The organism is Streptomyces sp. NPDC003697, from assembly GCF_053587115.1.
In genome coordinates, this window is sequence record NZ_JBSFNN010000009.1 from 56705 (window position 1) to 112152 (window position 55448).

51 protein-coding genes (2 of these 51 running past the window's edge) are annotated in these 55448 nt (G+C 73.4%); 28 read left to right on the forward strand and 23 right to left on the reverse strand.

The annotated features are described in order from the left end of the window. The 4 genes from ACWDNY_RS05920 to ACWDNY_RS05935 form a co-directional block, all read left to right on the forward strand. Positions 1-173, forward strand: partial view of a Uma2 family endonuclease gene (locus ACWDNY_RS05920; RefSeq protein WP_451644477.1) — the 3' end only. Its footprint begins 403 nt before the window's first position; the window shows 173 of its 576 coding nt (coding positions 404-576); its start codon lies off the left edge, out of view; its stop codon occupies positions 171-173. A gap of 79 nt (positions 174-252) precedes the next feature. Next, a complete protein-coding gene (leuE, locus tag ACWDNY_RS05925) occupies positions 253-909 on the forward strand; it encodes a leucine efflux protein LeuE (RefSeq protein WP_451644478.1) in 657 nt (218 codons plus the stop codon). A 200-nt stretch (positions 910-1109) separates the two neighbouring features. Further along, positions 1110-2096, forward strand: a complete 987-nt coding sequence (locus ACWDNY_RS05930) for a glycosyltransferase family 2 protein (RefSeq protein ID WP_451644479.1) — start codon at positions 1110-1112, stop codon at positions 2094-2096. Beyond that, positions 2093-3433, forward strand: coding sequence for a polysialyltransferase family glycosyltransferase (locus ACWDNY_RS05935; protein WP_451644480.1), 1341 nt, complete (start codon positions 2093-2095; stop codon positions 3431-3433). The genes ACWDNY_RS05930 and ACWDNY_RS05935 overlap by 4 nt, the downstream gene beginning before the upstream one ends. Positions 3434-3508: 75 nt before the next feature. Here ACWDNY_RS05935 and ACWDNY_RS05940 read toward each other — a convergent pair whose 3' ends face one another. From ACWDNY_RS05940 to ACWDNY_RS05950, 3 genes are all read right to left on the reverse strand, one after another. Further along, the gene (locus ACWDNY_RS05940) at positions 3509-4684 is read right to left on the reverse strand and encodes an acyltransferase family protein (protein ID WP_451644481.1); all 1176 of its coding nucleotides are present in this window, start codon (positions 4682-4684) and stop codon (positions 3509-3511) included. Between the two features lie 288 nt (positions 4685-4972). After that, positions 4973-6325 carry a polysialyltransferase family glycosyltransferase gene (locus tag ACWDNY_RS05945; protein WP_451644482.1) on the reverse strand — a complete coding sequence of 451 codons (1353 nt, stop codon included), beginning with the start codon at positions 6323-6325 and terminating at the stop codon, positions 4973-4975. Then, positions 6325-7305, reverse strand: coding sequence for a glycosyltransferase family 2 protein (locus ACWDNY_RS05950; RefSeq protein ID WP_451644483.1), 981 nt, complete (start codon positions 7303-7305; stop codon positions 6325-6327). The genes ACWDNY_RS05945 and ACWDNY_RS05950 overlap by 1 nt, the downstream gene beginning before the upstream one ends. A gap of 198 nt (positions 7306-7503) precedes the next feature. On the opposite strand from ACWDNY_RS05950, the gene ACWDNY_RS05955 reads away from it, so the two are divergent. The 13 genes from ACWDNY_RS05955 to ACWDNY_RS06015 all read left to right on the forward strand — a co-directional run bounded on the left by ACWDNY_RS05955 (position 7504) and on the right by ACWDNY_RS06015 (position 23860). After that, positions 7504-8868 (forward strand): DUF6716 putative glycosyltransferase, encoded by a 1365-nt coding sequence (locus ACWDNY_RS05955; RefSeq protein WP_451644484.1) that lies wholly within the window; start codon positions 7504-7506, stop codon positions 8866-8868. Between the two features lie 35 nt (positions 8869-8903). Beyond that, positions 8904-10271, forward strand: coding sequence for a cytidylyltransferase domain-containing protein (locus ACWDNY_RS05960; RefSeq protein WP_451644485.1), 1368 nt, complete (start codon positions 8904-8906; stop codon positions 10269-10271). Between the two features lie 14 nt (positions 10272-10285). Next, a complete protein-coding gene (locus tag ACWDNY_RS05965) occupies positions 10286-11224 on the forward strand; it encodes an N-acetylneuraminate synthase family protein (protein WP_451644486.1) in 939 nt (312 codons plus the stop codon). A gap of 41 nt (positions 11225-11265) precedes the next feature. Then, positions 11266-12450, forward strand: a complete 1185-nt coding sequence (locus ACWDNY_RS05970) for a hypothetical protein (protein ID WP_451644487.1) — start codon at positions 11266-11268, stop codon at positions 12448-12450. Positions 12451-12969: 519 nt separating this feature from the next. Then, positions 12970-14199: an amidohydrolase gene (locus tag ACWDNY_RS05975; protein WP_451644488.1), complete on the forward strand. Its 1230-nt coding sequence runs from the start codon at positions 12970-12972 to the stop codon at positions 14197-14199. 371 nt (positions 14200-14570) lie between these two features. Beyond that, positions 14571-15641, forward strand: a complete 1071-nt coding sequence (locus tag ACWDNY_RS05980) for a BMP family lipoprotein (protein WP_451644489.1) — start codon at positions 14571-14573, stop codon at positions 15639-15641. A 327-nt stretch (positions 15642-15968) separates the two neighbouring features. After that, positions 15969-17027 carry a BMP family lipoprotein gene (locus tag ACWDNY_RS05985; RefSeq protein ID WP_451644490.1) on the forward strand — a complete coding sequence of 353 codons (1059 nt, stop codon included), beginning with the start codon at positions 15969-15971 and terminating at the stop codon, positions 17025-17027. A 247-nt stretch (positions 17028-17274) separates the two neighbouring features. Then, positions 17275-19041 (forward strand): ABC transporter ATP-binding protein, encoded by a 1767-nt coding sequence (locus tag ACWDNY_RS05990; protein WP_451644491.1) that lies wholly within the window; start codon positions 17275-17277, stop codon positions 19039-19041. Beyond that, on the forward strand, positions 19038-20159 hold the full coding sequence (locus ACWDNY_RS05995; RefSeq protein ID WP_451644492.1) for an ABC transporter permease: 1122 nt from the start codon (positions 19038-19040) through the stop codon (positions 20157-20159). Before ACWDNY_RS05990 ends, ACWDNY_RS05995 begins: the two co-directional genes overlap by 4 nt. After that, positions 20156-21418 (forward strand): ABC transporter permease, encoded by a 1263-nt coding sequence (locus ACWDNY_RS06000; RefSeq protein ID WP_451644493.1) that lies wholly within the window; start codon positions 20156-20158, stop codon positions 21416-21418. The genes ACWDNY_RS05995 and ACWDNY_RS06000 overlap by 4 nt, the downstream gene beginning before the upstream one ends. Next, on the forward strand, positions 21415-21819 hold the full coding sequence (locus ACWDNY_RS06005) for a cytidine deaminase (RefSeq protein ID WP_451644494.1): 405 nt from the start codon (positions 21415-21417) through the stop codon (positions 21817-21819). The genes ACWDNY_RS06000 and ACWDNY_RS06005 overlap by 4 nt, the downstream gene beginning before the upstream one ends. Positions 21820-21894: 75 nt before the next feature. Beyond that, entirely contained in the window at positions 21895-23178 is a 1284-nt protein-coding gene (locus tag ACWDNY_RS06010; protein WP_451644543.1) for a thymidine phosphorylase, read from the forward strand. 97 nt (positions 23179-23275) lie between these two features. Then, the gene (locus ACWDNY_RS06015; protein WP_451644495.1) at positions 23276-23860 is read left to right on the forward strand and encodes a Uma2 family endonuclease; all 585 of its coding nucleotides are present in this window, start codon (positions 23276-23278) and stop codon (positions 23858-23860) included. A 7-nt stretch (positions 23861-23867) separates the two neighbouring features. Here the strand turns inward: ACWDNY_RS06015 and ACWDNY_RS06020 are convergent, their stop codons facing one another. The 4 genes from ACWDNY_RS06020 to ACWDNY_RS06035 all read right to left on the reverse strand — a co-directional run bounded on the left by ACWDNY_RS06020 (position 23868) and on the right by ACWDNY_RS06035 (position 27128). Next, positions 23868-24791, reverse strand: a complete 924-nt coding sequence (locus tag ACWDNY_RS06020; protein ID WP_451644496.1) for an AEC family transporter — start codon at positions 24789-24791, stop codon at positions 23868-23870. Positions 24792-25141: 350 nt separating this feature from the next. Then, positions 25142-25861, reverse strand: a complete 720-nt coding sequence (locus tag ACWDNY_RS06025) for a phosphatase PAP2 family protein (RefSeq protein ID WP_451644497.1) — start codon at positions 25859-25861, stop codon at positions 25142-25144. Further along, positions 25858-26463, reverse strand: a complete 606-nt coding sequence (locus ACWDNY_RS06030; RefSeq protein ID WP_451644498.1) for a phosphatase PAP2 family protein — start codon at positions 26461-26463, stop codon at positions 25858-25860. The genes ACWDNY_RS06025 and ACWDNY_RS06030 overlap by 4 nt, the downstream gene beginning before the upstream one ends. Further along, positions 26460-27128 (reverse strand): DedA family protein, encoded by a 669-nt coding sequence (locus tag ACWDNY_RS06035; protein WP_451644499.1) that lies wholly within the window; start codon positions 27126-27128, stop codon positions 26460-26462. Before ACWDNY_RS06035 ends, ACWDNY_RS06030 begins: the two co-directional genes overlap by 4 nt. Positions 27129-27236: 108 nt before the next feature. Between ACWDNY_RS06035 and ACWDNY_RS06040 the strand changes: the two genes are divergently transcribed. From ACWDNY_RS06040 to ACWDNY_RS06050, 3 genes are all read left to right on the forward strand, one after another. Then, positions 27237-27605, forward strand: coding sequence for a BlaI/MecI/CopY family transcriptional regulator (locus ACWDNY_RS06040; protein ID WP_451644500.1), 369 nt, complete (start codon positions 27237-27239; stop codon positions 27603-27605). Next, positions 27602-28534: a M48 family metalloprotease gene (locus ACWDNY_RS06045; RefSeq protein ID WP_451644501.1), complete on the forward strand. Its 933-nt coding sequence runs from the start codon at positions 27602-27604 to the stop codon at positions 28532-28534. Before ACWDNY_RS06040 ends, ACWDNY_RS06045 begins: the two co-directional genes overlap by 4 nt. A 141-nt stretch (positions 28535-28675) precedes the next feature. Next, on the forward strand, positions 28676-29062 hold the full coding sequence (locus ACWDNY_RS06050) for an STAS domain-containing protein (protein ID WP_451644502.1): 387 nt from the start codon (positions 28676-28678) through the stop codon (positions 29060-29062). Here the strand turns inward: ACWDNY_RS06050 and ACWDNY_RS06055 are convergent. Both ACWDNY_RS06055 and ACWDNY_RS06060 read right to left on the reverse strand, forming a co-directional pair. Beyond that, complete coding sequence (locus ACWDNY_RS06055; protein ID WP_451644503.1) at positions 28946-29965, reverse strand: sigma-70 family RNA polymerase sigma factor; 1020 nt, start codon at positions 29963-29965, stop codon at positions 28946-28948. The two genes, ACWDNY_RS06050 and ACWDNY_RS06055, sit on opposite strands and share 117 nt — an antisense overlap. A 108-nt stretch (positions 29966-30073) precedes the next feature. Then, positions 30074-31489, reverse strand: coding sequence for an MFS transporter (locus tag ACWDNY_RS06060; protein ID WP_451644504.1), 1416 nt, complete (start codon positions 31487-31489; stop codon positions 30074-30076). A 62-nt stretch (positions 31490-31551) separates the two neighbouring features. On the opposite strand from ACWDNY_RS06060, the gene ACWDNY_RS06065 reads away from it, so the two are divergent. Then, complete coding sequence (locus tag ACWDNY_RS06065) at positions 31552-32526, forward strand: LysR substrate-binding domain-containing protein (RefSeq protein ID WP_451644505.1); 975 nt, start codon at positions 31552-31554, stop codon at positions 32524-32526. A gap of 204 nt (positions 32527-32730) precedes the next feature. Here ACWDNY_RS06065 and ACWDNY_RS06070 read toward each other — a convergent pair whose 3' ends face one another. Beyond that, the gene (locus ACWDNY_RS06070) at positions 32731-33492 is read right to left on the reverse strand and encodes an alpha/beta hydrolase (RefSeq protein WP_451644506.1); all 762 of its coding nucleotides are present in this window, start codon (positions 33490-33492) and stop codon (positions 32731-32733) included. Positions 33493-33605: 113 nt separating this feature from the next. On the opposite strand from ACWDNY_RS06070, the gene ACWDNY_RS06075 reads away from it, so the two are divergent. After that, positions 33606-34802 (forward strand): adenosine deaminase, encoded by a 1197-nt coding sequence (locus ACWDNY_RS06075; protein ID WP_451644507.1) that lies wholly within the window; start codon positions 33606-33608, stop codon positions 34800-34802. Positions 34803-34930: 128 nt separating this feature from the next. Next, the gene (locus ACWDNY_RS06080) at positions 34931-35332 is read left to right on the forward strand and encodes an ATP-binding protein (protein WP_451644508.1); all 402 of its coding nucleotides are present in this window, start codon (positions 34931-34933) and stop codon (positions 35330-35332) included. Positions 35333-35411: 79 nt separating this feature from the next. Here the strand turns inward: ACWDNY_RS06080 and ACWDNY_RS06085 are convergent, their stop codons facing one another. The 5 genes from ACWDNY_RS06085 to afsQ1 all read right to left on the reverse strand — a co-directional run bounded on the left by ACWDNY_RS06085 (position 35412) and on the right by afsQ1 (position 39574). Continuing rightward, entirely contained in the window at positions 35412-35612 is a 201-nt protein-coding gene (locus ACWDNY_RS06085; RefSeq protein WP_361500747.1) for a PspC domain-containing protein, read from the reverse strand. Between the two features lie 268 nt (positions 35613-35880). Continuing rightward, positions 35881-36462 (reverse strand): VanZ family protein, encoded by a 582-nt coding sequence (locus ACWDNY_RS06090; protein WP_451644509.1) that lies wholly within the window; start codon positions 36460-36462, stop codon positions 35881-35883. An 81-nt stretch (positions 36463-36543) separates the two neighbouring features. After that, positions 36544-37131 carry a hypothetical protein gene (locus tag ACWDNY_RS06095; protein WP_451644544.1) on the reverse strand — a complete coding sequence of 196 codons (588 nt, stop codon included), beginning with the start codon at positions 37129-37131 and terminating at the stop codon, positions 36544-36546. 137 nt (positions 37132-37268) lie between these two features. After that, positions 37269-38900 (reverse strand): sensor histidine kinase, encoded by a 1632-nt coding sequence (locus ACWDNY_RS06100; protein ID WP_451644510.1) that lies wholly within the window; start codon positions 38898-38900, stop codon positions 37269-37271. Then, on the reverse strand, positions 38897-39574 hold the full coding sequence (gene afsQ1 / locus ACWDNY_RS06105) for a two-component system response regulator AfsQ1 (RefSeq protein WP_451644511.1): 678 nt from the start codon (positions 39572-39574) through the stop codon (positions 38897-38899). The genes ACWDNY_RS06100 and afsQ1 overlap by 4 nt, the downstream gene beginning before the upstream one ends. A 263-nt stretch (positions 39575-39837) precedes the next feature. Between afsQ1 and ACWDNY_RS06110 the strand changes: the two genes are divergently transcribed. After that, positions 39838-40653, forward strand: a complete 816-nt coding sequence (locus tag ACWDNY_RS06110) for a SigE family RNA polymerase sigma factor (RefSeq protein ID WP_451644512.1) — start codon at positions 39838-39840, stop codon at positions 40651-40653. 226 nt (positions 40654-40879) lie between these two features. Here ACWDNY_RS06110 and ACWDNY_RS06115 read toward each other — a convergent pair whose 3' ends face one another. From ACWDNY_RS06115 to deoC, 4 genes are all read right to left on the reverse strand, one after another. After that, positions 40880-41524, reverse strand: coding sequence for a uridine kinase family protein (locus tag ACWDNY_RS06115; RefSeq protein WP_451644513.1), 645 nt, complete (start codon positions 41522-41524; stop codon positions 40880-40882). Positions 41525-41746: 222 nt separating this feature from the next. Continuing rightward, positions 41747-42631, reverse strand: coding sequence for an aldehyde dehydrogenase family protein (locus ACWDNY_RS06120; protein WP_451644514.1), 885 nt, complete (start codon positions 42629-42631; stop codon positions 41747-41749). Then, on the reverse strand, positions 42624-44099 hold the full coding sequence (locus tag ACWDNY_RS06125) for an aldehyde dehydrogenase family protein (RefSeq protein ID WP_451644515.1): 1476 nt from the start codon (positions 44097-44099) through the stop codon (positions 42624-42626). The genes ACWDNY_RS06120 and ACWDNY_RS06125 overlap by 8 nt, the downstream gene beginning before the upstream one ends. Positions 44100-44104: 5 nt before the next feature. After that, positions 44105-45094, reverse strand: a complete 990-nt coding sequence (gene deoC / locus ACWDNY_RS06130) for a deoxyribose-phosphate aldolase (RefSeq protein ID WP_451644545.1) — start codon at positions 45092-45094, stop codon at positions 44105-44107. Positions 45095-45276: 182 nt separating this feature from the next. On the opposite strand from deoC, the gene ACWDNY_RS06135 reads away from it, so the two are divergent. Further along, positions 45277-45960 carry a PH domain-containing protein gene (locus ACWDNY_RS06135; protein WP_451644516.1) on the forward strand — a complete coding sequence of 228 codons (684 nt, stop codon included), beginning with the start codon at positions 45277-45279 and terminating at the stop codon, positions 45958-45960. A 105-nt stretch (positions 45961-46065) separates the two neighbouring features. On the opposite strand, the gene ACWDNY_RS06140 is transcribed toward ACWDNY_RS06135, so the two are convergent. The 3 genes from ACWDNY_RS06140 to ACWDNY_RS06150 all read right to left on the reverse strand — a co-directional run bounded on the left by ACWDNY_RS06140 (position 46066) and on the right by ACWDNY_RS06150 (position 49828). Further along, complete coding sequence (locus ACWDNY_RS06140) at positions 46066-47712, reverse strand: phospho-sugar mutase (protein WP_451644517.1); 1647 nt, start codon at positions 47710-47712, stop codon at positions 46066-46068. Between the two features lie 618 nt (positions 47713-48330). Continuing rightward, positions 48331-49155 (reverse strand): purine-nucleoside phosphorylase, encoded by an 825-nt coding sequence (locus ACWDNY_RS06145; protein ID WP_451644518.1) that lies wholly within the window; start codon positions 49153-49155, stop codon positions 48331-48333. Positions 49156-49390: 235 nt separating this feature from the next. Continuing rightward, a complete protein-coding gene (locus ACWDNY_RS06150) occupies positions 49391-49828 on the reverse strand; it encodes a gamma-glutamylcyclotransferase (RefSeq protein ID WP_451644519.1) in 438 nt (145 codons plus the stop codon). A 106-nt stretch (positions 49829-49934) separates the two neighbouring features. Between ACWDNY_RS06150 and ACWDNY_RS06155 the strand changes: the two genes are divergently transcribed. Both ACWDNY_RS06155 and ACWDNY_RS06160 read left to right on the forward strand, forming a co-directional pair. Further along, positions 49935-51383 carry an NAD(P)H-quinone dehydrogenase gene (locus ACWDNY_RS06155; RefSeq protein WP_451644520.1) on the forward strand — a complete coding sequence of 483 codons (1449 nt, stop codon included), beginning with the start codon at positions 49935-49937 and terminating at the stop codon, positions 51381-51383. 169 nt (positions 51384-51552) lie between these two features. Then, positions 51553-52506, forward strand: a complete 954-nt coding sequence (locus tag ACWDNY_RS06160) for a DeoR/GlpR family DNA-binding transcription regulator (protein WP_451644521.1) — start codon at positions 51553-51555, stop codon at positions 52504-52506. Between the two features lie 382 nt (positions 52507-52888). On the opposite strand, the gene ACWDNY_RS06165 is transcribed toward ACWDNY_RS06160, so the two are convergent. After that, on the reverse strand, positions 52889-54661 hold the full coding sequence (locus ACWDNY_RS06165; protein WP_451644522.1) for an acetyl/propionyl/methylcrotonyl-CoA carboxylase subunit alpha: 1773 nt from the start codon (positions 54659-54661) through the stop codon (positions 52889-52891). A gap of 372 nt (positions 54662-55033) precedes the next feature. Between ACWDNY_RS06165 and ACWDNY_RS06170 the strand changes: the two genes are divergently transcribed. Further along, positions 55034-55448, forward strand: partial view of a hypothetical protein gene (locus tag ACWDNY_RS06170; RefSeq protein ID WP_451644523.1) — the 5' portion only. 155 nt of this gene lie beyond the right edge of the window; the window shows 415 of its 570 coding nt (coding positions 1-415); it begins with the start codon at positions 55034-55036; its stop codon lies off the right edge, out of view.

Below are 55448 nucleotides of genomic sequence, written 5' to 3' on the forward strand. Positions count from 1 at the left end.
TCCCGGCCTACCTCGTCGTCGACCGGAAGCACGACGAAGTGCTCCTCCACACCGGCCCGGAAGACGGCAAGTACTCCGTCCTCCAGCGCTTCGAGCGCGGGCAGAGCGTGCCCGTGCCGGAGGGCGTCGGCGTCCGTGTCGAACTGCCGGCCGCCACCCTGCTGGACGGCTGACCGGCCCGGTCCGTCCCCGGACTTCCCGTCATCCGGACCGCCGCGTCGCGGTGTCGTACGCGCGTGCGACACTCCTGCCATGTTCGGCGTCATCGACCTCCCCACCTACCTGGCGGGACTCGTCCTCATCGTGCTCCTGCCCGGCCCCAACTCCCTGTACGTGCTGTCCGTCGCCGCCCGGCGCGGCGTCCGGGCCGGGTACACCGCGGCGGCCGGCGTGTGGTGCGGGGACACGGTGCTGATGACGCTGTCGGCGGCCGGGGTCGCCTCCCTGCTCCAGGCCAACGCGCTGCTGTTCGCCGTCGTCAAGTACGCAGGCGCCGGATACCTGACCTGGCTCGCCGTCGGCATGCTGCGCGCCGCGCGGGTCATGTGGCGCACCCGCCGCGAGCGGGCCGCCGACGAGGCCCCGGCCGCCGCCCGCGGGTCCGCCGAGGAACGGCCCTACCGCCGGGCGCTGGTCGTCAGCCTCTTCAACCCCAAGGCGATCCTGTTCTTCGTCGCCTTCTTCGTTCAGTTCGTCGACCCGGGCTACGCCCATCCGGCCCTCTCCTTCGCGGTCCTCGGCGCCTTCGCCCAGGCGGCGAGCTTCCTCTACCTCAGCGCGCTGATCTTCGGCGGCACCCGGCTGGCCGCGGCGTTCCGCCGGCGCAGGCGGCTGTCCGCGTGGGCGACGTCGGCGGCGGGCGCGCTGTTCCTCGGCTTCGCGGTGAAGCTGTCCCTGGCCGGCGCGTAGCCCACGGCCTGCGGCGGCAGCGGCGGCGTCGTACGGCACCGCTGCCGAAGGGCCGCGGAGGCGGCCGGTACGGGGGGCCGGCCGCGGCGGGGCAGGCGGTCGCCTTACGTTCACCTGCCGGTCGCCGCGGGGTCGACGCCCCGCGTCGCGGGTCTCCTACGGTCGCAGCGATCCGCCCGTGAGAGAGCCCAGGTGTGCGCGTGCCCAACCGTCCCCCGACCCTGTCCGTGATCGTGCCCTGCTTCAACGTCGAGGGCTATCTCCCGGACACCGTGACCAGCCTCGTCAACAACGCCCGGGACGACTTCGAGTTCCTCTTCGTGGAGGACCGGTCGACCCGGGACCGGACCTACGAGGCGCTGCTGGAGCTGACCAAGCGGCTGCCCCGCAGCAGGGTGATCCGGCACGAGCGCAACGGCGGGCTGGCCACCGCGCGCAACACCGGCATCGACGCGGCTCAGGGCCGCTACCTCACCTTCCTCGACGGCGACGACTGGCTCGCCCCCGGATACCTGGCCGATCTGGTGGACCGCGTCCAACGCCTCGACGTCGACTTCGTCCGCACCGACCACGTCCAGGTCACCGGTGTCGAACGGACCGTGCACCGGGCCCCCGAGGGCCGCCGGCACACCCCGCTGGACCCGCGGAGCTCCATCCTCCCCGTCGACGAGACGACCATGGTCGACTACCCGTACGCCTGGGCCGGCGTCTACCACCGCCGGCTCCTGGACCGCGGACTGCTGCGCTTCCACGACGGACTGCGCACCGCCGAGGACCGCCCCTGGATCTGGCGGCTGCACCGCGAGGCCGACTCCTACGCGGTGGTGAGCCTGCGCGGCGTGTTCTACCGGCGGGGGGTGGCCACCTCGCTGACCCAGATCGGCGACGTACGGCAGCTGGACTTCTTCCGCGCCTTCGACCTCGTCCTCACCGAGCTCGGCGACGACCCCGACGCCGGCACGCTGCGCGGGAAGGCGCTGCGCACCTACTGCGTCGTCATCGCCCACCAGCTGCTCGACCGCGGCCGGTTCGAACGGAGGGTCGCGGGCACGCTGCGGCGGACGGCCGCCGAGGTCCTCGGCCGGATGGGGGAGGACGAGCTGGCCGAGGCGCTCGTCGGCATGGGGGAGGAACGGGTTCGCCTGCTGCGGCGCATACGCGGCGGCATGAAGGGAGTCGCGGCGTGATCCAGATCTTCTTCTCCGCCACGCAGTACGCCGCCGCGACGGTGACCGCGGCGATCCGCACGGGCCTCTTCGGCCCCCGCGAGGGCCGCCGCCGCATCCTCGTCGTCAGCAACACCGCCGCCGTGCCCGAGGTCGGCACCCCGCTGGACCGGATGGCCGGGTTCGAGACGCTCCGCCCGGAGTTCGACGAGGTGCGCTCCTGGAACGAGTTCATCGCCCCGCACCACCCGGCCGGCTGGTCGCCGCGCGCCCAGGACACCGCCCTGTGGGAGAAGGCCGTACGCCTCGCCTGGGACCTCGGCGACGAGCCCGTGGAGATCGCCTGCGAGTCCCTCCAGGCCAATCCCTCGCGGGCGGTCGCCGACATCTTCGCCGACAGCCCGATCCATGTGTACGCCGACGGCCTGATGAGCTACGGGCCCACCCGCAACCGCATCCCGCCCGTCATGAGCAGCCGCATCACCCGCGTCCTGCACCTGGACCTCGTCCCCGGGATGCGGCCCATGCTGCTCTCCGAGTACGGCGTGAAGCCGGAGGCGGTGCCCACCGGGGCGATCGTCGACGTCCTCGAGCGGATGGGCCGCGAGGGCGCCGCGGTCCTCGCCGGGCGCGTCCCGGACGACGACCCTCCCACGGCCGTCCTGCTCGGCCAGTACCTGTCCGCCCTGGGCCTCATCACCCAGGAGGAGGAGCATCACCTCCACCTGCGCATGCTGCGGGCCGCCGCCCGTGCCGGGCACCGCAGCGTGCTGTTCAAGCCCCACCCCAGCGCGCCCGCCGCCTACCACGCCGCCCTGGAGGACACGGCCGCCGGGACGGGGGTGCGGCTGACCGTCCTGGCCGAACCCGTGCTCGCCGAGACCGTGTTCGCCGTGCTGAGGCCCCGGCTCGTCATCGGCTGCTTCTCCACGGCCCTGATGACGGCGGCAGCGTTCTACGGCATCCCCGTGGCCCGGGTCGGCACGGACCTGCTGCTCGAACGCCTCACCCCGTACGAGAACAGCAACCGCGTCCCGCTCACCGTCATCGACGCGGCCCTGCCGGACGCGGAGCACGGGGATGCCGGTGTCCCGCTCGAACCGGCCCGGCTGGCCGGGGAACTGACGCCGCTGGTCCGCGCGGTGGGCTACTGCATGCAGCCCCGCAAGCACCACGCCCTGCGCGAGGAGGTGGCCGCCTGGCTCACCGCCCATCTCGCCGAGTACCCGCGGTACTTCAGGAAGCGCCGGCTGACCGGCCTGCGCCTGCCCGGCGGGAGCCCGGTGCGCGCCGAGTCGCTGCGCCGCAACCGGGCGGTGCGGCACGTGGTGCGCCGGGTGCGCGCGGCACGGAGCTGACGCGCTCGCGCGAGGGCCGGGCCGCGCCTCGGGCGGCCCGGCCCTTCGCGTCTCCTCCCGCGCGGTCCGCGGCGCCTACGTCGGCCCCGGCCGGCGTGCCTGCCGCGCCAACGCCCGCTTCAGCCGCGGGCCGAGGGGCTTCTCCACGAAGCGGTGCATCAGCCAGGCCAGGCCCAGCAGCCCGGCTACGGTCAGCGCCATCGCCAGGCGGGGACCCAGCCCCAGGCCCCGGTACAGCACGCGGATGGCGAACCAGCCCAGGTGCTCGTGGACCAGGTAGAAGGGGTACGTCAGCGCACCGGCCACCGTGAGCCAGCGCCAGTCCGCCCGGCGCACCCAGCCGAGCGCCACCACCGCCACGGCGGCGAAGGCGAGGAGGACGATCGCCTGGACGACGCGCGGGTCGCGGTGGAAGTCGCCGGTCATGCCCGGGTGCCACATCGCCGTGACCGCGTAGCGCTGGCCCAGCAGGAAGGACATGCCGACGATGCCCCACAGCAGCAGGTCGCCGCCGAAGCGGTGGATCAGGTAGAGCGCCAGTCCGCCGACGAAGAACGGGGCGTGGTCCCGCATGACGAGCGCGTCCGTGAGCGGGGTGTCGGCGACCCGGGCCAGGACGCCGGCCAGCGTCCACAGGACGCAGAAGACCACCACGCGCCGGTAGGTGACACCCTTCCAGATCACGAACAGCGCGAAGAGCACGTAGAAGCGCATCTCGACCCACAGGGTCCAGCACACGCCCAGCACCCGCGGCACGCCCATGGGCTGCTGGAGCATGGTGAGGTTCACCAGGAACTCGTCCGGGCGCAGCGGGGCGAGGACGACGGGCAGCGCCAGCGACGCGGCGCCCACCAGGAGCAGGGCCACCCAGTAGGCCGGGTAGAGGCGGGCCACGCGGGAGCGGAAGAAGTCGCCGAGCGTCCGCCCCCAGCTGCTCATGCAGATGACGAAACCGCTGATGACGAAGAAGAGCTGCACCCCGAGGGAGCCGTAGGTGGCCGCCCGGGACAGTGTCGGGAACAGCTGCCCGGGGGACTGGTGCCAGGAGGCGGCGACCTCTCCGTTCTTGCCGGCGTAGTGGTACAGGCACACCATCAGCGCCGCCAGCAGCCGCAGGCCGTCCAGGGCGCGCAGGCGGTCGCCCGCGGGTCGCCGGGCCGGGGGCGTGGAGGCCTCCGGCGGGGTCGTGACCCGCACGGCGGGAGCCGGTGCCGGGCCCGCCGGTGCCTGGGCCGGATCGGCCACGTTCATCCTGGGCTGCCTTTTCAGTCGGGGTCGTACGGGGGTCCCGTCGTCGACGACGGGACGCTACGGACCTTCGACGGATGCCGGGGAAGTCGCGGGGGACGTACGGCGGTCGTCCGGATGTCCGCCGGATGAACCGGCCGGCACGCGGACGGGGTGCCCGCGGTGACGCGTCCGCCGCCCTCCCGGCGGGGCGGCGGGCCGCGCTGCCGGGGCCGCGTGCCCGTCGCGGCCGGGTGCGGCGGGCGGAGTCGGCCGCGCGACGAGGGAGCGCGGTGCCGGGCCGCCCGGCGGTCAGCGGCGGGCGCGGCGCGGTGACAGGTTCCTGGCGCGGCGGGCGAGGCGGCGCACGGCCGGATTGCGTGGGAGGGACGCGAGCGGTGCGGGGACCGCGCCGGGCAGGGCGAGCGCGGTGAGACGGCCGCGCGTGAAGTAGCGCCAGGTCTGCGGGGACAGGTGCGTGGAGAGGTAGCCCTCGGCCGCGTCCCGCAGATCGGGGCGGACCCTGGGCCGCATGGCGTAGCCGACCGCCGCCAGCAGCCCGGACAGCTCGGCCACCCGCTCGGCCGGGGGCGCCGTCCACGCGTCCACGGCCGTGCCGTCGGCCAGATCGGGCAGGAGCGCGTCCACGATCGTGACGGGGACGCGGTCGCCGTGCTGGTACGGCGTCAGCCGGCGGAGCAGGGTGCCGGTGCCGGCCCGGGCGACGGGGACGCCGTGCAGGCCGGCGGACGTCAGCAGCGCGGTGGAGAAGAAGCCGGCGACCAGCGCGGGCCGCAGCCGCTCGACGGCGGCCTCCGCGAGCACCGGGCGGTCCAGCACGACGAGTTCGGCACCGAGCCGGGCCGCCTCCTCCGCCAGGAGACGGGAGCGCAGGGCCGGGGCGGCAGGGTGCGGCCGGAACACCAGCCGGCGGTGCCCGAGGGCGGCGGCGCCCCGCACCATGCTCAGGTGGAGGTCCTCCTCCTCGGCGCCGGTGAGGACGCCCGGCGCCGTGAGGCGCCGGCCGAGCAGCAACGCCGGCCGGTCGCCCGCACCGGGCAACGCGTCCTCCGCCCCGGCCAGTTCGCCGACCACGTTCCGGTACGACGCGGCGGGCACCGGCTCCGGCCGCACGGCGAACTCGGCGAGCAGTTGGGGAGCCAGGCCCGGTACCAGGTCGAGGTGCAGCAGCCGGCCCACCCGCGTGCCGACCAGGGGGTCGATCCTGTCGCTGGTGGGTCCGTAGACCGCGAGGCCGTCGCAGTGGACGTCGACGGCGGTGCCCGGGAACAGCCGGCACAGCGCGAGCCCGGGACCGGTCTCGACCGACTCCACGGTCAGCCGTACCTCGTCGTCACCCAGACCCCACAGCAGCCGCAGGTGCCGCTCCCACAGGGGGACGTCGTCGGCGCGCGGGGCCCAGTCGCGGGGGTGGAACGGGGCGATGGCGTCGTTCCAGGACAGCACCTCGTCGAACCGCTCCCGCAACCGGCCGAAGCCGGGCATCGCGTCGACGGCGGGCGCGGTCTCCGGGACGGGAGCGGTGCCGGCGACGAGCAGCAGCCGTCGGTCGTCCGGCTCCAGGAGCCCGGCGTCCAGGGCCGTGGCCAGGACGGCGGCGCCGCGGAGCGACGACACGCAGAGGATCCGGGTGGTGCGGGGCATCAGGCGGCCTCCGTCCGGGCAGAGACCGGCCTGCGCCGCAGGCGCCGCAGACGGCTCGCCCGCCGCGTGTCCATCGAGTCCAGCACGTCGTCGAGCAGGTCCCGCGGCAGGCGCCTGAGGGCGGCGGCGCCGCGGGAGCGCAGCGCGCGGGCCACGGCGGGTTCGAACCGCTCGATCGAGCCGAGGTGGTGGGCCATGACCGCGCAGTAGGTGCGCACCGCCTTCGGCAGCAGCCGGTCCGCCTCCGGGTCGCCTGCCGTCTCCTCGACGACCTGATCGAACGCGCGGATGAAGTCCAGTTGCCGCACGTCGCCGATCTGCGTCAGCGAGGAGGCCACCCCGCGGCGGTAGAACACGCCCAGCAGGCCCACCGCGGCGAAGGACTCCGCCTCCCGGTGCAGCTGCCAGATCCACGGCCGGTCCTCGGCCGTCCGCAGTCCGTCGGTGAAGTGCAGCAGGCCACGCTCGGCCAGCCGGCGGTGGTAGACACCCGCCCACGCGTAGGCGTAGTCGACGGACGTGGACCGGTCCGCGGGCAGGATGGCGTCCCGCGGGCGCGTCACCACACCGCGCCGGCCGTGCGGGACGCGGTGGACGGTGCGCACCCGCCCGGTGCACTGCACGTGGTCCGTGCGCACGAAGTCGCAGCCCAGCTCCTCGATGGCGGCCAGCAGCTCCGGGTAGTAGCCGGGGGCGACCCAGTCGTCGCCGTCGAGGAACGTCAGGTACTCGCCGCGGGCCCGGGCGATCCCGGTGTTGCGCGCGGTCGCCAGCCCCTCGTTCCGGTCGTGCCCGACGAGCACGGCGCCGGGCAGATCCCGCTCCGCGCGCGTGAGGACGTCCAGCGTCCCGTCCCGCGAGCAGTCGTCGACGAGGACGAACTCGAAGTCCTCACGCGCGTTCGCGCGCAGGCTCCTCAGGGTGTCCGGCGCGTAGTGCCGCACGTTGTGGAAGGGGACGACGACGGAGAGCTTGACCACGCGGGTGACGCTAGGCGGCGGGCCGTCACCGGCCCTGACCGCGGACTTGACGGGCGGTGAACGGCGCGTGCCGATGCCGTGAACCGGACCCCGGCGCAGGCCGGCCCCGGCCCGATTCCCCCTCCGGCGGTGCGCTGTTAACCAGCCGTTGCGTTCCGGTTGGGCGGGACCTAGAAATGGCTTCCTACGGTCGTCGGCGTGCCAGCAAGTGCAACGAACATCCTGCGCGTCGCCGTCCTCGCCGACTCCGACACCCGGTGGAAGTGGGGCGCGCTCACCGCGCACCGTGTCGCCCCCGGCCCTGCCGCCCCGGGCGGCGTCCGCCTCGACGGCTACCTCCTGCGGGGGCGGGCCACGCCCACCGCCCGCCAGCTCCGCGAGGTCGGGGTCCGCGCGGACTCGCTCCGCGAGGTGACCGCCGTGGAGTTCCTGCGCGCCATGGGCGGCGACGCCTGCGACGGGCCGCCGTACGACGTCGTCGTCCTCGCCCTCGTGGGCGGCGGCGTGCAGGCGGTGCTGCACGGTCTGAGGCGGGTCTGGCAGGGCCGAGGCCGGCGCCCCGTCGTCGTCACCGGCTACGTCGGCGTCGTCTACGAGAAGCTCGCCGACGGACTGCTGCTGCGGCACGGCGCGGACCTGGTCCTCGCCAACTCCCGCCAGGACGCGGAGCGCTTCCGGGCCGTGTACGAGGGGGTCGGCGCCGACGCGACCGCGGTGACGGAGGTGGCACTGCCCTTCCTCGGCGGCGCGCCCCGCGCCGGGGCGGGCGCCACGGCCGCGGAACCGGCGGGCGGGCCCCGCACCGTCGTCTTCGCCGCGCAGCCCTCCGTGCCCGAGAGCCGCGGGGACCGTGCGTACCTGCTGGACCGGCTGCTGCGGCACGCGCGGCTGCATCCGGAGCGCGAGGTGCTCCTCAAGCTGCGCTCCAGGCCGGGCGAGCACACCACGCACATCGAGGAACTGCCCTACCAGAAGCTGGTCCCCAAGGCCGGCCTGCCACCCAACGTCCGGCTCGTCCACGGGCACATGGGCGAGGTGCTGGACCGCACCGACCTGCTGGTGACGGTCAGCTCCACCGCCGCCCTGGAGGCCCTGCACCGCCGCATCCCCACCGCCGTCCTCACCGACCTGGGCGTGCGCGAGGCGCTCGGCAACCACCACTTCGTCGGCTCCGGATGCCTGGTCTCCTGGGATCAGCTGGACGCCGGCCACCGCCCGGTGCCGGACGCGGAATGGGTGGCCCGGCAGGGCGTCGCCGCCGGGGGAGCGTCGTACGACAGTGCCTTCGACGCGGCCCGCGAGCGGATCGCCGAGCTGCTGGCCCGCGCCGGCGGGCTGCCGCCCCTCACCCCCTACTACACGCTCACGACCGCCCCCGGCTACCTACCCGGGATCCTCGCCCGCCATCACCTCGGCCCCGACGGCTCCCCGCTGCCGGGCGCCCCGGCCGGCGACCGGGAGCCCGGACCCGTCCGGCAGATCGTCCGCCGCGCCGCCCGCGGCGCCTACCGCCAGGGCGTGCAGCGCGTGGCGCCCCTGGTCCGGCGGATGGGGGAGCTGTGAGCGACCGGATCGCGCCACCTCAAGGAGTGGACCCCATGCCCAACGCCCGCCCGGACGCCGGTGGCGGCCCCCCGGCGCGCCGCGTCCTCGCGGTCGTCCCCGCACGGGGCGGCTCCAAGGGCGTCCCCGCCAAGAACCTCGCCCCCGTCGGCGGCGTCCCGCTGGTGGCCCGCGCCGTGCGCGCCTGCCGGGCGGCCCGGCTGGTGACCGACGTCGTGGTCTCCACCGACGACCGGGCCATCGCGGACGCCGCCCGCCGGGCCGGCGCCGAGGTCGTGCTGCGGCCCGCCGCCATCGCCGGTGACACCGCCACCTCCGAGGCCGCCGTCCTGCACGCCCTGGACGCCCACGAGGCACTGCACGGCTGCCCGGTCGACGCCGTCCTGCTCGTGCAGTGCACCAGTCCCTTCCTCCTCGCCGGCGACGTCGACAAGGTGGCGGCCGCCGTCGTCGAGGACGGCGCCGACACCGCGGTGACCGTGGCGCCCTTCCACGGGTTCCTCTGGCGGGACGCGGCCGACGTCCCGGCGGTCGCCGAGCCGGTCCGCACCGCGGGGGCCGCCGGTGCCACCCGGACCGCCGGCCCCGCCGCCGGCGCGGGCGGTCACGGGGTCAACCACGACAAGTCCTACCGCCCGCGCCGCCAGGACCGCCCCCAGGACCTGCTGGAGACCGGCGCCGCCTACGCGATGGACGCGGCCGGCTTCCGCGAGCACCGGCACCGCTTCTTCGGCCGCACCGAACTGGTGCGCACCGACCCGGCGCGGGTGCTGGAGATCGACGACCCGCACGACCTGGCCCGCGCCCGCGCCCTGGCCCCGCTGTTCGACGCGGACCTCACCCCGGCCCCCGGCTCCGCCCGGCCGGCGGGAACCCCCGGCGGCGCCCACGCCGCCGGCTCGCCCACCCCCCTCCCCACGGCCGGCGACATCGACGCGGTCGTCCTCGACTTCGACGGCACCCAGACAGACGACCGGGTGCTGATCGACTCCGACGGACGGGAGTTCGTCTCCGTGCACCGCGGCGACGGCCTCGGCATCGCGGCCCTGCGGCGCAGCGGCCTGAAGATGCTGATCCTGTCCACGGAACAGAACCCGGTGGTCGCGGCCCGGGCCCGGAAGCTGAGGCTGCCGGTCCTGCACGGCGTCGACCGCAAGGACCTCGCGCTGAAGCAGTGGTGCGAGGAACAGGGCATCGCGCCCGAGCGCGTGCTCTACGTCGGCAACGACGTCAACGACCTGCCGTGCTTCGCCCTCGTCGGCTGGCCCGTCGCGGTCGCGAGCGCACACGACGCCGTACGCGGCGCCGCGCGCGCGGTCACCACCGTCCGAGGCGGCGACGGCGCGATCCGGGAGATCGCCGGCTGGATCCTCGGCCCCCTTCTCGATTCCCTCCCCAGGTAAGGACACACCCCGCCATGAGCACCTACTCCCGCATCCGCACGCTCGGTTCCCGCGAGGCCGGCCCGGGCCGGCCCGTCTACATCACCGGCGAGATCGGCATCAACCACAACGGTGAGCTGGACAACGCCCTCAAGCTGATCGACGTGGCCGCGGACGCCGGCTGCGACGCCGTGAAGTTCCAGAAGCGCACCCCGGAGATCTGCACGCCGCGCGACCAGTGGGACATCGAGCGCGACACCCCCTGGGGCCGGATGACCTACATCGACTACCGCCACCGCGTCGAGTTCGGCGAGGACGACTACCGCCGCATCGACGAGCACTGCCGGCGGAAGGGCATCGCCTGGTTCGCCTCCCCCTGGGACACCGAGGCCGTCGCCTTCCTGGAGAAGTTCGACGTCCCCGCCCACAAGGTGGCCTCCGCCTGCCTGACGGACGACGAGCTGCTGCGGGCGCTGCGCGCCACCGACCGCACGGTGATCCTGTCCACCGGCATGTCGACCCCGCAGCAGATCCGCCACGCGGTCGAGGTCCTGGGCAGCGAGAACACCCTCCTCTGCCACGCCACGTCCACCTACCCGGCCCGGGCCGAGGAGCTGAACCTGCGGGTCATCAACAGCCTGGAGCGGGCGTACCCCAACGTCCCGATCGGCTACTCCGGCCACGAGACCGGCCTGCAGACCACCCTCGCCGCCGTCGCCCTCGGCGCCGTGTTCGTCGAACGCCACATCACCCTGGACCGCGCGATGTGGGGCTCGGACCAGGCCGCCTCCGTCGAGCCGCAGGGCCTGCAGCGCCTGGTGCGCGACATCCGCACCATCGAGGCGTCCCTCGGCGACGGCGTGAAGAAGGTCTACGACTCCGAGCTGGCCCCCATGAAGAAGCTGCGCCGTGTCGCCGGCGTCGTCGCCGAGGCGGAGATCGCCGCGGCGGCGGGCGAACCGGTCGCGGTGTGACCCCCACCCACTGACGCCACTGACGGGACGGTCGTACGTCGATGAGCCCCCGCGCCGGGTCCGCCGGCCCCACCTCCCCCGCCTCCCGCACCCTCGCCTTCGTCGAGAGCCCGGTGCAGCTGCTGAACGTGCTCGAGTGGGCGCACGGCCGGCGCCACGCCGCGGACGGGCCGGTCCCCGACGCGGAGCGGCCGGCACCCGACGCGGACGTGGGGCTCCCGGTCCGGACCCGGCGCACCGGGGACACCGGCCGGCCGCCGCCCGGCGCGGGGCTCACCCTCGTCGTCCTGTCCCCGACCGACCCGATGACCCGCGGTCAGCTGCGGCGCATGTCCGAGCTGGCCCGCGAGGAGGGCCACGAGGTCCGCTGGGAGGAGGCGCGCGGCGGGACGGCGGCGCCGTTCCGGACGATCGGCGGACTGGCCCCGCTGCTGCGGCGGGCCGGGCGGGTGGTCATGGGAGACCCGTTCTCCCGCTATGTCCAGCTGCTGCTGACCATCACCGGGGCCCGCGACCTGGTCGTGGTGGACGACGGCACGGCCACGATGGAGTTCGTCGCCCAGCTCGCCCGCGGCGAGCGCCTGGTGCGCTGGCACCGCAGGGGCGGCCGCCCCGGCCCCCGGGACCTGCTCTTCGCGCCGGTGTCGTCCTCGGCGCGCCGCCGCCTGACGCCGGGCGGGGAGCGCCGGGTGGAGGTCTTCTCGGCCATGCCGATCGAGGAGGCGCCGCCGGGCGTGACGGTCACCGCCAACCGCTTCGCCTGGGCCCGCGGCCGGTTCGGCCCGCCGCGTGTCACGGGCGGCGCGGACCTGGTGGGCACCTCCCTCGTCGAGACGGGCGTGGTGGACGGCGAGCGGTACCTCGACGCCGTCCGCGCGCTGGCGGCGGCGCACGGCGTGCGGCGGTACTTCGCCCACCGCCGCGAGAGCGCCGGGAAGCTGCACCGCCTGGCGACGGACACCGGCCTGGAGATCGTCCGCCCCGAGCTGCCGCTGGAACTGATCGCCCGCCGCGGCCCCATCGGGCGCACCGTCCTGAGCTTCCCCTCGACGGTCGTCCACACCCTGCCCCTCGCACTGGCCGGCACCGAGGTCAGGATCGGGGTCTGCGACATCCACCCGACCTGGCTGACGGACCACGCCTCGCCCCGCGCCCAGGGCTTCCTGTCGGGCGTGACGGGCACCGCCCGCGGCGTGCACCGGCTGGCCGCGCTCGGCGGGGCGTAGCCCGGCCCGCGGCCGCGCGGTACCCGCGACGGGTCACGATCACGGACGGCCGCGACCACCCGGCCCGGGGACGGCCGCGGGGCGCGCCGGGCCCCGGCCGCCCCACGTGCCGTCCGTACGAGGGACCGATCGCCGGGGCCGCACCCGCGCCCGTCCGGCGGGACGACCGCACCGGCCGTGAGCCGTTCGGGGGTGCCGTGACCCCGACGGCCGATCGGGGCCGGACTTCCGGCGGGATCCGGAATTCGGACGTCCGGTCGACGAACACCACGGCGTGCGCCGAGCGGGACGTGGTATGCGTGAGGGGTAAGAAAACGGGACGGACACCGGGATGTGGCGAGGTCCACGCCCGGGGAGCCGGGCTCCACCCGCCTGGGAAAATTCGGGCGAGTTTACCCGTCCCCACCGACAGTCATGCGTCCGGCGGCCAGGTTTTCTTCCCCTGAGGGGCTGAAGTTTTGTTGATCGCATGTCCGTCGGCCGTCCACGCGTCCTACCCTTCAAAGGGTGAACCAATTGATGTCCCTAGAGTCCGAGGCCGATACCCCGGGAGACGCCGTTCTCCCCGGCGCGCTGCCCGAGGCGCTGCGCGCCGAACTCGTAGCGTTCCGGCGAGACCTGCACATGCACCCGGAGCTCGGCAACCAGGAGTTCCGCACCACGGCAGCGATCAAGGAACGGCTGGAGAGGGCCGGGCTGCGGCCACGGGTGCTCGCCGCTGGGACCGGACTCGTCTGTGACATCGGTTCGGGCGCCGGTCCGATCGGCGACGCGCCCGTGCTGGCGCTGCGCGCGGACATCGACGCCCTGCCCATTCCCGACACCAAGAGCGGGTGCCCGTACCGCTCGACCGTGCCGGACCGGGCGCACGCCTGCGGCCACGACGTGCACACCACCGTCGTGCTGGGCGCCGGGATCGTGCTGGCCGAGCTGGACCGGCAGGGACTGCTGCCCCGGCCGGTCCGGCTGATCTTCCAGGCCGCGGAGGAGGTGCTGCCCGGCGGCGCCGGCGACGCCATCGCGGACGGCGTGCTGGACGGGGTGGGCCGGATCATCGCCGTGCACTGCGACCCCCGCGTGGACGCCGGGAAGATCGGGCTGCGGCACGGACCCATCACGTCCGCCTGCGACCGGCTGGAGGTCCTGCTCGACGGGCCCGGCGGGCACACCGCCCGACCGCACCTGACCACCGACCTGGTGACCGCGGCCGCCCGGGTGGCCACCGACGTGCCCGCGCTGGTGGGCCGCCGCGTCGACACCCGCGCCGGCCTCGCCCTGACCTGGGGCCGCATCGAGTCCGGGCACGCCCCGAACGTCATCCCGCAACACGCCGAGCTGTCCGGGACGGTGCGGTGCCTGGACATCCACGCCTGGCGGCAGGCGCCCGACATCGTGGTCGCCGCCATCGACGAGGTGGCCAACCTGTACAAGGCCAAGTCGGAGATCAACTACGTGCGCGGAGTGCCGCCCGTCGTCAACGACCCCGTGGTGACCGAACTGCTGCGGGACGCCATGGTCATCCGGCGCGGCGCCGATTCCGTGGAGGGCACGGAGCAGAGCCTCGGCGGTGAGGACTTCTCCTGGTACCTCGAACACGTGCCCGGCGCCATGGCCCGGCTGGGTGTGCGGACCCCGGGCGAGCGCACCATCCGCGATCTGCACCAGGGCGACTTCGACGCCGACGAGTCCGCGATCGCGGTCGGCGTCGAACTGTTCACGGCGGCCGCCCTGCTGCACCCGACGCACTGAGCCGCTCTGCGCCGCGGTCACGCCCGCAGTAAGGGAGGGGGCCCCTCGTCCCTGGCGGGGGCGTCCCCTCGTCCCCGTCGTCCGCGGCGTGCGCCCCCTGGTCCCCGGGAGGGGCGTCACGAGGGGCGTCCCTCCCGGGGACCAAGAGGGGAGCTCCCCGTCCCGGAGGGCGTTCCTCGTCTCTTCCCGTTCCCGGGCGCCGGCGGCGGGCGGACGCGGCCCGTCGGCGGCGGCACGGTTCGGTAACGGCCCCGGGAACACCGTTCCCCCCTCCTTCTACGCGCGTTAGCGTGCGCCGAAATCGTCACCGGAGGCGGCGCCACGGGGAAGCGGGCCGGCGACGGTGCCATGGGGATGAAGGGGTGCTTGCTGTGCGTCTCAGTTCTCGGAGGATCAGATTCTCCCTGGCCGCGGCGACCGCCGCGGTCGTCGCGCTCGCGGCAGCCGGCTGCGGCAAGTCCAGCAGCGAGTCGGGCGGCGGATCCGCGGAGTCCGGCAAGTACTCCGGCAAGGGCATAGGTCTCGCCTACGACATCGGCGGCAAGGGCGACCAGTCGTTCAACGACGCGGCCTTCTCCGGCTTCCGCAAGGCCGAGCAGGAGTTCAAGATGGGCGGCCGGGACGTCGAGCCGAACGACAACGAGACCGACGCCGACAAGGTGCAGCGGCTCGAACAGCTCGCCAAGGCCGGCTACAACCCGATCGTCGGCGTGGGCTTCGTGTACGGACCGGCCGTCAAGGAGGTCGCCCCCAAGTACCCGAAGATCACCTTCGGCATCATCGACGACAACACCGTGCAGGGAAAGAACGTCGCCGACCTGGTGTTCCACGAGGAGCAGGCGTCGTACCTGGCGGGCGTCGCGGCGGCCAAGGCGACGAAGAGGAACCACATCGGCTTCATCGGCGGCGTCGACATCCCGCTCATCCACAAGTTCGAGGCGGGCTACAAGCAGGGCGCCCGGTCGGTGAACCCCAAGATCAGGATCGAGTCGCAGTACCTGACGCAGACCGCCCAGGAGGGCGGCTTCTCCAGCCCCGACAAGGGCAAGGACGCCGCCAACGGCCAGATCGAGGCGGGCGCCGACGTGGTCTACCACGCCGCCGGCCTGTCCGGGCAGGGCGTCATCCAGTCCGCGGCCGAGCACAAGGTGTGGGCCATCGGCGTCGACTCCGACCAGTACCGGCAGAGCGCCCTGGCCCAGTACAAGGACTGGATCCTCGGCTCGGCCCTGAAGAACGTCGGCGGCGCGGTGTACGACCTGGCCAAGTCGGTCGTCGAGGGCAAGCCGCTGAACGGCGAGGTGCGCGGCGACCTCGCGTCGGGCGGTGTCGGCTTCGCCGACTCCAACCCGAAGTACCAGGCGATGAAGGACGTCGTCGCAGCCGTCGAGAAGGCGCGCAAGGACATCGTCGACGGCAAGGTGACCGTCAAGACCCAGTGACGTCCCCGGCCGCCGGCCGGCCACTCGGCGAACCGCCGGCCCCGCCGCACACCGCTCAGCGGCCCACGGCCCCGCACGACGCGGCTCGGCGGAGCCCCGCCCGGCGGAGCCCCGCCCGGCGGGGCCCGCGGCCCGCGCGGACACCGCGCCGCAGTACGCCCCTTGCCTTCCGCGAGGGGCGTACTGCGGTCCGTGATCCGGGGGCACGGAGTGGGCCACATCTCTATAACGGAACGGACAGAAGGGGTTTTCCGTCTGGTCTACGCGCGTTACGCTGCGGCGGAACCAGCGCCTGGTAGGGGCGCTTGCACAAAGGAGTCTCGTTCCATGCGCCGGGTGTCCCGTATCGCGGTTGCAGGCGTTGCCACCGCAGCCCTTGCCGTCACCGTATCCGCCTGTGGCAAGTCGTCCAGCGAGTCCGCCGGCGGATCGGCCTCCAGCGGCGGAAAGAAGATGGGCCTCGCCCTCGCCTACGACGTCGGCGGCAAGGGCGACCAGTCCTTCAACGACGCCGCGACGGCCGGCATGGAGCAGGCCGACCAGCAGTTCGGCTACAAGAGCGCGGCCGTCGAGCCGCAGGACGGCGAGTCCGACGCGGACAAGGTGCAGCGCCTGGAGACCCTGGCCAAGCAGGGCTACAACCCGGTGGTCGGCGTCGGCTTCGCCTACGCGCCGGCCGTCAAGGAGGCCGCCGCCAAGTTCCCGAAGACCACCTTCGGCATCGTCGACGACAACACCATCAAGGCCGACAACGTCGCCGACCTCGTCTTCCACGAGGAGGAGGCCTCCTACCTCGCCGGTGTGGCCGCCGCCAAGACGACCAAGTCGAACACCGTCGGCTTCATCGGCGGCGTGGACGTCCCGCTCATCCACAAGTTCGAGGCCGGCTTCAAGCAGGGCGTCGCGGACACCAAGAAGGGCGTCACGGTCAAGTCGCAGTACCTGACCGAGACGGCCGCCGAGGGTGGCTTCTCCAGCCCCGACAAGGGTGAGAACGCCGCCAACGGCCAGATCGACGCCGGCGCCGACGTGGTGTACGCCGCCGCGGGCCTGTCGGGCCAGGGTGTGATCAAGGCCGCGGCCGCGCACAAGATCTGGGCCATCGGCGTCGACTCCGACCAGTACGAGCAGGACGCGCTGGCCAAGTACAAGGACAGCATCCTCACCTCGGCGATGAAGGATGTCGCCGGCGCGGTCTTCAACCTGGCCAAGTCGGTCAAGGACGGCAAGCCGCAGGCCGGTGAGGTGCGGGCCAGCCTGGCCACCGGCGGTGTGAGCCTCGCCGACTCCAACCCCGTCTTCAAGGGCAACGCCGACCTGCAGGCCGCGCTGAAGAAGGCCGAGGAAGGCATCAAGAGCGGCACCATCAAGGTCAAGTCCTCCTGACGCCGACGCCGGGAGCCGGTCCGGCCGGCCGCGTCCCGAGGTGGCGCCGGTGCGGAGCATGGGCGCCCCGGGGACGTGCGGCGGCGGCATGTGCCGGGCGCCGCGGCCCTACCGGGATCCACCCGGCGGATCCCGGTACGCGGACCGGTCGAAGGCATGGTCAAAACAGCGCTGCGATGGCAGCGTTACGGCCCACCGAACGGGGTGCGGGAAGCCTGGGCGACCCGCGCCCCGTTCGCGCGGCAGAATGCTCGGCGCGGATCGGAGACGATCAGGTCCGGGCACTATTCGAAGCAGGGGCGCTACGCGCGTAGAGCGGCCCCTTTCCCTAGGAGAGTGCGCCATCGACGCGTCCAGCAGCCCTCCGCTCACCGCTCAGTCGACGATCGCGGTAGAGCTCGCGGGCATCACCAAGCGATTCCCCGGTGTCGTCGCCAACCACGACATCCACCTGACGGTCCGCAAGGGGACCGTGCACGCCCTCGTCGGCGAGAACGGCGCCGGCAAGTCGACCCTGATGAAGATCCTCTACGGCATGCAGAAGCCGGACGAGGGCACCATCGCCGTCGACGGCGAGCAGGTCGGCTTCGGCAGTCCCGCCGACGCCATCGCCCGCGGCATCGGCATGGTCCACCAGCACTTCATGCTGGCCGACAACCTGACGGTCCTGGAGAACGTGGTGCTCGGCAGCGAGAAGCTGTACGGCATCGGCGGCGGCGCCCGGAAGAAGATCAGGGAGATCTCCGACCGGTACGGCCTCGGCGTCCGCCCGGACGTCCTCGTCGAGGACCTCGGCGTCGCCGACCGCCAGCGCGTGGAGATCCTCAAGGTCCTCTACCGCGGCGCCCGCACCCTGATCCTGGACGAGCCGACCGCCGTGCTCGTCCCGCAGGAGGTCGACGCGCTCTTCGCCAACCTGCGCGAGCTGAAGTCCGAGGGCCTGTCCGTCATCTTCATCTCCCACAAGCTGGGCGAGGTCCTGTCGGTCGCCGACGACATCACCGTCATCAGGCGCGGCACGACCGTCGGCACCGCAGTGCCGTCCGAGACCACCCCGCGCCAGCTCGCCGAGATGATGGTCGGCAGCGAGCTGCCCACCCCGGAGACCGCCGAGTCCACCGTCACCGACCGGCCCGTCATCGAGGTCCGGAACCTGACCGTGCACGCCACCGGCGGTGCCTCTCTGGGCGAGCTCGCCGAACCCTCGGCCACCGGCCTGCTCACGGAGGACACGGCCGGGACCGGCGCCGGAGTGCGCCGGGTCCTCGACGACGTCACCTTCACCATCCATGCCGGCGAGGTCATGGGCATAGCCGGCGTCGAGGGCAACGGCCAGACCGAGCTCATCGACGCGCTGATCGGCCTCAAGGCAGCCGACTCCGGCTCGATCGCCTTCCTCGGCGAGGACATCACCGCCTGGCCCACCCGCAGGCGCCGCGAGAACGGCGTCGGCTACATCCCCGAGGACCGCCACCGCCACGGCCTGCTCCTCGAGGCCCCGCTGTGGGAGAACCGCATCCTCGGCCACGTCACCGAGCGCCCCAACGCCAGGGGCTTCTGGCTCGACCCCAAGGGCGCCCAGGCGGACACCCGCCGGATAGTCGAGGCGTACGACGTGCGCACCCCCGGCATCGACGTCACCGCCGCCTCCCTGTCCGGCGGCAACCAGCAGAAGCTGATCGTCGGCCGCGAGATGAGCCACAGCCCGAAGTTCCTGATCGCCGCCCACCCGACCCGCGGTGTGGACGTCGGCGCGCAGGCCGCGATCTGGGACCACATCCGCGAGGCCCGCCGCGAGGGCCTGGCCGTACTGCTGATCTCCGCCGACCTCGACGAGCTGATCGGCCTGTCGGACACCCTGCGGGTCATCTACAACGGCAGGCTCGTCGCCGATGCCGACCCGGCCGCCATCACCCCGGAGGAACTGGGCTCGGCCATGACGGGTGCCGCGTCCGGCCACCTGGAACACACAGAGACCACCGAGGAAGCCGGTCCGGAGGACGAGGCCCGATGAAGAAGTTCGACAAGGAGCGGGTGCTCCTCGCGGTGGCCGGTCCGGTCATCGCGCTCCTGCTGGCGATCGCGCTCACCTCGGTGGTGCTGATCGCCTCGGGCAAGAACCCGTTCGAGCCGTACGGGCTGATGCTGGAGCAGGCGACGTTCTCCGACGTCCAGGTGCTCATCGTCAACCAGGCGTCGCTGTACTACATCGCCGCGCTGGCGGTGGCCCTCGGCTTCCGCATGAACCTGTTCAACATCGGCGTCGACGGCCAGTACCGGCTGGCCGCGGTGATCACCGCCGTCGTCGGCGCGCACGTCGCCCTGCCGGCGCCGCTGCAGGTACCGCTGCTGCTGCTCGTCGCCATGCTCACCGGCGCCTTCTGGGCCGGCATCGCGGGTGTCCTGAAGGTCACCCGCGGTGTCAGCGAGGTCGTCGCGACGATCATGCTGAACGCCATCGCCACCAGCATCATCGGCTACGTCACGCTGGCCGACGTGTGGGGCGTGCAGGTCGGCAACAACATGACGACCGGCATCATGAAGGAGTCCGGCTGGGTCCCGGGCCTCGACCTCGGCCCGGACGTCGGCGAGATCTACGGCCTGGTCCTCCTCGCCGTCGTGCTCGGCGTCCTGTACTGGCTCGTGCTCAACCGCACCCGCTTCGGTTTCGACCTGCGCGCCTCCGGCGCCTCGGAGACGGCCGCCGCGGCCTCCGGCGTCGACTCCCGGCGCATGGTGCTCACCGCCATGCTGATCTCCGGCGCCGTCGCGGGCCTGTCCGGCCTGCCGCTGCTGCTCGGCGACTCCCACACCTACAGCCTGAGCTTCCCGGCCGGCCTCGGCTTCACCGCCATCGGCATCGCCCTGCTCGGCCGCAACAACCCCGGCGGCATCGCTCTCGCCGCCCTGCTGTGGGCCTTCCTGGACAAGACGTCCCCGGCCCTCGACTACGCGACCCCGGTGGCGTACGAGAAGGAGATCGCCACGATCATGCAGGGCCTGATCGTCTTCGCGGTCGTCATCTCCTACGAGGCCGTAAGGCAGTGGGGCCTGCGCCGCCAGCAGAAGCGGGTCGGCGCGGAGCTCGCCGCCCGGCACAACTCCCAGACGAAGGAGGTGGCGGCCCGATGACCACCGCGACCATCGCCCAGCCGCAGACGCAGCGGCCCGGCAAGGGCAGCCGCCGCATCTCGCTCCCGGTACTCCTGCTGATCATCGCGGGCGTGCTCGTGCTGACGTCCGTCGTCCGCCTGATCACCGGCGCGGACGGCATCACCTCCACCGGCCAGATGTCCACCGCGCTGCGCCTGGCCGTCCCCATCGGCCTCGCCGGCCTCGGCGGTCTGTGGTCCGAGCGCTCGGGCGTCGTCAACATCGGCCTCGAGGGCATGATGATCCTCGGCACCTGGTTCGGCGCCTGGGCCGGCTACCAGTGGGGCCCGTGGGCCGGTGTCGTCCTCGGCATCGTCGGCGGCGCCCTCGGCGCGGTGCTGCACGCCGTCGCGACGGTGACCTTCAACGTCAACCACATCGTCTCCGGTGTGGCCCTCAACATCCTGGCCCTGGGCGCCACCCGCTACCTGTCGAAGTTCACCTTCGAGGAGGCCCCGCAGGGCTCCTCCAAGCAGTCCCCGCCGATCGACTCCCTGGGCTCCTTCGACGTCCCGGGCCTGTCCGGCTGGCTGGAGACGCTCAACGGCAAGCACTGGTTCCTGGTATCCGACGTCGCCGGCCTGCTCGGCGGCCTGATCACCGACCTGTCGCCGCTGACCGTCATCGCCGTCGCGCTCGTGCCGGCCAGCTGGTGGGTGCTGTGGCGCACCGCCTTCGGTCTGCGCCTGCGCTCCTGCGGCGAGAACCCGGTGGCGGCCGAGTCCCTCGGCGTCAACGTCTACAAGTACAAGTACATCGCCGTGATCATCTCCGGCGGCTTCGCCGGCCTCGGCGGCGCGTTCCTGTCCATCGTGGCCTCGAACGTGTACCTGGACGGCCAGACGGCGGGCCGCGGCTACATCGGCCTCGCCGCGATGATCTTCGGCAACTGGATGCCGGGCGGCCTCGCCCTCGGCGCGGGCCTGTTCGGCTACACCGACAGCCTGAACCTGCGGGGCGGCACGACGAATGTGCACGCGCTGATCCTGCTGCTGGCGATCCTGCTCGTGTTCGGCGCGGCCTATCTGGCGTGGCGGAAGAAGTACGTCTCCGCCCTGACCACCCTCGTGGTCTCGGTGCTGATGTTCGTCTGGTACCTCGGCACCAACGAGGTGCCCAAGCAGGTGGTCAGCGCCACCCCGTACGTCGTCACCCTGCTCGTGCTGTCGCTGTCCGCGCAGCGCCTGAGGATGCCGAAGGCGGACGGCCTGCCCTACCGGAAGGGGCAGGGCAAGTGACGCGGGACGGCACGGCGGTCGACTGGGACGCGCTGCGGGAGCAGGCGCGCGGGGCGATGTCCCGCGCGTACGCCCCCTACTCGGGTTACCCGGTCGGCGTGGCGGCCCTGGTCGACGACGGGCGCATCGTCACCGGCTGCAACGTCGAGAACGCCTCGTACGGACTCGGCCTGTGCGCCGAGTGCGGGCTCGTGTCCCAGCTGCAGAACGGCGGAGGCGGGCGCCTGACCCACTTCACCTGCGTGGACGGCAGCGGCGAGATCCTCGTGCCGTGCGGGCGCTGCCGGCAGCTGCTGTACGAGTTCGGCGGGCCGGACCTGCTCCTCGAGACCCCGGCGGGCATCCTGCCGCTGTCGGAGATGCTGCCGCAGGCCTTCGGCCCGGACCATCTCACCCAGTAACTCCCGCGCGGCCCCCCTGACATGCCCCCGTGGCCCAGGGGGGCCGTGCACCTTCGCAACCTCGGAAGGAACGCCATAGCCATGGACGCCGTCTCCGTCATCCGCACCAAGCGGGACCGCGGTGAGCTCAGCGACGAGCAGATCGACTGGGTCATCGACGCGTACACCCGCGGGGAGGTCGCCGACGAGCAGATGTCCGCGCTCGCGATGGCCATCCTCCTGAACGGGATGAACCGCCGGGAGATCGCCCGCTGGACGGCCGCGATGATCGCCTCCGGCGAGCGCATGGACTTCTCGTCCCTGTCCCGGCCGACGGCGGACAAGCACTCCACGGGCGGTGTCGGCGACAAGATCACGCTGCCCCTGGCCCCGCTGGTCGCCGCGTGCGGCGCGGCGGTCCCGCAGCTGTCGGGCCGCGGCCTCGGCCACACCGGCGGCACGCTCGACAAGCTGGAGTCCGTCCCCGGCTGGCGGGCGCTGCTGTCGAACGAGGAGATGCTGTCCGTGCTGGACGGCGTCGGCGCGGTGATCTGCGCGGCCGGCGACGGACTGGCCCCGGCGGACAAGAAGCTGTACGCGCTGCGGGACGTCACCGGCACGGTCGAGGCGATCCCGCTCATCGCCTCATCGATCATGTCGAAGAAGATCGCGGAGGGCACCGGCTCGCTGGTGCTGGACGTGAAGGTCGGCTCCGGCGCCTTCATGAAGACGGCCGAGGACGCCCGCGAGCTGGCCCGGACAATGGTCGGCCTGGGCACGGACCACGGGGTGCGGACGGTCGCGCTGCTGACGGACATGTCGACGCCGCTGGGCCTGACGGCGGGCAACGCGCTGGAGGTCCGCGAGTCGGTCGAGGTGCTCGCGGGCGGCGGACCGGCCGACGTGGTGGAACTGACGCTGGCGCTGGCCCGCGAGATGCTGGACGCGGCCGGCCTGAAGGACGCCGACCCGGCGAAGGCCCTGGCCGACGGCTCCGCGATGGACGTCTGGCGCCGCATGATCGCCGCCCAGGGCGGCGACCCGGACGCCGCCCTGCCGACGTCGAGGGAACAGCATGTGGTCAAGGCCCCGGCGTCGGGTGTCCTGACCTGCCTGGACGCCTACGACATCGGCATCGCCGCCTGGCGCCTGGGCGCAGGCCGCGCCCGCAAGGAGGACCCGGTGCAGGCGGCGGCGGGCGTGGAGATGCACGCCAAGCCGGGCGATCCGGTCACGGCGGGCCAGCCCCTGCTGACCCTGCACACCGACACCCCCGAGCGCTTCGCGTACGCGCTTCAGGCCGTGGAGGGCTCGTACGACATCGCGGCCCCCGGCACGGACTTCACGGCCTCCCCGGTGGTGCTGGAACGTATTGCCTGACCAGGCGAATTACCCCTTCGGGTGAACGGGACCGGTGGACCTCCGCCGGTCCCGTTCGGCATGCTGGGATCGGTGACGTACCGATAGGAGAACCGCCATGAGCGCACTCACCGTGAGCCAGGACCCCGAGCAGAGCTGGGACGACCTCGTCCGGTTCTGGGAGGAGATGGAGTGGCCCGAGGGCAGCAAGGTGGAGATCATCGAGGGGATCGTCACCGTGTCACCTGCTCCCGCAGCCCGCCACAACGTGATCGCGGAGTTGATTCAGCGTCGCCTCTACTCCGTGATTCCCGACGGCTGGGGTGTCTACCAGACGCTCGCCCTTGCCGTGCCGTCACGCCTGGGCATGATCATCCCGGACCTCGTGGTGACCCCGAGGCCGGAGTGCTCAGAATCGGACACGCACATCCCGGCCGCTCTCGCCGAACTCGTCGTCGAGGTGACCTCCAAGTCCAACGCGCGGCACGACCGCGTCAGCAAGCCCGCCGCCTACGCCGCCGCGGGCATTCCGCTGTACCTCCTCGTCGACCGCTGGGCCCCCGACGGCCCCACCGTGACGCTCTACGGGGAGCCCAAGGGGGATGTCTACCGTCCGCTGCGCAGCGCCAAGTTCGGTGAGGCGGTCCGGCTTCCCGCGCCCTTCGACCTCGTCCTCGACACCGCCGAGTGGCCGGTCGACTGACGGTCCGTCATCCCAGCAGCGCCGCCACCACCACCAGGACCGGCACCGACAGGATCGTCGAGAGCAGGATCGCCTCGCGGGCCAGGGGCTCGGCGACGCGGTAGCGGACGGCGTAGGTGAAGAGGTTCTGCGCGGCCGGGAGCGCCGAGGTCACCACCACGTCGAGCAGCGGGGCGCCCCGCAGCCCGAACACGCCGGTCGCCAGGGCCCAAGCCGCCAGCGGCTGGCCGACCGACTTCAGGGCGACGGCGAGCAGGAGCGGGTGGCGGTCCTCGCCGCGGCCGGGAGCGCTGCCCCCGTACAGGGAAATGCCGAAGGCCAGCAGGACCGCGGGCACGGACATGTCGCCGATCAGAGTCAGCGGCTGCATCACCGGACCCGGAACACTCAGGCCGCTCGCCGACACCAGGACACCCGTGAGCGAGCCGACGGCGATCGGGTTGCGCAGCGGGGTGAGCAGGCGCCGCCACAGGGGCGCCGCACGCTCGCCCGTTCCGGCCAGGTCCAGGATCGTCAGCGCGACCGGCGCGACCACGATCTGCTGGAACAGCATCACCGGGGCCACCAGGGACGCGTCCCCGAGCACGTACACGGCGATCGGGATGCCCAGGTTGCCCGAGTTGACGTAGCCGGCGCACAGGGCGCCGATGGTGGTCCGGCCCACGCCCCAGTGGCGTACGGCTCCGACCACGGCGAAGACACCGGCGGCCACCGCCGTGCTCATCGCCGTCACCAGCAACCGGCCGGAGAAGACCACCGACAGGTCGGCGCCGGCGAGCGTGGTGAACAGCAGGGCGGGGGACGCGACGTTGAAGGCCAGTGCGGTGAGGACCTCCCGTCCCTGGGCGCCGAGGGAGCCGCGTCGCCCGAGCACGTAGCCGACGCCGATGACGGCCGCGATGACTGCGAAGCCGCTCAGCACCCCCCGCACGCGGCCCCCTCGGAGGGCAGGAGGCCGTCGGGGGTCCGGAGCGTCGATGATCTATGGCACATACAGCCAACACTCCGGGTGGCGAGGGCTGCAGGTCAACGCCGAGCAGGGGCCGCGGCGGCGCGGTGACCGGCTGCGGCCGCAAGGTGCGGGAGCAGCGGCCGTTCACCGGCTCCCGCTCTGCGCGGTCCTACCTCACAGACCTGCGCACCGCACTGTGCCGCGAGCAGCTGGAACGTGGCGGCCGCGTCCTGCCGTACACCGACGGCAACGACCGACGCGGTCCGCTTGGTGGGGGTGGTGACCGGCGCCTTCAGACCCTGGCTGCACCTTCGACCGTGACGAGCCGATCATCCGCGACGCCCGCAACTGCGGGGCCCGTCATCTTCCTCGGTCGGTCCTGCGGTCGGGTGGGATGAGTCGCTGAGGAGGGGTGCGGGCAGCCGGCGGGCCGCGGCGCACAGGCACACTCCCAGCCAGCCGGCGGCGAACAGCCAGCCGCCGACGACGTCGGTGAACCAGTGCACACCGAGGTAGACGCGCGTGAGTCCCACCAGCAGGCCCCAGCAGCCGACGGCGATACTCAGCACCGTTCGGTGGCGCGGGCCGCGCAGGCTCAGCGCCACGATCAGCAGCCCGGCGGTCAGTGCGGCTGTGGTGGTATGTCCCGAGGGGAATGCCCAGCCGCTCGCGTGCGTGGCCCAGTCGTCCCGTGGTGGGCGGCTCCGGTGGATGAACTCCATCAGGCTGTACCGAAGCGCCTGTCCCGTGCCGAGGCAGACGAGGCAGAGCACGGTGGCGAGAAGCCTGTGCCGCTGAGTCCGTCCCGCCACGACGCCGGCCAGCGCGGTGAGGACGTAGGGGACGACACCGGTCCCGGTGGCCGTCAGCCCGCGTGCCACGGCCAGCGCCACATCGTGGCGGTGGCCGACGGACCACGAGAGAAGGGCGTCGTCCAGCCACAGCGGAGCACCGCCACCGCCCGCAACCGCCATGGTCAGCACTCCCAGCGCCGTCCAGGCACCGAGGCCCACGCTGCCCGCCAGTTCCGTGGCGTCCTCACGGTTCACGGGGCGGCCAGGAGTGGACGCAACAAGGTCGCGGTCAGGTGAGGGGCGAGCGTCTGCGCCCACCGCCGCAACAGGAGCATGGCGACAAGGGCTGTCAGCCCACCCACGATCAGCCCGATGGCGACGTCATGCGGGTAGTGCGCGCCGACCCAGACCCGCGAGGCTGCCATGGCGAGCGCGGCCGACACCGCGACCGCTGCCAGGCGGCGTGCGACGAAGACCAGCGCCACGGCCGCGGCCGCCGCGATCGCCGCGTGGTTACTGGGGAACGACCAGTCGCCCGGGGCCGGGCACGCCTCCAGCGTCCTCACGTGCAGGCTCCGGCAGGGCCTGTCCTCACGTACCAGCAGCTTCAGGAGGGCGTTCAGGCCGTACGCCAGCACGACGACCACCGGGACGGCCAGCGCCACCAGCGCCGCCACGGCGCCTTGTCGACGGGCCTGCCACCAGCCCAGGAGCATCAGCAGCGCGAAGACCGCCAGTCCGTACGCCGACCACGCCGTCACCGCTGTGTCCAGCCAGCCGGGCGAGCGCCGCGCCAGGTCCACCACGTCCGTGTAGACGGAGCCGTCGATCGACGCTCCGCCGAACGCCGAGGTCATCCGCGCGCCCCCTTCGTCCTGGCCCGCCTGCGACCGCGGTACAACTCGGCGGCGAGCGGGATCAGCGACACCACGACGATCAGCGCGACCAGCGGCAGCAGATAGCGGTCCACGTCAGGGACGGCGGAGCCCAACGCGTATCCCGCCAGGGTCAGCCCGCCACTCCAGACCAGGCCGCCCACCGCCTGCCACACGGTGAACACCCGGACGGGCACATCCAGCGCACCTGCCAGCGGATTGAGGACGGTCCTCACGACGGGTACGAATCGCGCCAGAAGGATGGCCTTGGCGTGCCCGTACCGCGCCAGCAGCTCCTCGGCTCGCTTCGCCCCTTCGTGCAGCCGCGCCGAGCGGCTGCGAGCCAGCAGGGCACCGCCGGCCCGGCGTCCGATCAGATAACCGCACTGCGCACCCGCGAGTGCGCCGAACGCTGCGGCGGCCAGCAGCGGCCCCAGGGACAGTCGTAGCCCTTGCTGACCCGTGCCCGTGCACAGCAGGCCCGCCGTGAACAACAGGGAGTCGCCCGGCAGGAAGAAGCCGATCAGCAGTCCTGTCTCGGCGAACATCACCACGCCGACACCCAGGACGCCGAAAGCGGCGAGCAGCGAGTGCGCGTCGAGCGGGTTCACGGCGAGCTGCGACGACAGAACCACGGATGTGGCCATCGACGTGAGTCCTTTCTCTGCGGCCGACCCAGCGCCCGGCCCCGATCGACTACAAGCATGTAGACGGTCTACTTTACTGTAGACGATCGCAGGGTGAGAATCGTGCCCATGACCGACGCGAAGGACGATCGCCGATCCGCGGGCGAGCTGGAGGCCGCCGTGATGGCCGCCCTGTGGGCCGCGGACACGCCGCTCACCCCGTCCCAGGTCCAGGCCGAACTCGCCTGGAGCCTGGCCCGGACGACCGTGACGACGATCCTGTCCCGCCTGCACGACAAGGGGACCCTGGTGCGGGAGCGGCAGGGCCGCGGATACGCGTACCGCCCCGTACAGGATCCGCACGGCCTGACCGCCCGGCGCATGCACGGTGAACTCGACCGCGGCAGCGACCGGGAGACCGTCCTGGCCCGCTTCGTCGCCCAACTCAGCCCGGACGACGAGCAGACCCTGCGACGACTGCTGGAGGAGGGCGCATGACGATCACGCTTCTGCTGATCCCGCTCCTCCTGCCCTGCGCGGCACCCTCCCTGACCCGCCGGATCCTCGACCACTGCCTGCCGGGGGCCGCCCTGTGGACCCTCACCGTCTCCGCCCTCCTCCTCGCGGGCGGTACCGTCGCGGCACTCGGCACCCTGGCACTGACCGGCCTGCTCGAGATTCCGGCCTTCGCCGCCCTGGGGGAACTCGTCCACCCTCTGCGGACGCCCTCCGAGCGGCTGGTCCTGCCCCTGGCCGTCCTGGCCGCCGGCCTGCTCACGCTCGGCACCCTCGCGCTCGGGCGCTCGGCCGTACGCCAGGCCGCTGGTCTGCGCACCGCGCGCTCCCGGGCCGGGCGCCGGCCCACCGCGGGTGACCTGTGCGTCGTCGACTCCCCTCACCCCGACGCCTACGCCCTGCCCGGCCGCCCGCACCGCATCGTCGTCACCACCGGCATGCTGCGTGCCCTGCGTCCGGACGAGCGCGAGGCCCTCTTCGCACACGAGCGCGCCCACAACACCGGCGGCCACCACTACTTCCTGGCCGCGGCGGAACTCGCCGCCCACTGTCACCCCGCCCTGCGGCCGGTCCGTGAGGCTGTTCGGCTGGTCGCGGAACGCGCCGCCGACGAGGCGGCCGCCACCGCTGTCGGCGACCGGCGCCTGACCGCCCGCGCCATCGCCCGAGCCGCCCTGGCCGCGCACGAGGCGGCCACGGGGCGCCCGGCGTTCACACCTGCGGCGACCACGGGCCCTGTGCCGCGGCGCGTGGCCGCTCTCCTGTCCCCAGCCGGGCGAACACCGCGCATCGTGCCGTGGATCGCCGTGCTCCTGAGCGCCTGCGCGGCGTTCTCCTGCGCCACCGCGACGACCGCCGCACTCAGCGTCCACCAGGACATCGAAGTCGCCCAGGGCGAGACTGGCCGCTGAAACGGGGGAGTGCCCGCCCACAGCCTCTCGATGTCCTCGGCTTCGCGGTGCGGGAGAGCTGCACGATCGAGGGGGATGGTGGCCGGCTCGTCGCGGACGACGACGTCGGCGGTCTCCAGGGTGGCAGTGCCGGGCCCTCCGATGAGTTCCGTGCGCGCGGGCCGTCTACCGGTCGTGGACGCCATGACACCCGCCGTGCTCGTGCTCGCCGGCCCCGTCGCCCGCGAGGAGGTGGCGCGGCTCTGCGAGGACGTGCGCGCGTTGCTGGCGGCCACCCGGACCGGAGTCGTCGTCTGCGACGTAAGCGGACTGGGGCCGCCGGGACTCGCCGCCGTCGACCTGCTCGCGCGGCTGCAGCTCGCCGCCCGGAGGGCCGGGGGCCGCATCCGGCTGCGTGCCGCCGATCCGGCGCTACCGGCCCTGCTGGAGCTCGTCGGCCTCCGCTTCGAGGCGGAGGGGGAGACCGAACAGGGGGAACCAGCGCTCGGCGTCGAGGAAGCAGTGGAACCCGGTGATCCGCCCCTGTGACACCTCCAGCACCTGCACGGCCCACGGGGTGAAGCCACCGTTCTCCGGGTCGGGCTTGTAGTGGGCGAAGCCGGGCAGCCCATTGGCCCGCACGGGCAGCAGACGGGAGTGCGCGCAGGACGCGCCGAGCGTCGTCATGAAGCCCGTGATGTCCGCGGGGCCGCTCAGCCACAGGTCGAACGGCGGCATCGTCATGACGGCGTCCTCGTGCAGCAACGCGGTCAGCGCCGTCATGTCGTACCCCTCGAACGCCTGCACGTAGCGCTCCAGGAGCTCGCGCTGCTCCTCGTCCAGCGGGTCCGACACCGCGGCCTCGGCGCCGCGGTCCTTCCGCTGGGCCAGCGTCGCGCGCGCCCGCTGCAGCGCGCTGTTGACCGAGGCGACGGAGGTGCCGAGCAGTTCGGCCACCTCGCTCGCCCTCCACGCCAGCACCTCGCGCAGGATCAGCACGGCCCGCTGCCGGGGCGGGAGCTGCTGCAGCGCGGCCATGAAGGCCAGCCGCACGGACTCCTTGGCCACGGCCGCCTCCGCCGGGTCCCGCACCGCCGGGAGGACGCGGGCGTCCGGCATCGGCTCCAGCCAGGTGTGGTCCGGGCGAGGGGAGAGGGCCGCGCGGGCCAGCGGCGTGGACTCCGTGAGGTCCATCGGACGGGCGCGCTTGTTGCCGGCGGCCAGCATGTCCAGGCAGACGTTCGTCGCGATGCGGTACAGCCAGGAGCGGAGGCTCGAGCGGCCCTCGAACGTCGCATGGCTCCGCCAGGCCCGCACCAGCGTGTCCTGCACCGCGTCCTCGGCCTCGAAGGACGAGCCGAGCATCCGGTAGCAGTACCCGGTCAGCTCGACCCGGTGCTTCTCCAGCTGCGCGTCGAGGTCCGTCGTCCTCGTCGCCGTGCCGTCGCTCATCGTCCACCCGCCCCTGCGGCCGTCCCCGTCCCGGTGCGCACCCCGCGCCCGGGCACTTCGGAAGCTACCGCAGCGCACTGACAACGGCGCCCCGAAGGCGGTGGCCGGTCAGGCCGCCGTGGGCCCCCGCCGCGCCGCGGTCCGCGCCGCCCGCGATCCGAGCAGCGTGATCGCCCCCACGCCCAGCACCGCCAGCAGGCCGACGCCGACCGTGCCGGCCCAGCCGTCGGCGTGGAAGGCGACCGCGCCCACCGTGCTGCCCGCGCTGGAGCCGATGTAGTACGCGGACTGGTACAGGGCCGAGGCCTGCGCGCGGCCGTGGGTGGCCGTCCTGCTGACCGCGGAGGAGGCGACCGCGTGGCCCGCGAAGAAGCCCGCCGTGATCAGGACCAGGCCCAGCAGCACGAGCACGATCGAGCCCGGCAGGGACAGCAGCAGACCCGCCGCCGTCGTGGCGCCCGCGAGGTACAGCGCGCCCCTGCGCCCCAGGCGGCCCACCAGCCGGCCTGCCGCCGACGCCGAGACCGTACCCACCAGGTACACCAGGAAGACCGAGCCGACGATGCCCTGCGGGAGGGAGAAGGGCGAGTCGGTGAGGCGGTAGCCGATCACCGTGTAGACGCCGCCGAACACCGTCATGAACAGCGCGCCGATCGCGTACAGGCGGCGCAGCAGCGGGTCGGCGAGGTGGTCGCGGACCGTGCGGGCGAGCACCCGCGGGCGCAGCGAGCCCGGCCGGAAGTGCCGCGGCGCGGGCAGCAGCAGCCGGAAGGCCACCGCGCACCCCACCGCGATCACGCCGATCACCCCGACGGCGACCCGCCAGCCCCACTCCTGGGCCACCCAGCCGGTGATGACCCGGCCGCTCATGCCCCCGACGCTGTTGCCCGCCACGAACAGGCCGATCGCCGTGACCAGCGCCCTGGGCCGGACCTCCTCCGCGAGGTACGCCTGCGCCGAGGCCGGCAGCCCGGCCAGCGCGGCGCCCTGGAGCCCCCGCAGCACGACGAGCGCGCCGAGCGACGGGGCGAACGGCACCAGCAGGCCGACCGTCACCGCGACCGCCAGCGAGGCGGTCATGATCGTGCGCCGCCCGAACCGCTCCGAGAGGGCACTCATCGGGAGCACGAACAGGGCCAGTCCGCCGGTGGCGGCCGCCACCGTCCAGCTCGCCTCGCTCGCCGCCACCCCGAACTCGCCCGAGACCAGCGGGAGCAGCGCCTGCGTGGAGTACAGCAGCGCGAAGGTCGCGACGCCGGCGAGGAACAGGGCGAGGCTCATCCGGCGGTAGCCGGGCCCGCCCGGCGTCATACGGGAGTCGGCCGGGCCGTCGGCGGGAGCGCCCGAGTCGGCTGGACGGTCCACGGCAGCCGCAGAGCCGGTACGGTCCGCGGGAGCCGTGGTGCGGGCCGGTCCGGCGGCGGGAGCCGCGAGGCCGGCCGGGCCGGCGGCGGTGGTGCGGGCGGCGGGGACGGCGGGTGCGGCGCCCACGACGGTGGACGCACCGGTATCGGCGGGAGACATGCTTCGACAGTAGGAATCCGCAGTTCATCCGTCCAATGCACGGACTCGCCATAATCGTTCCCATGGTGCATCAGCAAAGGTCACGAGGCCGTCTGTCACGGCCCGGTGACACAGAAGACATCCAGCGGAGCACGGAGGACATCGTCCAGCTGCTCGCGCCCCGCCTGGCGCACTTCGCCGGAGTCGCCCGGACCGAGCACGTCACGCGGGCCGCCCAGGAGATGCAGGTCCCGCAGTCCACGCTCTCCCGGGCCATGGTCCGCCTCGAACAGGACCTCGGCGTCGACCTGTTCGCCCGCCGTGGCCGGACGGTCTCCCTCACGCCCGCCGGACGCACCTTCCTGGGCTCCGTGGAACGCGCCCTCGCCGAGATCGAGCGCGCCGCCGAGGAGGTGCGCGCCGACGCCGACCCGGCCACCGGCAAGGTCGCCTTCGGCTTCCTGCACACCATGGGCGCCGAAACCGTACCGGGCCTGATCCACGCCTTCCGCGCCCGCCACCCGCGGATCCGTTTCAGCCTGGTCCAGAACTACGGCGAGGCCATGCTGGAGAAGCTGCGCGCCGGGGAGCTGGACCTGTGCCTGACCTCTCCGGTGCCGGACGCGCCCGATCTCGTCGCCCGCCGTCTGGACGAGCAGAAACTGCGTCTCGTCGTACCGGCCGACCACCGGCTCGCCGCTCGCCGGCGCATCCGTCTCGCCGAGGCCGCCGACGAGATGTTCGTGACCCTGGAGCCCGGCTACGGCCTGCGCCGCATCACCGACGACCTGTGCCGTGAGGCCGGGTTCAAGCCGCGGATCGCCTTCGAGGGCGAGGAGGCCGAGACGCTGCGGGGCCTCGTCGCGGCGGGCCTCGGAGTCGCCCTGCTGCCGCCGCCGGCCTTCCCCCGGCCGGGGGTGGCCGAACTGACGGTCACGTCCCCGCGCGCGGCGCGCGAGATCGGCGTCGCCTGGCTGGAGGGCCACCCGGACACCCCGCCGGTGGCGGCCTTCAAGAAGTTCCTGCTGTCCAGACGGGACAACCTGCTGCCGGCCTAGGGAAATCGGCGGAACCCTCTCGGCGGGGTCCCTGACCGTGGGGCGCCGCCGGCCCCGGCCGTGGGGCGCCGACGCCCGGTGCCGGGGTCCGGCGGCAGGTTCCGCGGCGTGTGCGGCTCCGCCACGTGGGCGTGCGCGCGGGTGCAGGCGCCGGCGCGGGCCGCCAGCAAGACCCGCAGTGCCGGCGCCACCGCCCCCGGACGCCTACCGCTGCAAGGTCTTCCCGAAGCCCGCCGCCAGCGGCATCCGCAACCCCAGCGGCGGCGGAGCCGCCAGCGCGTCCTGGACCGGCCGGGAGAACGGCCGCCCGAACAACGCGCCCATGACGAAGTCGCAGGTGAGGGCAAGCACTTCGGACCGGTACTGGTGCAACCCGTGCCGGTCGGCGTGGACTTCGAACCGGCACACGTCCCGGTTCGCCTTCTTCGCGCGCGCCGCCAGCCGGAACGACAGCTCGGGGTCGGTGCGTTCGTCGTTGGTGCCGTGCACGATCAGCACCTGGCGCCCGGCGAGCTGCTTCACCGGTTCGGGCGGCAGCGCCACGTCGTCCTCGGGCAGCCAGGGGGCGATCGCCGCCACCGAGTTGACCGCCTCGTGCCCGCCCGCGTGCAGCGCGGCGCGCCCGCCCATGTCGACACCGGCCAGGCAGACGGGGACGTCGCCGTAGCGGCGTACGGCCTCGTCGGCGGCCCAGGCGGCGTCGCGGGCCAGATGGGCCTCGCTGCCGTTCCAGCCGCGGTAGCGGTAGTGCACCACATGAGCGGCCAGACCCTCCGGCCGGCCGGCCCGGGCCAGGCAGCGCCCGAGCGCGCGCACCGAGGCGGCCGCCAGCACGGACGAGGGTCTGCGGCCCGAGAACTCCTCCCCGCCGGGGAGCAGCAGCACCACTCCGCTCACCGTCGCCGGCTCCGGGCCGAACGTCCTCCCCAGCCGGGCCGTGCGCACCGGCGTCGCTTCCTGTGGCATGGCAGAACAGTGTCAGAAGGCGCGGTGCGTGCCACCCGTCCGTGCGGTCACCGTTACATATCGAGGGATGTGTACAGCAGGACCTCTACGCGCGTAGGAGTTAGAGTGCGGAAATGACGAGCCAGACTGCCCACCCGGGTGACACCCCGAGCTCGGACCAGATCCGCCGGGCGCCCAAGGTTCTGCTGCACGACCATCTCGACGGCGGACTGCGCCCCGGCACGGTCGTCGAACTCGCCCAGGACGGCGCCGCCCAGGGCCCCGGCGGTGCGGGCGGCACCCGGCTCCACCAGCTCCCCGAGACCGACCCGGACAAGCTCGGCCTGTGGTTCCGCGAGGCCGCCGACTCCGGCTCCCTGGAGCGGTACCTGGAGACCTTCTCCCACACCGTCGGCGTGATGCAGACCCGGGACGCGCTCGTCAGGGTCGCCCGCGAGTGCGCCGAGGACCTCGCCGAGGACGGCGTCGTCTACGCCGAGGTGCGGTACGCCCCCGAGCAGCACCTGGAGGGCGGGCTGAGCCTGGAGGAGGTCGTCGAGGCCGTCAACGAGGGCTTCCGCGAGGGCGAGCGGCTGGCCCGCGAGAACGGGCACCGCATCCGCGTCGGCGCCCTGCTCACCGCGATGCGGCACGCCGCCCGCGCCCTGGAGATCGCCGAACTCGCCAACCGCTACCGCGACCGCGGGGTCGTCGGCTTCGACATCGCCGGGGCCGAGGCCGGCTACCCGCCCACCCGGCACCTGGACGCCTTCGAGTACCTCCAGCGGGAGAACAACCACTTCACCATCCACGCCGGCGAGGCCTTCGGCCTGCCGTCCATCTGGCAGGCGCTGCAGTGGTGCGGCGCCGACCGGCTCGGGCACGGGGTGCGCATCATCGACGACATCACCGTCCACGAGGACGGCTCGGTGGAACTGGGCCGGCTGGCGGCGTACGTCCGCGACAAACGCATCCCGCTGGAGCTGTGCCCCAGCTCCAACCTCCAGACCGGCGCCGCCTCCTCGTACGCAGAGCACCCGATCGGGCTGCTGCGCCGCCTGCACTTCCGGGCGACGGTGAATACCGACAACCGGCTCATGTCGCACACCAGCATGAGCCAGGAGTTCGAGCACCTCGTGGAGGCGTTCGGTTACACGCTCGACGACATCCAGTGGTTCACCGTCAATGCGATGAAATCCTCGTTCATTCCTTTCGATGAAAGGCTGGCGATGATCAATGACGTGATCAAGCCCGGATACGCGCAACTGAAATCCGAATGGCTGTTCCGGCAGAGCCCTTCCACCAGCGGTTCTGTCGCGCCGAGGGGCTGATCCGGGGACTGCGTGACGGGGTCGGACGGCCCGATCCCTCCGCTTTTCGATGTTTGCGGCGGGCGGCTCGCGGTCCTTACGGTCGAGGACCGCTCAGTTCCCCGTCATCCATGCAAGGACGCATCTCCATGAAGCAGTCTGCCGCCAGGACCCTCGGTGTCGCCGTTCTCGGCGCCGCCTTCGCCGCCACCGCCGCGGGCACCGCGAACGCCGCGCCGGCCCTCCCGGACGCCACCGGAGCGCTGGGCGCCGCGAGCGAGGCGCTCCCCACCGGGAACGTCGCCCAGCTGCCCGGGGCCGACAAGGCGAAGGCCCAGCCCGCGGCGGCCCGCAAGGCGAAGGCCGGGGCCGCCCACAGGGCCGAGGCGAAGACCCAGCCCCAGACCTCCCGCAAGGCGAAGGGCCAGCCCGGGCCCGGGTCGGGTCCCGCCGCGCAGCCCGTCGTGCAGAACCTCCTCGGCCACGGCCCCGCCGCACCGGTCGCCCGGCTGCTCGGCGGTCTGCCGGTGAACGGTCTGCCGCTCGGCTGAGCCGCGCCGCCCAGCACGCGCCCCGGGGCGCACCCCGGTTCTCAGGGGTGCGCCCCGGCGGCGTTCGCGGGCGGGGCGGTCACCAGGCCGTCCGCGCCTTGTCCTCCGAGGGCAGCAGGATCCACAGCGCTATGTAGAGCAGGAACTGCGGTCCGGGCAGCAGGCAGGAGACCAGGAAGATCACCCGCATCGTCGTCGCGGAGGTGCCGAAGCGCCGGGCCAGCGCTGCGCATACTCCGCCGATCATGCGGCCGTTGGTGGGGCGGGCAAGGCTGGACATGGTGGCTCCCTCGGGTGGCTCGTTCGGGGCCGGCCGGGGCGCTTCCGGCCGGTGCCGGGACGGCGATCGCGGCTCGGCCCTTCGGCCTTGGCGCGTCCGTCCCTGACGGCACCGGTGTCGCCCCCTGCGGCTCACACCCGGCCGGCGCGCCGCGGTGGACCTTGAGGGGCCCCGGGTGCCGGCCGGTGTCGACTGGTCGGTTCGTCCGCCCGGCACCCGCGCTGGTCGCCGCCGCCGGTCGGACTGCTTGACTTCTGCACCACTCACGCTACGTGGACGAAGGGGGCAAAGCGTCGCTCCAGGGGGCGATCCCGACCCTGGGAATCGTCGGGGTTCGACCCTGAGCCGACTCCTCCTGCCGCAGGGCGGTCCGCCGCCGCCGCTCGGCCCTGCGGCGGAGCCGGCACCGGGCCGCGGGGACGACCGCCAGATGGGCGAGGGCCACGCCCGCGGTGTTCAGCAGGAGTGCGTCGACGTCCACGACGCGGCCGGGCACCCCGCTCTGCAGCAGGACGACGCCGAGCGAGAGCAGCGCGCCGGCCGCCACCGTCCGCACCAGCGACGCGGCCGGCGACGCGAGGAGTCTGCCGTGCGCCATGGGCAGCAGCACGCCCAGCGGTGCGAACAGGGCGAGCCCTTCGCCGATGCGCCGGGCCGCCTCCGGCAGGCCCAGCGCCAGATCCGCCCGGATGCTGGCGAGGGGCCGCAGGTTCGCGGGCATCACCCAGGGGACGTCCAGGGGCCGCAGCGAGAGCCAGGCGACGAGCGCGAGGTGCGCGAGGAGGAGGACACCGCCTGCCGCACGGATGTGGATCGCGGCGCTGCCGCCGATGGAGCCTTGACGCTGCACGCTCCCCAAGACGCGGCCCACGGCACCGTCGGTTCCCCCGTCCGCGGTGACGCGGCCCCCGCCGCCCGGACGGCCCGTGGATCAGCCGCCGGTCACCGCCGTCGACGGCGGCCTCACACCGCCGGGCCGGGAGCGCACGGCGTCGGTGCACTCGTACCGCAGCGGGGGGCCGCCGGCCGGGTCGCCGAGGACCACCGAACCGTCCCCCTCGGCGGCCGCCGAGTCGGAGAACGTGCACACGATCTGGGCGAGGGCGTACGAGGAGAGGTCGCCGGGCGCCGCGCTCAGCCGCAGGGTGTCCTCGGGGTCGCCGGAGCCCGCGCCGGAGACCGTCATGCCGGCGCGCACGTTCGTGCTGTACCCGGCCGCCCGCTCGCCCGCCGACGGGGCCTGCGCGAGCTGGTCGAGCAGGCCCTGCGCCACGAGCACGCGCCGCCGGGCGTCCGCCGTGCCGTCCGGCACGCGCACGGTCCGGTCGACCGTCACCAGCGAGGAGCCGCACAGCAGGAACACCTGGACCGGGACGCCGCGCGACGCCTGCGCGGGCATGTCCGGGCCGGGCAGCGAGCAGGGCACCCGGGAGGGCGCGGCACCGAAGTCCGTGGGCACCTCCGTGGCCCGGATCCCGCAGCCGGAGAGCACCGCGGCCAGGACGGGGAGCACGAGCAGAAGACGCGCGCGGCCCTTCGGGCGCCCAGGGGATGCCCGGCGGAGCAGGCCGGAGGAGATCGGCGGCACCTCGCCGCCCGCGTCTCGGGCATGATCCACCGGACGTCCCCTGACTGCCGGGTGTCGACCGTCGCCCCTCACCGGGCCTCCCCCTTCGCGCCGTCGGCCGTCCTCCGGCGGGTCTTCCCGCCGCCGTCCTCGCCGCCGGGCCCGGCGGGCCGGGTCCCGTCGGGACGGTCGCCCTCCTCGGTCAGCGCGGACGCGTCCTTCGGCAGCCGCAGGGTGAACACCGCGCCGCCGTCGGCGGAGTTGGCGGCGGTGATGTCGCCGCCGTGGATGTGGGCGTTCTCCATGGCGATGGACAGGCCGAGGCCGCTGCCCTCGGAGCGCGGCCGGGACGCGCTCGCCTTGTAGAACCGGTCGAAGACGTGCGGGAGGACGTCCTCGGGGATACCGGGCCCGTGGTCACGGACCCGGATGACGATCTCGTCGTCGGCCTCACGCACGGAGACCCGCACCGGGGATCCGCCGTGCTTGAGCGCGTTGCCGACCAGGTTCGCCAGGACGACGTCCAGGCGGCGCGGGTCGAGGCGCGCGTGGATGCCGCGCTCGGCGTCCAGCTCCACCGCGTCCAGCCAGGCGCGGGCGTCGATGCAGGCGGTGATCTGGTCGGCGACGTCGACGTCGTCCAGGACCAGGCGGGCGGTGCCCGCGTCGAAGCGGGTGACCTCCATGAGGTTCTCGACCAGGTCGTTCAGCCGCCGGGTCTCGCTGACCACCAGCCGTACGGCGGGCTCGATCATCGGGTCGACGCCGCCGCTCTCGGAGTCCAGCTCCTCCTCCAGCACCTCCGTCACGGCGGTGATCGCGGTCAGCGGTGTGCGCAGCTCGTGGGACATGTCGGCCACGAAGCGGCGGGACGCCTCGTCGCGCGCGGCCATGTCCGCCACCCGCTTCTCCAGCGCCTCGGCCGCGTTGTTGAACGTCCGCGACAGGTCGGCCAGTTCGTCGGTCCCGGACACCCGCAGCCGGGTGTCGAGCCTGCCCTCGCCCAGCCGGCGCGCGGCGACGCCCAGCCGGTGCACCGGCTTCAGGACGGTCGTGGCGGCGGCCTGCGCCAGCAGCGCGGCGCCGATCAGGGCCAGACCGGTGGCGATGCCCAGTGACCAGGCGAGGGAGTTGAGGTCCTTGGCCTCCGGCTCCAGCGACTTGACCATGTAGCCGGTCGGTCCGCCCCCGATCACCTTCGTGCCCGCGACGAGACAGGGGGTGCCGTGCCGGACGACCCGCTGCCAGTACAGGTGGTACGGCGAGGTGTTGCCGGAGGACAGCGGCTGCTTCCTGGCCACGGCGGTGCGCAGGGACGTGGGCACGTCCGCCAGCGAGAAGCCGTTCAGGGCACCGGAGTTGCCGTACACCGTCGTGCCGCTCGCGTCCTGGGCGACCAGCAGCACGCTGAAACGCTGGCTGCTGCCCGCCATCTGGCCGGCGGTGCGCTGGAGCTGGTCCTGCGACGGGTGCACCGGCAGCGAGCCGGCGCGGTTCTGCATCTCCTGCTGGAAGTCGCGCAGCACCGCGTCCTGGGCACGGGTGAGCACGGCCTCCCGGTTGAGCCAGTACGCGATGCCGGACGCCGACACCGCCGCGGTCAGGGCGACGAGCGCGAACACGACGACCAGCCTCAGCCGCAGACTGGTGAACCGCAGCCGCGACAGCGTTCCCCTGCGGCCCGCGGCCCAGCCGCGCGCCCCTCCTCGCCCGTCCGTCACTGAGGAGCGTCCAGGCGGTAGCCGACGCCGCGCACGGTACGGATCAGCGTGGGCGACGACGGCACGTCCTCGACCTTGGCGCGCAGGCGCTGCACACAGGCGTCCACGAGCCGCGAGTCGCCGAGGTAGTCGTGCTCCCACACCAGCCGCAGCAACTGCTGCCGCGACAGCGCCTGCCCGGGCCGCCGGCTCAGCTCCAGCAGCAGCCGCAGCTCGGTCGGGGTCAGCTGCAGGTCCTGGCCGTTCTTGGTCACCGTCATCGCCGCACGGTCGATGACGAGGCTGCCGAAGGCGGCCGAGTCGTTGGCCTCCCGCTCACCGCGGCGCAGCACGGCGCGGATCCGGGCGTCGAGCACCCGCCCCTGCACGGGCTTGACGACGTAGTCGTCCGCGCCGGACTCCAGGCCGACCACCACGTCGATGTCGTCACTGCGCGCGGTCAGCAGGATGATCGGCAGCTGGTCCGTGCGCCGGATGCGCCGGCAGACCTCGAACCCGTCGATGCCGGGCAGCATCACGTCCAGCACGATCAGGTCCGGCCGCTGCTCGCGCAGCAGCTTCAGACCGTCCTCACCGCTGGCAGCGGTCGCCACCCGGTGTCCCTGGCGCGTCAGTGAGAGCTCCAGGGCCGTCCGGATGGCGTCGTCGTCCTCGATCAGCAACAGGGAAGGCACGGGCCTCATTCTGGCCCATCCGGGGCCGGTCTTTCGACACCTGATGCGCTCCCGCGGCCGCACCGCAACCGATCCGTCCCCGGAGTGCGTCCGCGTAGCCGTACCGCTCTTTCCCGTGACCCCGCCGCGCCGCCGCCCCGGTGGACCCCTGTGACAGGTCTGTGACAGTCGGCGGACACGGCCATGAAGTGGCGACGGCAGGCTTTTGGGCACCGGCGAGGGAGACAGGCCGGGCACCGGAAGTCCACGACGGGGGGCGCGAGATGAACACGCTGCACGGCACCAGCACCAGCGCAGTGGTCACGCGTCTGCACGAGGTGACCCGGAGTCCGGAGAAGTCCGGTGCCGCGGGGGGCACCTCCCTGCTCGATCGCAGTCGAGAGCTCGGGGGACCGCGGGGGTGCGCCCGCGGCACCGGGCGTCAGCACACCGCCACAGCACAGCAGGGGCGCCAGCCCCGCATGGCGGTGGTTGACGCGCACACGGGGGAAACACACGGGGGAGCCGCGTACGGGGAGGGCTCGGGGGAGCGTCGCTCCCTGCCGGAGGCCGGGGACGCCGAAGCGGCGTTCACCGCCTACGTGCAGGAGCGCCGCGCCTCCCTGTACGCCACCGCCTACCACCTCACCGGCGACCGCTTCGAGGCCGAGGACCTGCTGCAGAGCGCGCTGTTCTCGACGTACCGGGCGTGGGACCGGATCAGCGACAAGGCGGCCGTCGGAGGCTACCTGCGCCGCACCATGACGAACCTGCACATCAGCGCCTGGCGGCGCCGCAAGGTCAACGAGTACCCGACCGAGGAACTGCCGGAGACGGCAGGCGACATGGACGCGATGCGCGGCACCGAACTGCGCGCGGTCCTGTGGCAGGCGCTCACCCGGCTGCCCGAACTCCAGCGCACCATGCTGGTCCTGCGCTACTACGAGGGCCGCACGGACCCGGAGATCGCGGAGATCCTCGGCATCAGCGTCGGCACGGTCAAGTCCAGCATCTGGCGCTCGCTGCGCCGGCTGCGCGACGACGAGGTCCTGAGCTTCGGCCGTGACCAGGAGGAGTCCTTCGGCGAACTGGTCGCCTGAAGGCCGGGGGGAACGGGGGAGCGGCAACCGCGGGGGATCCCACGGGGGACACGGGGGAGCGGTTCCGGGGGGACAACGGGGACACGGGGGAGCGCCGCCCACGGGGGAGCGGGGGGAGCCGGTGAGCGGGGCCGGGGGGCCGGGGGTCCCTCCGGTCCCGCTCACCCATGTGCGCGTCCGGGCCGGCACCGCCGCGACGGCCCGATGAACTCGCCGTCCCGGCCGGTCACTTGACGGTGGCGGTGCTCTGCGCCGCGGTGGCCGGGCGCACCGCCGCGGCCGCCAGACGGGCCAGGGCCTCGTCGAGGTCGCAGGGGTGGGAGCCCAGCGCGACCTGGCGCGACACGATCGACCGTTCGGCGCGCATCAGGCGCCAGCCGCGGCGCAGCAGGAACGGCACCGACTTGCGGCCCTCCCGCAGATCACGCAGGAAACGCCGGCGGAACGTGGTGACGGGCCCGCGCGACAGGCACAGCGCGTCGGCCAGCAGCCCCCGCTCCCGGCACAGTTCGACGATCTCGGCGGCGAAGACGCCCTCCGCCACGAACAGCGGCGCGCCGCCGATGTGCAGCGTGTCCTCACCGGTGCGGGCGCTCAGCGAGATGTCGTACACCGGCACGGTGGTGGTGCCCGTCTCGCACAGCCGCGCGATGGCCTCCACTGCGACGTCCGCGTCCCACGACAGCGGATGGTCCCAGTCGATGTCCGAACTCCCCGCCACCAGCGGCAGCGTCGGGTCGTCGCCCTCCTTGTAGAAGTCGTCCAGGCGCAGTACGGGCAGACCGGACCGGGCGGCGACGAGGGACTTGCCGGAGCCCGAGGGGCCGCTGAGCAGCACGACGCGGGCACGTGACGGGGGAAGAAGGCTCACGGAACACCAGTTTGACGCATGGTGGCCCTCCTGCCGACCCCGCGGGTCGGGTTCGGGCCGTGGGTTACGTCTCAGCGTCGCGGTGGCGGTCCGGGTGGCCCGGGCGCTGGGCGGCGACGCGGACACCCCGGCCCGCCGACGCCCGCCCGTCAGCACGCGCAGCCGCGTCTCCCCTCCGGGTGGAGGGGAGACGCGGCTGCCGGCACCACAGGGTGCCGCGGCTCAGTAGGAGGAGCCCGACGCGCCCAGCGAACCCGTGGGGTGCCAGACCGTCTTGGTCTCCAGGAAGGCCGTCAGGCGCTCGGTGCCCGGAGTCGCGAAGTAGTCCACAGCCTGTGGACGCAGCACGCGCTTCAGGTTGTCCGCCGCCGCGATCTCCAGCTCCTTCGCCAGGGCCTCGTCGGCGCCCGCGAGGTCGATCGCGTTGACGTCCTGGTGCGCGGCGAGCGGTGCCGCGATCTCCGCCGCGCGGCCGGAGAGGACGTTGACCACGCCGCCCGGGACGTCGGAGGTGGCCAGCCCCTCGGACAGGGACAGGGCCGGCAGCGGGGACTTCTCGCTCGCCACGACGACCGCCGTGTTGCCGGTCGCGATCACCGGGGCGACGACGGACACCAGACCGAGGAACGACGACTCCTGCGGCGCCAGGACGGCCACCACACCGGTCGGCTCGGGGGAGGACAGGTTGAAGAACGGGCCCGCCACCGGGTTCCCGCCGCCCACCACCTGAGCGATCTTGTCGGTCCAGCCCGCGTACCAGACCCAGCGGTCGACGGCCGCGTCCACGACCGCCGCCGCCTTCGCCCGCGACAGGCCCTCGGCGTCGGCCACCTCGCGCGCGAACTGCTCCCGGCGGCCCTCCAGCATCTCCGCGACCCGGTACAGGACCTGGCCGCGGTTGTACGCCGTCGCCCCGGACCAGGCGCCGAACGCCTTGCGTGCGGCGACCACCGCGTCACGGGCGTCCTTGCGGGAGGACAGGGGCACGTTGGCCAGCCAGTTGCCCTTGGAGTCGCTCACCTCGTACACCCGGCCGCTCTCGGAACGCGGGAACTTCCCGCCGACGTACAGCTTGTAGGTCTTGAACACACTGAGTCGCTCAGACATCGAGGTACGCCTCCAGGCCGTGGCGGCCGCCCTCGCGGCCGAAGCCCGACTCCTTGTAGCCGCCGAACGGCGAGGTGGGGTCGAACTTGTTGAACGTGTTGGACCAGACGACACCGGCGCGCAGCCTGTTCGCGACGGCCAGGATGCGGGAGCCCTTCTCCGTCCAGACGCCGGCGGACAGCCCGTACGGCGTGTTGTTGGCCTTGGCGACGGCCTCGTCCGGGGTGCGGAAGGTGAGCACGGACAGCACCGGGCCGAAGATCTCCTCGCGGGCGACGGTGTGCGCCTGGGTGACGTTCGTGAAGAGCGTCGGGGCGAACCAGTAGCCGGACGACGGCAGTTCGCAGGCCGGGGACCAGCGCTCGGCGCCCTCCGCCTCGCCCCGGTCGGCGAGCGCGGTGATCCGGGCGAGCTGCTCGGCGGAGTTGATCGCGCCGATGTCGGTGTTCTTGTCGAGCGGGTCGCCCAGGCGCAGGGTGGCCAGGCGCCGCTTGAGGCTGTCCAGCAGCTCGTCGTGGATCGACTCCTGGACCAGCAGCCGGGAGCCGGCGCAGCAGACCTGCCCCTGGTTGAAGAAGATGCCCGTGACGATGCCCTCGACGGCCTGGTCGATCGGGGCGTCGTCGAAGACGATGTTGGCGCCCTTGCCGCCGAGTTCCAGGGTGAGCTTCTTCGACGTACCGGCGACCGTGCGCGCGATCTGCTTGCCGACGGCCGTGGAGCCGGTGAAGGCGACCTTGTTCACGTCCGGGTGCGCGACGAGCGCGGCGCCCGCGTCGCCGTAGCCGGGGAGGATGTTGACGACGCCCTTGGGCAGCCCCGCCTGGCGGCAGACGTCCGCGAAGAACAGGGCGGACAGCGGGGTCGTCTCGGCGGGCTTGAGGACGACCGTGTTGCCGGTCGCCAGTGCCGGGGCGATCTTCCACGCGAGCATCAGCAGGGGGAAGTTCCAGGGGATGACCTGGCCGGCGACGCCCAGCGGCCTGGGGTCGGCGCCGAAGCCGGCGTGGCCGAGCTTGTCCGCCCAGCCCGCGTAGTAGAAGAAGTGCGCCGCGACCAGGGGCAGGTCGGCGTCGCGGGTCTCCCTGATCGGCTTGCCGTTGTCCAGCGTCTCCAGGACCGCCAGCTCGCGGCTGCGCTCCTGGATGATGCGGGCGATGCGGAACAGGTACTTGGCGCGCTCGGAGCCGGGCAGCGCCGACCACGTCCCGAACGCCCTGCGCGCGGCCTGCACCGCGCGGTCCACGTCCGCCTCACCGGCCTGCGCGACCTCGGAGAGGACCTCCTCGGTGGACGGGCTGACCGTCTTGAAGACCTTGCCGTCGGCCGCGTCGGCGAACTCGCCGTCGATGAACAGGCCGTAGGACGGCGCGATGTCGACGATCGCGCGCGACTCGGGGGCCGGGGCGTACTCGAAGGCGGACGACCGCTTGCCCACGGTCTTCTCCGTCGTGTTGTCCGTGGTCATGGTGATCAGTCCACCGTCACGTAGTCGGGGCCGGAGTAGCGGCCGGTGGCCAGCTTCTGGCGCTGCATCAGCAGGTCGTTCAGGAGCGAGGAGGCGCCGAAGCGGAACCAGTGGTTGTCCAGCCAGTCCTCGCCCGCGGTCTCGTTGACCAGGACCAGGAACTTGATGGCGTCCTTGCTGGTGCGGATGCCGCCGGCCGGCTTCACGCCGACCTGCACGCCGGTCTGCGCGCGGAAGTCGCGGACGGCCTCCAGCATCAGCAGCGTGTTGGCCGGGGTCGCGTTGACGGCGACCTTCCCGGTCGAGGTCTTGATGAAGTCGGCGCCCGCCAGCATGCCGAGCCAGCTCGCCCGGCGGATGTTGTCGTACGTCGACAGCTCGCCGGTCTCGAAGATGACCTTCAGACGGGCGGACGTGCCGCAGGCCTCCTTCACGGCGACGATCTCGTCGTACACCTTCAGGTACCTGCCCGCCAGGAACGCCCCGCGGTCGATGACCATGTCGATCTCGTCGGCGCCCGCCGCGACGGCCTCCCGCACGTCGGCCAGCTTCACGGAGAGCGGGGCGCGGCCGGCCGGGAAGGCGGTGGCGACGGAGGCGACCTTCACGTCCGAGCCCGCGACGGCCTCCTTGGCGACGGCCACCATGTCGGGGTAGACGCAGACCGCGGCCGTGGCGGGGGTGGCGCGGTCCGTCGGGTCGGGGTGGACCGCCTTGGCGCCGAGCGCCCGGACCTTGCCCGGGGTGTCCGCGCCTTCCAGCGTCGTCAGGTCGACCATCGAGATGGCGAGGTCGATGGCGTACGCCTTCGCGGTGGTCTTGATGGAGCGGGTGCCGAGTGAGGCGGCGCGCGCCTCCAGGCCGACCGCGTCGACGCCGGGCAGCCCGTGCAGGAAGCGGCGCAGCGAACCGTCGGACGCGGTGACGTCGGCGAGGGTGTGGCGGGGGATGCCACCCACGCCTTCGGCAGCGGAAGAGGGTGCAGTGGTGGGCATGGTCACCAGCCGAGCATATCTACGCGCGTAGCGGATGTACACCCCCCGAACCTGGGCGAACGGCCCGGCGGCGGGCGCCGCAGGGGGCCGTCGCCGGCACTGTGCACGGGCCCGGCGGAGTGCTCCCGGTGCCTCGCCACCGCGTGCGGCGGCCGGCCGGGGCGTCGGGCAGAATCGGGGCCATGACGACCCCAGAGCCCCAGTCCCCGGCGCCGCAGCCGCCTGGTCCCGCGTACCGGGACCAGGTCCACCGGTCCTCCGCAGGCGTCGCGGGAGGTGTCCTGATGCTCGCCCTCGTGCTCTGGCTCGGCCTGGACGCGATCGTCAAAGGTGGCGGCCGCGTCCCGTGGCTGGCACTCGCCGTGATGATCCTCGTCGTGCCGCTGGTGGTCGCCTTCACGCTGCGGCCCGCCGTGTACGCCAACGAGGACCGGCTGCGCATCCGCAACCCCTTCCGCGTCATCGTGCTGCCCTGGGGGCAGGTCGCCGTCCTGCGGTCCGGGTACTCCAACGAGGCCCTCACCAAGTCCGGCGCCAAGTACCAGCTGTGGGCCGTGCCCGTCTCCCTGCGGGGACGCAAGAAGGCGGCGCGCAGCGAGGCGCGGGCGGCGGCCGCGGACCGCGACCCCGGGCGCGGCGCCGTCCTCGGCGGCCGCGGCGCAGGCCGTCCGGGCGGCCCCGCCGGCCAGAACGGGCCCTACCGCGCCGCGCCCGACAAGATCATGGACGACCTGCGGGAGCTCGCCGAGGCCCGCGAGACCGCCGAGTCGGCGCAGGGCGAGGTGACGGTGCGCTGGGCCTACGAGATCCTGGGGCCGGCGCTGGCCGGGGCGGTGGTCCTGGTGATCCTGCTCGCGGTGGGGTGACCGGCGGAGGCGGGTGACCGCGGTGGCGGTGGGAGGGGGCGGCCGCTCCGTCGCGGGGCCGGCGGGGTCCGGCCCACGCGGACCGGACGCCCGCCGTCCCGCGGTTCAGATGCCCGCCGCCGCGGAGAGGTCCCGCTTGATCGCGGCCAGCAGGCCGCCGGCCTTCGTCCGGGCCGCCGGGAGGTCGGCGTGCGTGCCGACCGGGACGACCACCTCCAGGTAGCACTTCAGCTTCGGCTCCGTACCGCTGGGGCGGACGACGACCCGGGCGCCGTCGAGCGTGTACCGCAGGCCGTCCGTCGGCGGCAGCCGGTCCGTGCCCCGCGTGAGGTCCTCGGAGCGGGTCACGGGCAGACCCGCCAGCTCGGTCGGGGGCTGCTCGCGCAGACGTCCCATCGCGTCGGCGATCAGCGTCAGGTCCCGCACGCGGACCGAGAGCTGGTCGGTGGCGTGGAGGCCGTGCTCGACGGCGAGGTCGTCGAGGAGGCCGAGCAGGGTCCGGCCCTCCTCCTTCAGCTGCGAGGCGAGCTCGGTGACGAGGAGGGCGGCGGTGATGCCGTCCTTGTCCCGGACGCCGTCGGGGTCGACGCAGTAGCCGAGGGCCTCCTCGTAGCCGTAGCGCAGGCCCTCGACGCGGGCGATCCACTTGAAGCCGGTCAGCGTCTCCTCGTAGGGCAGGCCCGCCTTCGCGGCGATCCGGCCGAGGAGGGAGGAGGAGACGATCGACTCCGCGAGGGTGCCGGTCACGCCGCGCCGCATGAGGTGGGCCGCGAGCAGGGCGCCCACCTCGTCGCCGCGGAGCATGCGCCAGTCGGCGCCGTCCCTGACGGCCACCGCGCAGCGGTCGGCGTCCGGGTCGTTGGCGACGATCAGGTCGGGGTGCGTCTCCCGGGCCTTCGCGAACGCCAGGTCCATGGCGCCCGGCTCCTCCGGGTTGGGGAAGGCGACGGTCGGGAAGTCCGGGTCGGGCTCGGCCTGCTCGGTGACGAGGACGGGCTCCGGGAAGCCGGCGCGGGCGAACGCGGCGAGGACGACGTCCTTGCCCACGCCGTGCATGGCCGTGTAGACGGTGCGGGCGGTGCGCGGGGAGCCGGCGGAGAGGACGGCGTCCGTGCGGGCGAGGTAGGCGTCGAGGACGCCGTCGTCGAGAGTCTCCCAGCCGGTGTCCGGGCGGGAGACCTCGTGCAGGCTGCCGATCGCGTCGATCTCGGCGGCGATCTCCGCGTCGGCGGGCGGCACGATCTGCGAGCCGTCGCCGAGGTAGACCTTGTAGCCGTTGTCGCGGGGCGGGTTGTGGCTGGCGGTGACCTCCACGCCGGCGACCGCGCCGAGGTGCCGGATGGCGAAGGCGAGGACGGGGGTGGGAAGGGGGCGGGGGAGGACGGCGGCACGCAGTCCCGCGCCGGTCATGACGGCGGCGGTGTCGCGGGCGAAGTCGGCGGACTTGTGCCGGGCGTCGTAGCCGATGACGACGAGGCCGTCGCTTCCGTCACCCCGGGCGAGCCCCTGCTTCTTCAGGTACGCGGCGAGACCGGCGGCGGCGCGGATGACGACGGCGCGGTTCATGCGCATCGGGCCGGCGCCGAGTTCGCCCCGGAGACCGGCGGTGCCGAACTGGAGGGTGCCGCCGAAGCGGGCGGCGAGCTCGTCGACGTCTCCGGCGTCGACGATCCGGGCGAGTTCGTCGCGCGTGTCCGCGTCGGGGTCCTCGGCCAGCCAGGTCCTGGCTCGGGCGATGAGGTCGTCGTGCACGTTTGCGTCAGCCTCTCGTGTCGGTCGTGCCTCCGGCCGGGGACCGGAGGCCGTGCGGGTGGTCCGGGTGGTCCGGGTGACCGCCGGGCCGCCGTGCCCGGCGGACGTGCCGGGGCGGGGGTGCGATGCCCGCGGTCGTGGGTGGGGGCCGGTGCGGGCCGGTCAGGTGGAACGTTCCCCGTGAGCCGCCGGCCCCTCCCGGCGGGGGCGGTCCCGCCGCGGGCCGTGGAGCCACCGGGCCGGGCGGCGGGCGTGGAGCTCGCGGGCCTTGGAGGTGCCACCGGGCGGGGGAGGGGCGGAACGGACCCCGGGTAGTGCCGGGCCCGTGCGGCCCCCTCCACCGCACCGGCCCGGCAACTCCCCGGGGGCTTGTCCTCCCCGTTCTGGCAGAGCTGGGTGTGAGGCGTGTCCGTCCCGGTCCGGGCATGCTCCGTGCGGGGCGTGTCCTCCCCGTCCCAGCGGCTGGGTGCGGGGCGTGTCCGTCCCGGTGCCGGCCGCGCGGCACGGGGCGTTCCCGCTCCGGTGCCGGCCGCCTCACGCCTGAGCCGGGACGCGCGGCGCACTCCCCCACCCGCGTCCCGCGCCGCATGGCAGGGCGTCAGCGGCGCAGGCCCCCGGTCACAGGCGGTCCAGCACCTGCGCCAGCAGGGATCCCATCCGGGTGGCGCTGTCGCGGCCCGCCTGCAGGACCTCCTCGTGGTTCAGCGGCTCCCCCGTCATGCCCGCCGCCAGGTTCGTCACCAGGGAGATGCCCAGCACCTCGGCCCCGGCCTCGCGCGCGGCGATGGCCTCCAGGACCGTGGACATGCCCACCAGGTCCGCCCCGATCACGCGGGCCATGCGGATCTCGGCCGGCGTCTCGTAGTGCGGGCCGGGGAACTGCGCGTAGACGCCCTCCTCCAGCGAGGGGTCGACCTCCTTGCACAGGGCGCGCAGCCGCGGCGAGTACAGGTCGGTGAGGTCCACGAAGTTCGCGCCCACGATCGGCGAGGTCGCCGTGAGGTTGATGTGGTCGCTGATCAGGACGGGCTGGCCGGGCCGCATGCCGGCGCGCAGGCCGCCGCAGCCGTTGGTCAGGACGACGGTCTTGCAGCCCGAGGCGACGGCGGTGCGGACGCCGTGGGCGACGGCGGCGACCCCGCGGCCCTCGTAGTAGTGCGTGCGGCCGAGGAAGACCAGCGCGCGCTTGTCGCCGATGGCGTATGAGCGGATCTTGCCGCCGTGTCCCTCCACCGCCGGCGGCGGGAACCCGGGCAGATCGGTGACCAGGAGCTCCGCCTCGGGCTCGCCGAGGGCGTCCACGGCCGGCGCCCAGCCGGAGCCCATCACGAGGGCGACGTCGTGGGTCTCGGTGCCCGTCAGTTCGCGCAGGCGCGCGGCGGCTGCGTCGGCGGCGGCGTACGGGTCGCCCTGGCGGTCGTCCGGAAGAAGAGATGCGTTCACGCGCATGAGGGTAGCCGGTCTACGCCTACGCGCGTAGATGTCTGAGGTCACGGGATGGCGATCGTTGTCTTGTCGTTTCCGGCGAGGAGCGGCGCCCGGGCGTCGGCAGGGGTGACGCGGGCCCCTCCTGCCGAGGGGCGCGGCTCTCGGGGGAGCGGTGCGCGGCCCCCGGTGGGGCGGGACGCGAACGCCGGCAGGAGTGGTGCGCGGGCCTCGGAGGGCCGGCATCCGGCCCTCAGCAGGGGCGCTTGCGCAGCTCCATGACGTAGTCGTACGGAGCGCCCGCCGACTCCGCCGCGTCGGCGATCTCACCCAGATAGCGGGCCGACGGCAGGCCGCCCTCGTAGGCGTTGAGCACGTACACCCAGGCCGACTCCTCGCCGTCCAGCGTGTGGACGCGGACCCGCATGCGCCGGTATATGTCGAGGCCGACGCCTTCCCAGCGGTCCATGGACTCCTCGTCCATGGGGGCGATCTCGTACAGCGCGACGAAGACCTGGGACAGCGGGTCCTCGACGATCGTCGCCAGCGCGCCCTCCCAGCCCATGTGCTCGCCGCCGAACGTCAGCCGCCAGCCGTTCAGCCACCCCGTGGCGCGCAGCGGCGAGTGCGGGGCGCGGCGGGTCATCAGCCGGGCGTCGAGATTGCCGGCGTACGCGGCGTAGAGCGACATGGGTCGAGACTACGGCAGGGGGCACCCGCGGCTCGTCCGTCTCGCGGGTAACAGAACGCACCCGTGTTCGGCCCCCCGGCAATAGCACGGCGGCCGGTGCGGGACAATGGGGTACGTGACTCGGATCGTGATCATAGGTGGCGGACCCGGCGGATACGAAGCGGCCCTGGTGGCCGCGCAGCTCGGCGCGGAGGTGACCGTGGTCGACTGCGACGGCCTGGGCGGGGCGTCGGTGCTGACCGACTGCGTGCCGTCCAAGACCCTCATCGCGACCGCCGAGGTGATGACCACCTTCGACTCGTCGTACGAGGAACTGGGCATCATCGTCGCGGACGACACGCCGCCGATGGAGCAGGCCGCCCGGGTGGTGGGCGTGGACCTCGGCAAGGTCAACCGCCGGGTGAAGCGGCTGGCGCTCGCCCAGTCGCACGACATCACCGCGTCCGTCACGCGCGCCGGCGCGCGGGTCATGCGCGGCCGCGGCCGGCTGGAGGGCATGCAGGCCCTCGACGGCTCGCGCAAGGTCGTCGTCACCGCCGCCGATGGCACCGAGGAGACGCTCACGGCGGACGCCGTGCTCGTCGCGACCGGCGGTCACCCGCGTGAGCTGCCCGACGCCCAGCCGGACGGCGAGCGCATCCTGAACTGGACGCAGGTCTACGACCTCGACGAGCTGCCCGAGGAGCTCATCGTGGTCGGCTCGGGCGTGACCGGTGCCGAGTTCGCCGGCGCCTACCAGGCGCTCGGGTGCAAGGTCACGCTGGTGTCCTCGCGCGACCGCGTGCTGCCGGGCGAGGACCCCGACGCGGCGGCCGTGCTGGAGGACGTCTTCCGCCGCCGCGGCATGAACGTCATGGCACGCTCCCGCGCCCAGTCCGCCAAGCGGGTCGGCGACCGGGTCGAGGTGACGCTGGCCGACGGCCGTGTCATCACCGGTTCGCACTGCCTGATGGCCGTCGGCGCCATCCCGAACAGCGCGGGGCTGGGACTGGAGGAGGCCGGCGTCAAGCTGCGCGAGTCCGGTCACATCTGGACCGACAAGGTGTCCAGGACCACCGCTCCGGGCGTGTACGCGGCCGGTGACGTGACCGGCGTCTTCGCGCTGGCGTCCGTGGCCGCCATGCAGGGGCGCATCGCCATGTACCACTTCCTCGGTGACACGGTGGCCCCGCTGAACCTGAAGACGGTCTCCTCGAACGTCTTCACCGACCCGGAGATCGCCACCGTCGGCTACACCCAGGCCGACGTGGACGGCGGCAAGATCGACGCCCGCTGCGTCAAGCTGCCCCTGCTGCGCAACCCGCGCGCCAAGATGCAGGGCATCCGCGACGGCTTCGTCAAGATCTTCTGCCGTCCGGGCACGGGGATCGTGGTCGGCGGTGTCGTGGTCGCGCCGCGCGCCTCGGAACTCATCCACCCCATCTCGATCGCCGTCGACAACAATCTGACGGTCGAACAGATCGCGAAGGCGTTCACCGTGTACCCGTCGCTGTCGGGCTCGATCGCCGAGGTGGCACGGCAGCTCCACACCCGCAAGGCGGACGCCGAGGCCTGACGCGCGGGGCCGGTTTTCCGCAGGTCGGCGGCGGGTCGCCGGCCTGGCGCACCGCCATGGGCTGCGTGGCCGGGGCTCTATACCACTTCGTGCCCTGGTACGCGAACAACTTCGGTTATTCGGCGCAAAGTGCTGAAAGCAGACGGTCGGCGGGGTTACTGTCAGTTTCGTGTTCGCTGCTGAACGTCGCCAACTGATCCTCGAAATGGTGCGAGCGAACGGTGCCGTGTCGCTCCGTGAACTCGCCCGCGTCGTCCAGACCTCCGAAGTGACCGTACGGCGGGACGTCCGGGCACTGGAGGCGGAAGGACTCCTCGACCGCCGCCACGGCGGTGCCGTACTGCCGGGCGGGTTCACCCGCGAGTCCGGCTTCCCGCAGAAGTCGCACCTCGCGACCGCGGAGAAGACGGCCATCGCCGACCTCGCCGCGGGCCTCGTCGACGAGGGCGAGGCGATCGTCGTCGGGGCGGGGACGACCACCCAGGAGCTGGCGCGCCGGCTCGCCCGGGTGCCCGGCCTGACCGTCGTCACCAACTCGCTCCTGGTCGCCCAGGCGCTGGCCCACGCCAACCGCGTGGAGGTGGTGATGACCGGCGGCACGCTGCGCGGCTCCAACTACGCCCTCGTCGGCTCCGGTGCCGAACAGTCGCTGCACGGGCTGAGGGTCTCCCGGGCCTTCCTGTCCGGCAGCGGTCTGACCGCCGAGCGCGGGCTGTCCACGTCCAACATGCTGTCCGCGTCGGTCGACCGGGCCCTCGTGCAGGCGGCCGCGGAGGTGGTGGTCCTCGCCGACCACACCAAGCTCGGCACCGACACGATGTTCCAGACGGTGCCGACCGAGCTGATCACCCGGCTGGTGACGGACGAGCCGCCCGTGCACGACGACCGCGCGGCCACCGAGCTCCAGGCCCTCGCCGACCAGGGCGTGCAGATCGCCGTCGCCGGCGCCTCCGGCAGCCCGGGGGGTGACCAGGCCCCGCCGCGCGACCGCCGCCGCGACGTGCCCCTGCCCGGCCCACGCCGCGGCCAGGTCCCCGGCGGGAACCTCCGCTCGGCCACCGCCCTGGGCGACCAGTCACCGGCGACGGAGCGTGCCCGGGTGGCGGATCTGCGCAGGCGCTGACGGCGAGCTGAGGGCGCCCGCACCGTCGCCGGGCGCCACGCGGCCCCCGCGGACCGGTGTCGGCCCCGGCGGACCGGTGACGGCCCCACGCCCCGCCGGGAACGTCTCCGAGGGTGTCGACGCGTCCGCCGCGGCGGCACACGGCCGGCCGGACGAGGGGAGCCCGGCGGCGCCGGTCCCGAGTGGCCCGGCGAAAACGGGTGACGCCCTTACGCCTGGCCGGGAAGGCCCCTGAGGACACTGCGCGCGCCCGCTGCGGACCCGGAACGAGGGGACCCTGCGCACCGCGCACGCCCGCTGGGGACCGCGGAAGCGGGAGGAGCCCGGGCCGGCCGCTGACAGCGTCCGGTCCGGGCTCCTCACACGTGGGCGTGTCGCCGGGTCAGTCCTTGATCTCGCAGATCGCCGCGCCCGAGGTGACGGAGGCGCCGATGTCGGCGCTCAGGCCCTTGATGGTGCCCGACTTGTGGGCGTTGAGGGGCTGCTCCATCTTCATGGCCTCGAGGACCACGATCAGGTCGCCCTCGTTGACCTCCTGGCCCTCCTCGACGGCCACCTTGACGATGGTGCCCTGCATCGGGGAGGCGAGGGTGTCGCCGGAGGCGACGGGGCCGGACTTCTTCGCCGCGCGGCGCTTGGGCTTGGCGCCGGCCGCCAGGCCGGTCCGGGCCAGGGACATCCCCAGCGACGCGGGCAGGGAGACCTCCAGGCGCTTGCCGCCGACCTCGACGACGACCGTCTCGCGGTTCGCCTCCTCGTCCGCCTCCGTCTCGGCCGGGGCGGCGAAGGGCTTGATGTCGTTCACGAACTCGGTCTCGATCCACCGGGTGTGGACCGTGAACGGCTCGTCGGAGCCGGTGAGCTCCGGCGCGAACGCGGGGTCCCGGACGACCTTCCGGTGGAACGGGATGGCGGTGGCCATGCCCTCGACCTGGAACTCCTCCAGAGCGCGTGAGGCGCGCTCCAGGGCCTCCCGGCGGGTGCGGCCGGTGACGATCAGCTTGGCGAGCAGCGAGTCCCACGCCGGGCCGATGACGCTGCCCGACTCCACGCCGGCGTCCAGGCGCACACCGGGGCCGGACGGCGGGTCGAAGGTGGTGACGGTGCCCGGGGCGGGGAGGAAGTTGCGGCCCGGGTCCTCGCCGTTGATGCGGAACTCGAAGGAGTGGCCGCGCAGCACCGGGTCGTCGTAGCCGAGCTCCTCGCCGTCGGCGATGCGGAACATCTCCCGCACGAGGTCGATGCCGGCGACCTCCTCGGTGACCGGGTGCTCGACCTGGAGACGGGTGTTCACCTCCAGGAAGGAGATCGTGCCGTCCGTGCCGACGAGGAACTCCACCGTGCCGGCGCCGACGTAGCCGGCCTCCTTCAGGATGGCCTTCGACGCCCGGTACAGCTCCGCGAGCTGCTCCTCGGACAGGAACGGCGCCGGAGCCTCCTCCACCAGCTTCTGGTGGCGGCGCTGCAGGGAGCAGTCACGGGTCGACACGACGACGACGTTGCCGTACTGATCGGCGAGGCACTGGGTCTCGACGTGCCGCGGCTTGTCGAGGTAGCGCTCGACGAAGCACTCGCCGCGGCCGAAGGCGGCCACCGCCTCGCGCACGGCGGAGTCGTAGAGCTCGGGCACCTCTTCGAGGGTGCGGGCGACCTTCAGGCCGCGGCCGCCGCCGCCGAAGGCGGCCTTGATGGCGATCGGCAGGCCGTTCTGCTCGGCGAAGGCGACGACCTCGTCGGCGCCGGACACCGGGTCGGGGGTGCCGGCGACCAGCGGCGCGCCGGCGCGCTGGGCGATGTGGCGGGCGGCGACCTTGTCGCCGAGGTCGCGGATGGCCTGCGGCGGCGGACCGATCCAGATCAGGCCGGCATCCAGGACCGCCTGGGCGAACTCGGCGTTCTCCGAAAGGAAGCCGTAGCCCGGGTGGATCGCGTCCGCGCCCGACTCCTTGGCGGCCTTCAGCACCTTCTCGATGTCGAGATAGCTGGTGGCCGGGGTGTCACCGCCCAGGGCGAACGCCTCATCCGCGGCGCGGACATGCAGAGCGTCCCGGTCCGGGTCGGCGTAGACGGCCACGCTCGCGATCCCGGCGTCCCGGCAGGCCCGGGCCACGCGGACAGCGATTTCGCCACGGTTGGCGATGAGCACCTTGCGCACGATTGAGGCTCCCTCCTTGAAACAAGCCGAGTTTAGGGACTGCCGACACGGCACTTCGACCCGTCCCCAATGGTGAGCTTGCCCACACGGAGCGTGATTCGAGGCTCGCTCGACCCGCGAAATCCCTTGTCGTACCGCGTACGCAGGACCTCTTCCCGGAAACCCTAGCTTCCACGTGTGGCCAAGGTCTCTGTGAGGGCGTGCTGCGGCCCACTTCGTTTCTTTGTGGAGTCCCTACGAATGGCCCAACGATTCTTTGCCGTGCGCATGACCCTTGTCCCCCGGTTTACCGGTGAGTAGCGTCTGGGGAGGCCAGAACATACCTGGGGTAACACGCTCGTCGGAACGGCATGCGGAAGTGGGTGGGGACCGGTGGTGCGCAGGCCGGTGGCGTGGGTGGTGGCGCTCGTGCTGTTCGCCGAGGCGGTCGGCGTCGCGGGACTGAACTGGATGCTCGGGACGATGGTCGACCGGCAGCACATGTCCCTGGCCGGTCTGGACCCGGACGCCATGGCGACGTCCTCGAAGGCCGGCGGGGTGGTCTTCGGGCTGTACTTCGCCGTGTGCGGGCTGGTCGCTCTCCTCGTCGCCCTGCGCGGCCGCCGGCCCGCCGGCTTCGGCCGGGTGCTGCTGATCAGCGCCGCCGTGGTGCACGGGCTGCTCGGCGCGTTCGCGTGGGGCCTGGTGGGCCCGGCCGCGTTCCTGTTCATGATGGTCGTGCTCGGCCTCATCGTCCTGCTGCTGATGACCTACGACCGGGCGGAGGAGGGCCCCGCCGGGGCGGTGC

Excerpts from the sequence above, each read along its gene's own strand:
- ACWDNY_RS06155 (WP_451644520.1), top strand. The coding sequence starts at position 49,935 with ATGGGGTACGTGACTCGGATCGTGATCATAGGTGGCGGACCCGGCGGA.
- ACWDNY_RS06150 (WP_451644519.1), bottom strand. The coding sequence starts at position 49,828 with ATGTCGCTCTACGCCGCGTACGCCGGCAATCTCGACGCCCGGCTGATG.
- ACWDNY_RS05975 (WP_451644488.1), top strand. The coding sequence starts at position 12,970 with ATGTCCCTAGAGTCCGAGGCCGATACCCCGGGAGACGCCGTTCTCCCC.
- ACWDNY_RS06120 (WP_451644514.1), bottom strand. The coding sequence starts at position 42,631 with ATGTCTGAGCGACTCAGTGTGTTCAAGACCTACAAGCTGTACGTCGGC.
- ACWDNY_RS06030 (WP_451644498.1), bottom strand. The coding sequence starts at position 26,463 with ATGACCTCGGCGTTCGGCGGAGCGTCGATCGACGGCTCCGTCTACACG.
- ACWDNY_RS06070 (WP_451644506.1), bottom strand. The coding sequence starts at position 33,492 with ATGCCACAGGAAGCGACGCCGGTGCGCACGGCCCGGCTGGGGAGGACG.
- ACWDNY_RS05965 (WP_451644486.1), top strand. The coding sequence starts at position 10,286 with ATGAGCACCTACTCCCGCATCCGCACGCTCGGTTCCCGCGAGGCCGGC.
- ACWDNY_RS06125 (WP_451644515.1), bottom strand. The coding sequence starts at position 44,099 with ATGACCACGGACAACACGACGGAGAAGACCGTGGGCAAGCGGTCGTCC.
- deoC (WP_451644545.1), bottom strand. The coding sequence starts at position 45,094 with ATGCCCACCACTGCACCCTCTTCCGCTGCCGAAGGCGTGGGTGGCATC.
- ACWDNY_RS05985 (WP_451644490.1), top strand. The coding sequence starts at position 15,969 with ATGCGCCGGGTGTCCCGTATCGCGGTTGCAGGCGTTGCCACCGCAGCC.
- ACWDNY_RS05995 (WP_451644492.1), top strand. The coding sequence starts at position 19,038 with ATGAAGAAGTTCGACAAGGAGCGGGTGCTCCTCGCGGTGGCCGGTCCG.
- ACWDNY_RS05990 (WP_451644491.1), top strand. The coding sequence starts at position 17,275 with ATGCTCGGCGCGGATCGGAGACGATCAGGTCCGGGCACTATTCGAAGC.
- ACWDNY_RS06040 (WP_451644500.1), top strand. The coding sequence starts at position 27,237 with ATGACCGACGCGAAGGACGATCGCCGATCCGCGGGCGAGCTGGAGGCC.
- ACWDNY_RS06035 (WP_451644499.1), bottom strand. The coding sequence starts at position 27,128 with ATGGCCACATCCGTGGTTCTGTCGTCGCAGCTCGCCGTGAACCCGCTC.
- ACWDNY_RS05945 (WP_451644482.1), bottom strand. The coding sequence starts at position 6,325 with ATGCCCCGCACCACCCGGATCCTCTGCGTGTCGTCGCTCCGCGGCGCC.
- ACWDNY_RS06110 (WP_451644512.1), top strand. The coding sequence starts at position 39,838 with ATGAACACGCTGCACGGCACCAGCACCAGCGCAGTGGTCACGCGTCTG.
- ACWDNY_RS05940 (WP_451644481.1), bottom strand. The coding sequence starts at position 4,684 with ATGAACGTGGCCGATCCGGCCCAGGCACCGGCGGGCCCGGCACCGGCT.
- leuE (WP_451644478.1), top strand. The coding sequence starts at position 253 with ATGTTCGGCGTCATCGACCTCCCCACCTACCTGGCGGGACTCGTCCTC.
- ACWDNY_RS05970 (WP_451644487.1), top strand. The coding sequence starts at position 11,266 with ATGAGCCCCCGCGCCGGGTCCGCCGGCCCCACCTCCCCCGCCTCCCGC.
- ACWDNY_RS06080 (WP_451644508.1), top strand. The coding sequence starts at position 34,931 with ATGAAGCAGTCTGCCGCCAGGACCCTCGGTGTCGCCGTTCTCGGCGCC.
- ACWDNY_RS06085 (WP_361500747.1), bottom strand. The coding sequence starts at position 35,612 with ATGTCCAGCCTTGCCCGCCCCACCAACGGCCGCATGATCGGCGGAGTA.
- ACWDNY_RS06055 (WP_451644503.1), bottom strand. The coding sequence starts at position 29,965 with ATGAGCGACGGCACGGCGACGAGGACGACGGACCTCGACGCGCAGCTG.
- ACWDNY_RS06050 (WP_451644502.1), top strand. The coding sequence starts at position 28,676 with ATGAGTTCCGTGCGCGCGGGCCGTCTACCGGTCGTGGACGCCATGACA.
- ACWDNY_RS06060 (WP_451644504.1), bottom strand. The coding sequence starts at position 31,489 with ATGTCTCCCGCCGATACCGGTGCGTCCACCGTCGTGGGCGCCGCACCC.
- ACWDNY_RS06075 (WP_451644507.1), top strand. The coding sequence starts at position 33,606 with ATGACGAGCCAGACTGCCCACCCGGGTGACACCCCGAGCTCGGACCAG.
- ACWDNY_RS06065 (WP_451644505.1), top strand. The coding sequence starts at position 31,552 with ATGGTGCATCAGCAAAGGTCACGAGGCCGTCTGTCACGGCCCGGTGAC.
- ACWDNY_RS06015 (WP_451644495.1), top strand. The coding sequence starts at position 23,276 with ATGAGCGCACTCACCGTGAGCCAGGACCCCGAGCAGAGCTGGGACGAC.
- ACWDNY_RS06135 (WP_451644516.1), top strand. The coding sequence starts at position 45,277 with ATGACGACCCCAGAGCCCCAGTCCCCGGCGCCGCAGCCGCCTGGTCCC.
- ACWDNY_RS05960 (WP_451644485.1), top strand. The coding sequence starts at position 8,904 with ATGCCCAACGCCCGCCCGGACGCCGGTGGCGGCCCCCCGGCGCGCCGC.
- ACWDNY_RS06000 (WP_451644493.1), top strand. The coding sequence starts at position 20,156 with ATGACCACCGCGACCATCGCCCAGCCGCAGACGCAGCGGCCCGGCAAG.
- ACWDNY_RS06045 (WP_451644501.1), top strand. The coding sequence starts at position 27,602 with ATGACGATCACGCTTCTGCTGATCCCGCTCCTCCTGCCCTGCGCGGCA.